46 protein-coding genes, 8 tRNA genes, 3 rRNA genes and 1 riboswitch (2 of these 58 cut by a window edge) are annotated in these 57,671 nt (G+C 55.2%); of the genes, 13 read left to right on the top strand and 44 right to left on the bottom strand.

Annotated elements, in window-relative coordinates:
• Positions 1 to 801, top strand: partial view of an MFS transporter gene (locus F0320_RS20815; RefSeq protein ID WP_126331070.1) — the 3' portion only. The gene continues 411 nt to the left of window position 1, outside the view; only the last 801 of its 1,212 coding nucleotides appear in the window; its start codon lies off the left edge, out of view; its stop codon occupies positions 799 to 801.
• A 507-nt stretch (positions 802 to 1,308) separates the two neighbouring features.
• Here F0320_RS20815 and F0320_RS20820 read toward each other — a convergent pair.
• From F0320_RS20820 to trxA, 17 genes are all read right to left on the bottom strand, one after another.
• Positions 1,309 to 1,385, bottom strand: a tRNA-Pro gene (locus tag F0320_RS20820).
• A 45-nt stretch (positions 1,386 to 1,430) separates the two neighbouring features.
• A tRNA-Leu gene (locus F0320_RS20825) sits at positions 1,431 to 1,516 on the bottom strand.
• 22 nt (positions 1,517 to 1,538) lie between these two features.
• Positions 1,539 to 1,614, bottom strand: a tRNA-His gene (locus F0320_RS20830).
• A gap of 64 nt (positions 1,615 to 1,678) precedes the next feature.
• Positions 1,679 to 1,755, bottom strand: a tRNA-Arg gene (locus F0320_RS20835).
• 102 nt (positions 1,756 to 1,857) lie between these two features.
• Positions 1,858 to 3,243 (bottom strand): bifunctional threonine/serine APC transporter ThrP, encoded by a 1,386-nt coding sequence (gene thrP, locus F0320_RS20840; RefSeq protein ID WP_126331068.1) that lies wholly within the window; start codon positions 3,241 to 3,243, stop codon positions 1,858 to 1,860.
• Between the two features lie 197 nt (positions 3,244 to 3,440).
• Positions 3,441 to 4,181 carry a lipopolysaccharide N-acetylmannosaminouronosyltransferase gene (gene wecG, locus F0320_RS20845; RefSeq protein ID WP_126331066.1) on the bottom strand — a complete coding sequence of 247 codons (741 nt, stop codon included), beginning with the start codon at positions 4,179 to 4,181 and terminating at the stop codon, positions 3,441 to 3,443.
• 12 nt (positions 4,182 to 4,193) lie between these two features.
• Positions 4,194 to 5,546, bottom strand: a complete 1,353-nt coding sequence (wzyE, locus tag F0320_RS20850; protein ID WP_126331064.1) for an ECA oligosaccharide polymerase — start codon at positions 5,544 to 5,546, stop codon at positions 4,194 to 4,196.
• Complete coding sequence (locus F0320_RS20855) at positions 5,543 to 6,622, bottom strand: TDP-N-acetylfucosamine:lipid II N-acetylfucosaminyltransferase (RefSeq protein ID WP_126331062.1); 1,080 nt, start codon at positions 6,620 to 6,622, stop codon at positions 5,543 to 5,545. Before F0320_RS20855 ends, wzyE begins: the two co-directional genes overlap by 4 nt.
• Positions 6,619 to 7,869 carry a lipid III flippase WzxE gene (gene wzxE, locus F0320_RS20860; RefSeq protein ID WP_126331060.1) on the bottom strand — a complete coding sequence of 417 codons (1,251 nt, stop codon included), beginning with the start codon at positions 7,867 to 7,869 and terminating at the stop codon, positions 6,619 to 6,621. The genes F0320_RS20855 and wzxE overlap by 4 nt, the downstream gene beginning before the upstream one ends.
• A 1-nt stretch (position 7,870) precedes the next feature.
• Positions 7,871 to 9,001: a dTDP-4-amino-4,6-dideoxygalactose transaminase gene (rffA, locus tag F0320_RS20865; RefSeq protein WP_047652209.1), complete on the bottom strand. Its 1,131-nt coding sequence runs from the start codon at positions 8,999 to 9,001 to the stop codon at positions 7,871 to 7,873.
• A 4-nt stretch (positions 9,002 to 9,005) separates the two neighbouring features.
• A complete protein-coding gene (rffC, locus tag F0320_RS20870; protein WP_126331058.1) occupies positions 9,006 to 9,683 on the bottom strand; it encodes a dTDP-4-amino-4,6-dideoxy-D-galactose acyltransferase in 678 nt (225 codons plus the stop codon).
• Positions 9,680 to 10,942: a UDP-N-acetyl-D-mannosamine dehydrogenase gene (gene wecC, locus F0320_RS20875; RefSeq protein ID WP_126331056.1), complete on the bottom strand. Its 1,263-nt coding sequence runs from the start codon at positions 10,940 to 10,942 to the stop codon at positions 9,680 to 9,682. The genes rffC and wecC overlap by 4 nt, the downstream gene beginning before the upstream one ends.
• Positions 10,939 to 12,069: a non-hydrolyzing UDP-N-acetylglucosamine 2-epimerase gene (wecB, locus tag F0320_RS20880; protein WP_126331054.1), complete on the bottom strand. Its 1,131-nt coding sequence runs from the start codon at positions 12,067 to 12,069 to the stop codon at positions 10,939 to 10,941. The genes wecC and wecB overlap by 4 nt, the downstream gene beginning before the upstream one ends.
• A 56-nt stretch (positions 12,070 to 12,125) precedes the next feature.
• The gene (gene wzzE / locus F0320_RS20885; protein ID WP_047652205.1) at positions 12,126 to 13,172 is read right to left on the bottom strand and encodes an ECA polysaccharide chain length modulation protein; all 1,047 of its coding nucleotides are present in this window, start codon (positions 13,170 to 13,172) and stop codon (positions 12,126 to 12,128) included.
• A gap of 13 nt (positions 13,173 to 13,185) precedes the next feature.
• The gene (wecA, locus tag F0320_RS20890; RefSeq protein WP_023309645.1) at positions 13,186 to 14,289 is read right to left on the bottom strand and encodes a UDP-N-acetylglucosamine--undecaprenyl-phosphate N-acetylglucosaminephosphotransferase; all 1,104 of its coding nucleotides are present in this window, start codon (positions 14,287 to 14,289) and stop codon (positions 13,186 to 13,188) included.
• A 242-nt stretch (positions 14,290 to 14,531) separates the two neighbouring features.
• A complete protein-coding gene (gene rho / locus F0320_RS20895) occupies positions 14,532 to 15,791 on the bottom strand; it encodes a transcription termination factor Rho (RefSeq protein ID WP_008501566.1) in 1,260 nt (419 codons plus the stop codon).
• A 345-nt stretch (positions 15,792 to 16,136) separates the two neighbouring features.
• A complete protein-coding gene (gene trxA / locus F0320_RS20900; protein WP_006179218.1) occupies positions 16,137 to 16,466 on the bottom strand; it encodes a thioredoxin TrxA in 330 nt (109 codons plus the stop codon).
• Positions 16,467 to 16,610: 144 nt separating this feature from the next.
• Between trxA and rhlB the strand changes: the two genes are divergently transcribed.
• Together rhlB and gppA are read left to right on the top strand one after the other, a co-directional pair.
• A complete protein-coding gene (rhlB, locus tag F0320_RS20905) occupies positions 16,611 to 17,879 on the top strand; it encodes an ATP-dependent RNA helicase RhlB (RefSeq protein WP_023309646.1) in 1,269 nt (422 codons plus the stop codon).
• 6 nt (positions 17,880 to 17,885) lie between these two features.
• The gene (gene gppA, locus F0320_RS20910; protein WP_047652204.1) at positions 17,886 to 19,370 is read left to right on the top strand and encodes a guanosine-5'-triphosphate,3'-diphosphate diphosphatase; all 1,485 of its coding nucleotides are present in this window, start codon (positions 17,886 to 17,888) and stop codon (positions 19,368 to 19,370) included.
• Positions 19,371 to 19,429: 59 nt separating this feature from the next.
• Here gppA and rep read toward each other — a convergent pair whose 3' ends face one another.
• The gene (gene rep, locus F0320_RS20915) at positions 19,430 to 21,454 is read right to left on the bottom strand and encodes a DNA helicase Rep (protein WP_126331052.1); all 2,025 of its coding nucleotides are present in this window, start codon (positions 21,452 to 21,454) and stop codon (positions 19,430 to 19,432) included.
• A 112-nt stretch (positions 21,455 to 21,566) separates the two neighbouring features.
• Between rep and ppiC (F0320_RS20920) the strand changes: the two genes are divergently transcribed.
• Complete coding sequence (gene ppiC / locus F0320_RS20920; protein ID WP_126331050.1) at positions 21,567 to 21,848, top strand: peptidylprolyl isomerase PpiC; 282 nt, start codon at positions 21,567 to 21,569, stop codon at positions 21,846 to 21,848.
• A gap of 50 nt (positions 21,849 to 21,898) precedes the next feature.
• Entirely contained in the window at positions 21,899 to 22,180 is a 282-nt protein-coding gene (ppiC, locus tag F0320_RS20925) for a peptidylprolyl isomerase PpiC (RefSeq protein ID WP_023309650.1), read from the top strand.
• Between the two features lie 92 nt (positions 22,181 to 22,272).
• Here the strand turns inward: ppiC (F0320_RS20925) and ilvC are convergent, their stop codons facing one another.
• Positions 22,273 to 23,748 (bottom strand): ketol-acid reductoisomerase, encoded by a 1,476-nt coding sequence (gene ilvC / locus F0320_RS20930; protein ID WP_023333828.1) that lies wholly within the window; start codon positions 23,746 to 23,748, stop codon positions 22,273 to 22,275.
• A 152-nt stretch (positions 23,749 to 23,900) separates the two neighbouring features.
• On the opposite strand from ilvC, the gene ilvY reads away from it, so the two are divergent.
• On the top strand, positions 23,901 to 24,791 hold the full coding sequence (gene ilvY / locus F0320_RS20935; RefSeq protein ID WP_032641403.1) for an HTH-type transcriptional activator IlvY: 891 nt from the start codon (positions 23,901 to 23,903) through the stop codon (positions 24,789 to 24,791).
• Here ilvY and ilvA read toward each other — a convergent pair.
• The 7 genes from ilvA to ilvL form a co-directional block, all read right to left on the bottom strand.
• The gene (gene ilvA, locus F0320_RS20940) at positions 24,788 to 26,332 is read right to left on the bottom strand and encodes a threonine ammonia-lyase, biosynthetic (RefSeq protein ID WP_039267211.1); all 1,545 of its coding nucleotides are present in this window, start codon (positions 26,330 to 26,332) and stop codon (positions 24,788 to 24,790) included. The genes ilvY and ilvA overlap by 4 nt on opposite strands.
• Before the next feature lie 2 nt (positions 26,333 to 26,334).
• Positions 26,335 to 28,185 carry a dihydroxy-acid dehydratase gene (gene ilvD / locus F0320_RS20945; protein ID WP_047652202.1) on the bottom strand — a complete coding sequence of 617 codons (1,851 nt, stop codon included), beginning with the start codon at positions 28,183 to 28,185 and terminating at the stop codon, positions 26,335 to 26,337.
• A 60-nt stretch (positions 28,186 to 28,245) separates the two neighbouring features.
• Entirely contained in the window at positions 28,246 to 29,175 is a 930-nt protein-coding gene (gene ilvE / locus F0320_RS20950) for a branched-chain-amino-acid transaminase (RefSeq protein WP_023309654.1), read from the bottom strand.
• An 18-nt stretch (positions 29,176 to 29,193) separates the two neighbouring features.
• Positions 29,194 to 29,457 carry an acetolactate synthase 2 small subunit gene (gene ilvM, locus F0320_RS20955; protein WP_024907956.1) on the bottom strand — a complete coding sequence of 88 codons (264 nt, stop codon included), beginning with the start codon at positions 29,455 to 29,457 and terminating at the stop codon, positions 29,194 to 29,196.
• Positions 29,454 to 31,100 carry an acetolactate synthase 2 catalytic subunit gene (gene ilvG, locus F0320_RS20960; RefSeq protein WP_126331048.1) on the bottom strand — a complete coding sequence of 549 codons (1,647 nt, stop codon included), beginning with the start codon at positions 31,098 to 31,100 and terminating at the stop codon, positions 29,454 to 29,456. The genes ilvM and ilvG overlap by 4 nt, the downstream gene beginning before the upstream one ends.
• Before the next feature lie 2 nt (positions 31,101 to 31,102).
• Positions 31,103 to 31,153: a peptide IlvX gene (gene ilvX, locus F0320_RS20965; RefSeq protein ID WP_166792073.1), complete on the bottom strand. Its 51-nt coding sequence runs from the start codon at positions 31,151 to 31,153 to the stop codon at positions 31,103 to 31,105.
• An 86-nt stretch (positions 31,154 to 31,239) separates the two neighbouring features.
• A complete protein-coding gene (gene ilvL / locus F0320_RS20970; protein WP_001311244.1) occupies positions 31,240 to 31,338 on the bottom strand; it encodes an ilv operon leader peptide in 99 nt (32 codons plus the stop codon).
• Positions 31,339 to 31,679: 341 nt separating this feature from the next.
• Between ilvL and F0320_RS20975 the strand changes: the two genes are divergently transcribed.
• Complete coding sequence (locus F0320_RS20975) at positions 31,680 to 33,200, top strand: YifB family Mg chelatase-like AAA ATPase (protein ID WP_126331046.1); 1,521 nt, start codon at positions 31,680 to 31,682, stop codon at positions 33,198 to 33,200.
• Positions 33,201 to 33,230: 30 nt separating this feature from the next.
• Here the strand turns inward: F0320_RS20975 and F0320_RS20980 are convergent, their stop codons facing one another.
• Entirely contained in the window at positions 33,231 to 33,569 is a 339-nt protein-coding gene (locus tag F0320_RS20980) for a DUF413 domain-containing protein (RefSeq protein ID WP_023309658.1), read from the bottom strand.
• Positions 33,570 to 33,687: 118 nt separating this feature from the next.
• On the opposite strand from F0320_RS20980, the gene hdfR reads away from it, so the two are divergent.
• Complete coding sequence (hdfR, locus tag F0320_RS20985) at positions 33,688 to 34,509, top strand: HTH-type transcriptional regulator HdfR (RefSeq protein WP_047652198.1); 822 nt, start codon at positions 33,688 to 33,690, stop codon at positions 34,507 to 34,509.
• A gap of 99 nt (positions 34,510 to 34,608) precedes the next feature.
• Here the strand turns inward: hdfR and F0320_RS20990 are convergent.
• The 9 genes from F0320_RS20990 to btuB form a co-directional block, all read right to left on the bottom strand.
• A tRNA-Trp gene (locus F0320_RS20990) sits at positions 34,609 to 34,684 on the bottom strand.
• A 54-nt stretch (positions 34,685 to 34,738) separates the two neighbouring features.
• A tRNA-Asp gene (locus tag F0320_RS20995) sits at positions 34,739 to 34,815 on the bottom strand.
• A gap of 55 nt (positions 34,816 to 34,870) precedes the next feature.
• Positions 34,871 to 34,986, bottom strand: a 5S ribosomal RNA gene (gene rrf, locus F0320_RS21000).
• Between the two features lie 68 nt (positions 34,987 to 35,054).
• A 23S ribosomal RNA gene (locus F0320_RS21005) occupies positions 35,055 to 37,960 on the bottom strand.
• A 170-nt stretch (positions 37,961 to 38,130) separates the two neighbouring features.
• Positions 38,131 to 38,206, bottom strand: a tRNA-Ala gene (locus F0320_RS21010).
• Positions 38,207 to 38,248: 42 nt separating this feature from the next.
• Positions 38,249 to 38,325 (bottom strand) — tRNA-Ile (locus F0320_RS21015).
• 69 nt (positions 38,326 to 38,394) lie between these two features.
• A 16S ribosomal RNA gene (locus F0320_RS21020) occupies positions 38,395 to 39,934 on the bottom strand.
• Together the 16S, 23S and 5S rRNA genes with 4 tRNA genes alongside form the textbook arrangement of a ribosomal RNA operon.
• 383 nt (positions 39,935 to 40,317) lie before the next feature.
• Complete coding sequence (gene murI, locus F0320_RS21025) at positions 40,318 to 41,169, bottom strand: glutamate racemase (protein WP_126331038.1); 852 nt, start codon at positions 41,167 to 41,169, stop codon at positions 40,318 to 40,320.
• Complete coding sequence (gene btuB / locus F0320_RS21030) at positions 41,114 to 42,961, bottom strand: TonB-dependent vitamin B12 receptor BtuB (RefSeq protein ID WP_126331036.1); 1,848 nt, start codon at positions 42,959 to 42,961, stop codon at positions 41,114 to 41,116. The genes murI and btuB overlap by 56 nt, the downstream gene beginning before the upstream one ends.
• A gap of 66 nt (positions 42,962 to 43,027) precedes the next feature.
• Positions 43,028 to 43,203, bottom strand: a riboswitch (cobalamin riboswitch).
• 104 nt (positions 43,204 to 43,307) lie between these two features.
• Between btuB and trmA the strand changes: the two genes are divergently transcribed.
• Complete coding sequence (trmA, locus tag F0320_RS21035; RefSeq protein WP_126331034.1) at positions 43,308 to 44,408, top strand: tRNA (uridine(54)-C5)-methyltransferase TrmA; 1,101 nt, start codon at positions 43,308 to 43,310, stop codon at positions 44,406 to 44,408.
• A 79-nt stretch (positions 44,409 to 44,487) separates the two neighbouring features.
• Here the strand turns inward: trmA and F0320_RS21040 are convergent, their stop codons facing one another.
• Positions 44,488 to 44,847, bottom strand: coding sequence for a YijD family membrane protein (locus F0320_RS21040; protein WP_008501783.1), 360 nt, complete (start codon positions 44,845 to 44,847; stop codon positions 44,488 to 44,490).
• 9 nt (positions 44,848 to 44,856) lie between these two features.
• Entirely contained in the window at positions 44,857 to 45,495 is a 639-nt protein-coding gene (fabR, locus tag F0320_RS21045) for an HTH-type transcriptional repressor FabR (protein WP_008501784.1), read from the bottom strand.
• A 196-nt stretch (positions 45,496 to 45,691) separates the two neighbouring features.
• Between fabR and sthA the strand changes: the two genes are divergently transcribed.
• Positions 45,692 to 47,092: a Si-specific NAD(P)(+) transhydrogenase gene (gene sthA, locus F0320_RS21050; protein ID WP_039265649.1), complete on the top strand. Its 1,401-nt coding sequence runs from the start codon at positions 45,692 to 45,694 to the stop codon at positions 47,090 to 47,092.
• Here sthA and oxyR read toward each other — a convergent pair.
• Positions 47,075 to 47,992, bottom strand: coding sequence for a DNA-binding transcriptional regulator OxyR (oxyR, locus tag F0320_RS21055; protein ID WP_126331032.1), 918 nt, complete (start codon positions 47,990 to 47,992; stop codon positions 47,075 to 47,077). The genes sthA and oxyR overlap by 18 nt on opposite strands.
• A 489-nt stretch (positions 47,993 to 48,481) precedes the next feature.
• On the opposite strand from oxyR, the gene ppc reads away from it, so the two are divergent.
• The gene (gene ppc / locus F0320_RS21060; protein WP_047653049.1) at positions 48,482 to 51,133 is read left to right on the top strand and encodes a phosphoenolpyruvate carboxylase; all 2,652 of its coding nucleotides are present in this window, start codon (positions 48,482 to 48,484) and stop codon (positions 51,131 to 51,133) included.
• 54 nt (positions 51,134 to 51,187) lie between these two features.
• Positions 51,188 to 52,036: a helix-turn-helix transcriptional regulator gene (locus F0320_RS21065; protein ID WP_126331043.1), complete on the top strand. Its 849-nt coding sequence runs from the start codon at positions 51,188 to 51,190 to the stop codon at positions 52,034 to 52,036.
• On the opposite strand, the gene F0320_RS21070 is transcribed toward F0320_RS21065, so the two are convergent.
• From F0320_RS21070 to F0320_RS21090, 5 genes are read right to left on the bottom strand one after another with little or no spacing between them, the layout of a single operon-like run.
• Positions 52,023 to 52,379: a PTS fructose-like transporter subunit IIB gene (locus tag F0320_RS21070; RefSeq protein ID WP_047653047.1), complete on the bottom strand. Its 357-nt coding sequence runs from the start codon at positions 52,377 to 52,379 to the stop codon at positions 52,023 to 52,025. The two genes, F0320_RS21065 and F0320_RS21070, sit on opposite strands and share 14 nt — an antisense overlap.
• Before the next feature lie 2 nt (positions 52,380 to 52,381).
• Positions 52,382 to 53,257: a [formate-C-acetyltransferase]-activating enzyme gene (locus F0320_RS21075; RefSeq protein WP_126331031.1), complete on the bottom strand. Its 876-nt coding sequence runs from the start codon at positions 53,255 to 53,257 to the stop codon at positions 52,382 to 52,384.
• Positions 53,223 to 55,520 carry a formate C-acetyltransferase gene (locus F0320_RS21080; RefSeq protein WP_126331029.1) on the bottom strand — a complete coding sequence of 766 codons (2,298 nt, stop codon included), beginning with the start codon at positions 55,518 to 55,520 and terminating at the stop codon, positions 53,223 to 53,225. The genes F0320_RS21075 and F0320_RS21080 overlap by 35 nt, the downstream gene beginning before the upstream one ends.
• A 51-nt stretch (positions 55,521 to 55,571) precedes the next feature.
• Positions 55,572 to 55,892: a PTS fructose-like transporter subunit IIB gene (locus tag F0320_RS21085; protein ID WP_024909180.1), complete on the bottom strand. Its 321-nt coding sequence runs from the start codon at positions 55,890 to 55,892 to the stop codon at positions 55,572 to 55,574.
• A 14-nt stretch (positions 55,893 to 55,906) separates the two neighbouring features.
• Positions 55,907 to 56,986: a PTS fructose transporter subunit EIIC gene (locus F0320_RS21090; RefSeq protein WP_126331026.1), complete on the bottom strand. Its 1,080-nt coding sequence runs from the start codon at positions 56,984 to 56,986 to the stop codon at positions 55,907 to 55,909.
• Between the two features lie 305 nt (positions 56,987 to 57,291).
• On the opposite strand from F0320_RS21090, the gene ptsP reads away from it, so the two are divergent.
• On the top strand, positions 57,292 to 57,671 hold the start of the coding sequence (gene ptsP / locus F0320_RS21095) for a phosphoenolpyruvate--protein phosphotransferase (protein ID WP_126331024.1). 2,122 nt of this gene lie beyond the right edge of the window; 380 of the gene's 2,502 nt are visible here — the first part of the coding sequence; its start codon is at positions 57,292 to 57,294; the stop codon falls past the right edge of the window.

A 57,671-nucleotide genomic window follows, 5' to 3' on the forward strand; every position in this document is an offset into this window, starting at 1 on the left:
GAAGCAGAGCTGCCCGCTGCAACCTGTCTGGAAAATGTGATTTTTGCTTCTCAAGTGTTGTTAGGGACCGGACTCGGCGTGCTGCTGTTTCAGAAGACATCCGTGTTTACCCTGCTGGCCATTGATGCCGCCAGCTTTTTTGGGTCACTGTTACTGCTATGGCTGGCTGGGCGTCGGTTTTCTCCGACACCTGGCCCCACCACTATGGAAAAGGGGGATTCTGCAACATTACGCTGGCAGGCGTTGACCGTTCGGCAGAAACGCAGCCTGCTCATCCTGCCGGCGCTGGCCGCCGTCGGCTCACCGGCGATGGCGCTTCTTCCGGCACTGGCCCAGCAGCTCCGTCCTCAGGATGCGGCGGGCCTTGCTTTGCCTCTGCTTTTCGCGAGGAGTCTGGGGCAGCTTTGTGGCCCCCTGCTGCTAAAAAAAGAGAGCCTGACGCGCATTGCGGCCCACACGCCGCGAATAATCGTTTGCCTGAGCATCTTTCTGGCCGCTTATGACATGCTGCCGTTTTTGTCCGGGTGGACGTTATGCGCGCTGGGGATGATCTTTATCGCGCATCTGCCCTCAAATATTCTCTTCGCAGCGGGCACGTTTGGCGTACTCAGTAGTTTTCCTCTCACGCAAACCGCTTCGGCCAGCGGTAAAGCCTGGCGCTGGCAAACGCTCAGCGCCTCTCTTTTCACCGGCATTGCAGCGGCGGTGGCTTCAGGATTTGGCTCAGTACAGGCGCTCTATGCTGTCTCTGCATCGGCCCTGCTGATGGTTGCCCTGATCATGCGCCTGTATCGGGAATAAGGCATAAAAAAACGCCTGCTATAAAAGCAGGCGTTAAAACAGGTCTGTAAGACAACATATTTGGTGCTTCACTCAACGTTGTGTCCATGGTGTCTGATGAGGCCGAAGCGACATCTGTCAGTGGACGATAAGCACCGTAAATGGCTCTGCGTCATTCCTGAGTTTATGAGGCACTAAGGCGAACATAAGAGATGGAATGAGCATCTACACGTATATTATTGCACGTAACGTGCCAACATGACACCCAGATCTTTTACATAACGCAACATTTTAAGATAAAAGGAAATTATGCTGCTATGCGCCGTCTTAGGCTCTACAACGTATCGGTAAAAGGCGGGAATATGTCGCCAGGAGGAGACAGCAAAACCCATAAATAGTTATTTATTTAATTTTCAATGAGTTGCATGTCGCTGGATTGCGACAAAGAAAAAGGGCGCTGTCGGGGCATGACTACAGGGGTGAGAAGCCGGAGAAAACAAAAAACCCCGCCGAAGCGGGGTTCAAAATTGGTCGGCGAGAGAGGATTCGAACCTCCGACCCACTGGTCCCAAACCAGTTGCGCTACCAAGCTGCGCTACTCGCCGATGTACTGCTTTTTGAATTTTTAGTTCAATTCATTTAAAAAGTCGTGGTGCGAGGGGGGGGACTCGAACCCCCACATCCAAAGGACACTAACACCTGAAGCTAGCGCGTCTACCAATTCCGCCACCTTCGCAATTCACAACTCTTTCAAATAATGGGGTGGCTAATGGGATTCGAACCCACGACAACTGGAATCACAATCCAGGGCTCTACCAACTGAGCTATAGCCACCACTGTATTCTTTCACGCGGTACTGACTACTTCTCAGACCACCGCAGCTCCAGCACCGGGTTAATGGTGCGCCCGACAGGATTCGAACCTGAGACCTCTGCCTCCGGAGGGCAGCGCTCTATCCAGCTGAGCTACGGGCGCTTAGCGCCGTTGCGGGGCTGGATATTACGTACCTCCGTCCCCGCTGTCTAGTGCTTTTTTGAAAAAAATGCGCGTTTGGTTATGGTTTGCACATTTTGCCGCTTATTCCTCCACTTTATGCGTGGTGGCGCGGCGACCCAGGCCAAAAAGCTTATATGCGGCCGTCACAGCCGCCAGGAAGATCATCCCGACAAACAGCGACATGCGGGTATCTTCATTAAAGTACATGCCGATTAATACACAAATCAGGAACGCCATCGTCAAATAGTTCGCATAGGGGAACAGAATTGAGCGGAACGGATGGTTTTCGATCGCTTTTTTATGCGCATGGCGGAAACGTAGCTGGCTGATGAGGATAACGAACCACGGCACCATGCCCGGCAGTACGCTGGCGCTGTAGACGTAAACGAATACGCGCTGCGGGTTAGGAATGATGTAATTCAGGCAAGAGCCAATCAGCAGGATTACAATGGAGACAGCCACACCCGCCACCGGTACGCCGGCACGTGAGACTTTACTCATCGCCGCAGGCAGCTGGTTATTCTTCGAAAGCGCATAGAGCATACGCCCGCAGCTGTACATCCCGCTGTTACAGCCTGACAGCGCTGCCGTCAGGACCACAAAGTTGATGATACCCGCCGCCGCCGTGATACCAATTTTGGCAAAGGTTAATACAAACGGGCTACCCGTCGTGCCAATTTCGTTCCACGGGAAGATGGTCACGATGACGAAGATCGCGCCCACATAGAAAATCAGGATGCGCCACAGCACTTTGCCCACCGCGCTACGCAGCGTGACCTGCGGGTTTTTCGCTTCACCGGCGGTAATACCGATCAGCTCCACGCCCTGATACGAGGCCACAACGATACACAGCGCCGTCAGGAAGCCCTTCCAGCCGCCGGCAAAGAAGCCGCCGTTTTCGGTCAGGTTGCCAAAGCCGATAGCGTGCCCACCGTTGCCAAAGCCGAAGAAAATCACGCCCAGGCCGACGACAATCATCACGATGATCGTGGTGACTTTGATCATTGCGAACCAGAACTCAATTTCACCGTAAAGGCGCACGGCTGCCAGGTTTGCCAGCGCCACCAGCCCCACGGCAATGAGCGCGGGTATCCACTGGACCATGTCCGGGAACCAGAACTGGACGTAGACCCCTATCGCGGTGATCTCTGAGATGCCCACCGCCATCCACATAAACCAGTATGACCAGGCCGTCAGGTAGCCGAAGAACGGGCTCATATAGCGATGCGCGTAAACGGCGAAAGAGCCGGTTACCGGCTCCAGGAAGAGCATTTCGCCCATGGAACGCATAATGAAGAAAACAAACAGCCCGGCGATAATATACGCCAGTAATACGGAAGGGCCTGCCCATTTGAGCGTGCTTGCGGAGCCCATAAACAGGCCCACGCCGATAGTGCCGCCCAGCGCTATCAGTTCAATATGACGAGCTTCCAGCCCACGCTGTAGCTCCGGTTGTTTCTCTGCCATAGATCCTCGATTGTGTTTGCTGTTTCCCGGCTTAATACCGGGTATTGTTTTTTAGGGGTACTAAAATACGGAGCGAATGGTTTCCTAAAATCTGCCAAATGGCAAACGATGCATTAAAAAAATGAATGCATTGCACAGATTATCAGCAGTTTTGCAGGCGAGTTGCAGCGCGAATAGCATATCGCGCTACATTTTGATTACATTTTCCCGGTGTAATGCCAGGCGAGGTAGCGAAGCAGACGGATCTGTCGTTTAATGCGCGTCGGTTGCGATAGCAGGCGGTACAGCCACTCCAGCCCCAAATTTTGCCAGACCTTAGGCGCACGCTTAACGTGGCCGGTAAAGACGTCGTACGTGCCGCCGACGCCCATGTAGAGGGCATCAGGACAGACCAGACGGCAGTCGCGCATCAGGATCTCCTGGCGCGGGGAGCCCATCGCCACGGTGACAATTTTCGCCCCGCTGTCACGAACGCGCTCAAACAGAGCCTGTCGATCTTCCGGTTTGAAGTAACCATCCTGGCTGCCGACAATATTAACATTCCATTGACGACGCAGTTTCTCCTCCGTCTGGGCCAGTATCTCCGGCTTTCCGCCAATCAGGAACACGGGCATACCCTGCACACCGGCGCGGGCCATAAGCTGCTCCCAGAGATCGGCCCCCGCCACGCGGGATACATTAGCGTCAGGATACTTTTTACGGATAGAGCGGACCACGCTGATCCCGTCCGCGTATTTAAATTCAGCCGCTTCAATCAGGCTTTTAACTTCCGCATTATCCTCAACCGCCAGCATTTTTTCCGCGTTGATGGCCACCAGCGTACCGGATTTCATCTTGCCGTCGGCGAACAGAAAGTCCAGCGCGTGCTGCATGTCACGCCAGCCAATAAGCTGCAGGCCACGTAGCGCATAGCGCGGTGCAGAAATTTTATCAGTCATTACTATCCTTACTCAGACTTGCGACAGCGTTGTGCTGCCCTGCCGCTCGCGCTTGTGCACGAGCCCTGCGCTGTCAAACAGCCAGTACAACAGTTTGGCCAGCAACAGGCAGAGGCCGAAAACAACCATGAAGAACACCACGCGCGACACGAACGAGTCCAGCCCTTCGCGCGCCAGAACGATCATATTGAAAATGGCACCAAAGCAGAAACTGTGCAAAATGGCGGCTTTATAGCGGTTGGTCTCTTCGTTGCCACGCAGGTAAAGCCAGTCGAACCACTTGATAATCAGCCCTACGGCAACCGCCCCGGGGAGAATGAACCACGCGCCCCCCATCACCACCAGGGAACCAATCAGCGTCGGCGAGATTGCCAGACCGGAATGGTTGTTCAGCACTTCCCAGGTAAAGTAATTTGCCGTGTTAAGCACCACGCCGGGCCGGTCCGGCCATAGCCAGGAAGGGATAAAGACGTAGAAGTCACGAACAATCGGCGCCAGTCCCTGGAAATCAATCTTGTCGTAGTTTTGCAGCAGCAACGCCAGGTTTTCCCACGGCGAGAAAGTATCGCGCGTCAGGTAGAGGAATGTGTAAAACGCCTCATCGCCCGTCACGTTCATCCCGTAGCGCTTCAGCGCCAGCCAGAACATCCCAACAATGCCAAACACGCCTGCCGCAACCAGCATCCACAGCGAGATCCAGCCGCGGATGATGCCGATAAACAGGAAGATGGCGAAGGCGATGATAATGTTCGCGCGCGTGCCGCCCACAATCATGTAGGTCAGAATGCCAAACGCGACGGTACTGACCAGGAAAAACAGCCACGCTTTGCTGTCCTGGCGCAGGAAAAAGACCACCAGCATCGCCGGGATGAAGAAGTAGAAGAAACGCTTAAGCGCCACGCCCGAGACTTCGGCCGAAAAAATCTGGCTGTAGGAGTGGAGCTTAAACAGCAGAAAGCCGTTATGCATGAAGAAGATACCGACGCTGACCAGGGCAATGGTCATCAGCATCACCCACGTCAGGTGGGTTTCCACCCGATTCATAGTAAAAAGCGGCCGACGCGGGACAGCAGCCTGCGCTGAACGCAGACGCGTTTTATAGGTGACGTAGTAGACCGCATAGAAGCAGGTTGCCGCCAGAAGCGCCTGGAGCAGGATTTCCGGCGGCGCGACGCTCACGTCAAAACGGAAGACCAGAATGCTGGTGAGCGGGAAGCCGAAAAAGAACGTCAGCAGAAACAATAACGAGAAGAAGACGTTAAAGTTGAAGCGCACCCGACGGAATTCAAACCAGGTGAGCGTGGCGATAAACAGGGCGCTCAGAAGCCAGACAACCAGTAAGCCGCTGAATTGCAACTGACTCATGCTTTGTCTCCTGAAGCGATACGCAGCGCGCGGTGCCACGGCGTGAGGTAATTCGGGCTGAAAAAATCGATGCTATTTTTATCCACCAACGTGAGCTGGCGTTGGGCTTCCCGTACCACCTCAACATTCAGCGTGTCTGAGGTAAACAGCACCGGAATATGCTGCTCGGCCATGTCCTGCCAGAACGGGTTGTCGCGGTTGAGCACGCACGGTACACCCGCCTGAATCAGCAGACACAGCGTGCCGATTCCCTGCTGTCGGGCAAAGATGAAATAGCCAAGATCGCATTTTCTCAGCAGCGCAAGATAGTCATCAAATTCCAACTTATTGCTGAGAATGTGCAGATTTTCTGCACTAAATAGCGCAAGTCCCTGCTGGCGAACCTCAGCAATATAGGCGTCGTTGTTGGCGGGATAGCCCATCGGCACCACCACGTTCACCGTGTCGCCAAACTGCTGATGCACAGCCCTGAGCGCCGCGACGTGTTCGTTACTGCGATCGCCGGAATTCCCCACCAGGATCGTCAGCTTGCCTTCACGCACCGCGTCATTCGCCATGGCGTTCAGGGCCGGATCCATGCGGGTTGGGAAATAGAGCAGTTCTCCGCGCACGTTTGGGTGCTGTTTAGCAAAATAGTTGAGATCGCCTCGGGTGGCAAACACACAGCCCACGCGCCCCTGCGCCATGCGGCGCAGCGGATAGAAAAGACGGAATTTCCAGCCGCGGGTGACTTCATAGAGATCGGCTCCCCAGATATGCCAGCTGCACTGGGAGGGTTTAATCCCCCCGCTAAGCAGTGCCAGCCACAGGCCGGTATTGAACTGCCCGTGGAAAAAGAAACGTTGCTTACGATCCGCTTTGGCTCTGGCAACGACCGCCTTCGCCAGCGCGGCCTTATCCGGCCAGAAGCGAATCGTCAGCGCCGGAAACGCCTCGCTCAGGCCCTTATCCTGACCTGCAACCATAAACTCACGCGCATCAGGATTACCCGATGCCAGCTCGTCGTTGAAGAACCGCAAAACGGTCTGGTTATGGTGTGGGATATCCGATCCCAGGATGTGAATCAGTGCAGTCATGCGCGTTTACGCCACAATAAAAATACGCCGCAACAGGCGGCGAAATAAACGATATAGGTTGCCATGTAGGCCTGAGCCGCACCCAGCGCACCGTGCGCGGGTATCAACCAGTGTGAAAATGCTGTCAGTAACGCAAACTGGCTAATTTCCGCCAGGATATACAGCCGCAGGGACGCTTTTGCGATCACCAGATAGCCGAAAACGTAAGCACCCACTTTCAGCACATCACCCACCAGTTGCCAGGCAAAGAGATCGCGCATGGCGGTGAACTTCGCCGAGAACAACAGCCAGATGGCGACATCGCGCAGTAACCAGACGGTAAAGCTGGCCGCCGCGACGGCCGGCAGCACAAAGCGCAGCGATCGGAAAATCTCACGGGTAATATCCTGTCTGGACGTCAGACGCGATAAGGTTGGCAGCAGGTAAACGCTAAAGGAAGCCGTAATAAACTGGAGATAAGCGTCGGAAATACTGCTTACGCCCTGCCAGATCCCCACTTCATCCCAGCTATAATGCGCCGCCAGCAGGTTTCGCATCATCACGTAGGCTACCGGCAGCGTGACGGAGGTGATGAGCGCCATCAGGGTAAATTTGCCCAGCTGGCTGGCAAGCATCGTGTCCCATTGCGGTTTCAGGTAGCTCAAAGGGATGACGCCCCGACGCATCAGCATCAATGCCGCAGGCATAACCACCAGCGCCGGGACCAGCGCAAGCCCAAGCAGTGCGCCTTCATAGCCGCCCAGGCGATAGCAGAAGTAATAGGCAATCACGCCGATGACGCTACCCAGGATTAAGGCAAGCGCGTTCCCGGCGGCATCACGAAAACCTTTCATCAGCGCCAGCAGCAGGTTTGCCCAGGCAATGCCCATCTGAACCAACGCGACCAGACGCACCAGCCCCTGATAATGGGTGTACCCGAACAATCCCTGGCTGATGGGCGCCGCTGCCAGCAGAAAGACAATCGCCATCAGGGTCGAAAAACCCGTGACCATCGCCGAAGAGGTGCCCACCACCCTGCGCAGCTGAGCCGCATCATCGTGATACTGCGCAACGTATTTGGTAACGCCGTTGAAGATACCGGCACCGGCCAGCACGCCAAGGACGGTAACGAGCTGGCGGAAATTACCCGCCAGCCCCACGCCTGAGGGGCCAAAAGAGACGGCCAGCAGCTTGACGACCAGCAGCCCGGCGCCAATTTTTACAAGCGTGGACGCGGCGGTCCACACCGATGCTTTTGCCAGAGACATATCAGCCGAAATAACTCAGAAGGGTATTAATCACCGTACGCTGGTTAACAGGCGCGAGGTTGTAGAACAGTGGCAGGCGAAGCAAACGCTCACTTTCTTTCGTGGTGTAACGATCTTCACCCGCGAACGTGCCAAACGCTTCGCCGGCCGGGCTGGAGTGCAGCGGGATATAGTGGAACACCGCCATAATTTCGGCCTCTTTCAGCCAGGCGATAAGCGCGCTGCGATCGTCGTTATCGCGCAGCTTGATGTAGAACATATGCGCGTTGTGGACGCAATCCGCCGGGATGGTCGGCAGCTCAATACGCCCGGCTTTGGCCAGCGGCTCAAGCGCATCGTAATACGTTTGCCACAGGGAAAGACGCTGAAGGTTGATACGTTCCGCCGCTTCCAGCTGCGCCCACAGGTACGCCGCCTGCAGATCCGCCATCAGGTAGCTGGAGCCGATGTCGCGCCAGGTGTATTTGTCTACCTGACCCCGGAAGAACTGGCTGCGGTTGGTGCCTTTTTCGCGGATCACTTCCGCACGCTCCACGAGAGCCCGGTCGTTAATCAGCGTCGCGCCACCTTCTCCGCCCGCCGTGTAGTTTTTGGTTTCGTGGAAGCTAAAGCAGCCGATGTGGCCAATAGTGCCCAGCGCGCGTCCCTTGTAGGTGGACATCACGCCCTGCGCGGCATCTTCCACCACGAACAGATTATGTTTTTTGGCGATGGCCATGATGGTGTCCATTTCACAGGCCACGCCCGCGTAGTGAACCGGCACGATCGCGCGCGTTTTGTCAGTGATCGCCGCTTCAATCAGCGTCTCATCAATGTTCATGGTATCCGGGCGGATATCCACAAAGACGATTTTCGCTCCGCGCAGGACAAAGGCGTTCGCCGTGGAAACGAAGGTATAGCTCGGCATAATCACTTCATCACCGGGCTGGATATCCAGCAACAGTGCCGCCATTTCCAGCGATGCCGTACAGGACGGGGTCAGCAGCACTTTGGCGCTGCGAAAACGCTGTTCCATCCACTGCTGACAGCGACGGGTAAAACCGCCGTCACCACAGAGTTTGCCGCTGCCCATGGCAGACTGCATATAGTCGAGTTCAGTTCCGACAACGGGTGGTGCGTTAAATGGAATCATCTTGTCACCTGTATAACCAGTAGGCGGTGGCGTCGATGTTGGCACCACTCGCAATATAACGTTTAAGCGCGGCGGTGTTGCCCAGTTGGGTCGCGACCCGCAGCGTCACAAGCTGTTGCTGCTGAGCCCAGTGCAGCGCCGCCTGCATGAGTTTTTCACCCATGCCGCGCCCGGCTAATAAGCCGATACGCGCCTCGCGCTCGTTGAGCTTACGCAGCGAGACGAACCCCTGGATTTGACCGTCCCCTGCACGGAAAACCAGGCAGACGTGGTCAAATGTGCCTTTGACCGCATTCTCTATCCACTGGGCATAGAAACGTCCGCTATCGTCAGGTGCATACCAGGGAGCACGAAAGCGGCTCTGTGCAAATGCCTGGGCCGCCATCTGACGCAGCACGGGGATGTCCTGTTCGTTTGCAATTTCCGCGCCGGATGCATCGTGCCGGGTAAGGGTAATGGAAAGGTCTACCTCACCTTCAACCAGCTGAAAGCCGTGTTGCTGGAGCGCGTCAAGCTGATCGGCACGCTCCGCCGGGATCTTAGCCTGCACCCGTTGCCAGGCGATAAAATCCGGTTCAGCCAGCGCCGGCGCGTCATCGCGCAGACGCACGATGGCCGACGGCAGGCCGAAAAAGGCACTCTCCCACTGCAGGGACTCGAGTACCCCATTCAGGCTGTTCAACGCCAGACACCTTTGGTATCAACAATATACTGCTGACGAACGGCATCGCCGGACGTCGCTTTAAACTCTTTATGATCCACCAGCAGCACCAGCACGTCCGCCGTCGCCAGCGCGTCGTCCAGCGCCGTCAATGTGCAGTGTCCCGCCAGTTTTGCCGGTAATTCATGGATATTCGGCTCAACCACCAGCGTTTCACCCTTGTGCCATTCGGCAATCATCTCGGCAATTTCCATCGCCGGGCTTTCACGCAGATCGTCAATATTGGGTTTGAATGCCAGACCAAAGCAGGCAATTTTCAGCTCGCTGGCGCGCTTGCCGCTCTCTGCCAGGCAATCCGCTACCGTCGCTTTAACCTGGTTGAGCACCCAGTGAGGCTTGCTGTCGTTCACTTCACGCGCGGTGCGAATCAGACGCGCCTGAGCCGGATTTTGCGCCACGATAAACCACGGATCGACGGCGATACAGTGTCCGCCCACGCCCGGGCCTGGCTGGAGAATGTTCACGCGCGGATGGCGATTCGCCAGGCTAATCAGCTCCCAGACGTTAATCCCCTGATCGGCGCAGATCAGCGACAGTTCGTTTGCAAAGGCGATATTGACGTCGCGGAAGCTGTTTTCCGTCAGCTTGCACATCTCGGCTGTGCGGGAGTTGGTCACCACGCATTCACCTTCGAGGAAAATCTTGTACAGCGCGCTGGCACGTTCGGAACAGACGGGCGTCATACCGCCAATGACGCGGTCGTTTTTAATCAGTTCGACCATAACCTGGCCCGGTAGCACGCGTTCCGGACAGTAGGCGACGTTAATATCCGCCTGCTCACCCGCCTGCTGCGGGAAGCTTAAATCAGGGCGCGCGTCGGCCAGCCAGTGTGCCATCTGCTCGGTAGCGCCGACCGGAGAGGTTGATTCCAGGATCACCAGCGCCCCTTTCTTCAGCAAAGGGGCTATGGATTTTGCCGCCGCCTCGACGAATGCCATGTCGGGCTCGTGGTCGCCTTTAAACGGGGTAGGGACGGCAATCAGGTAGGCATCCGCTTCAACTGGCGTCGTGCTGGCACGCAGGAAGCCCCCCTCCACCGCCTCTTTCACCACGCGGTCAAGATCGGGCTCCACAATATGAATCTCGCCACGGTTAATGGTTTCTACCGCCCGTGCGTTGATATCCACACCGACAACCTGTTTCTGACGAGAGGCAAACGCGGCCGCAGTAGGCAAGCCAATGTAGCCAAGACCGATGACAGAGATGGTAGTAAAACTCATAGCGATACCCGATTGTGTTTAAGTGCATGCAAAATACGGCCACAAGCCTGCCCGTCTCCATACGGATTATGGGCCCGGCTCATCGCCTGATACGCTTCATCGTCATGCAGCAGGCGCGTGACCTCTTCGACGATGAGCTGCGCGTTGGTGCCAACCAGACGCACCGTACCGGCTTTGACGGCTTCCGGACGTTCGGTCGTTTCACGCATCACCAGCACCGGTTTGCCGAGGGATGGTGCTTCTTCCTGAATGCCGCCGGAATCGGTGAGGATCAGCCAGGCGTGGTTCATCAGCCAGACAAACGGCATGTAGTCCTGAGGTTCAATCAGAAGGACATTTTCGACATGGCCCAGGATCCGGTTAACCGGCTCGCTGACGTTAGGGTTAAGGTGTACTGGATAGACAATTTGCACATCGTCGTTATGCGCGGCGATTTCAGCCAGCGCGTGACAGATTTGCTCAAAACCCCGGCCAAAGCTTTCGCGGCGGTGGCCAGTAACCAGAATGGTTTTTTTGCCGTTGTGGAGAAACGGATAGCGGGCAGCGAGCTCTTTCTTGAGATCGTCGTTTGCGAGGACGCGGTCACGTACCCAAATTAACGCATCGATGACCGTATTGCCGGTCACAAAGATTTTGTTATCGGCGATATTTTCACGCAGCAGGTTCTGACGCGAGTTTTCCGTTGGCGCAAAGTGGTACATCGCCAGATGGCCCGTTAACGTGCGGTTGGCCTCCTCCGGCCACGGCGAATAAAGATTGCCGGTACGCAGACCCGCCTCAACATGCCCCACGGGAATTCGCTGGTAAAACGCGGCCAGGCTTGTCGCCACGGTAGTAGTGGTGTCACCGTGTACCAGCACGACGTCAGGCTTGAATGACTCCAGGATCGGCTTAAGCTCTTGCAGAATGCGACAGGTTATCTCCGTTAATCCTTGCCCCGGTTTCATAATATTAAGGTCATAATCCGGGACGATGGAGAAGAGCGTTAAAACCTGATCGAGCATCTCACGGTGCTGGGCAGTGACGCACACTTTCGCTTCAATATCGGGATCGCAGGCCAGCGCATGAACCAGAGGTGCCATCTTAATGGCCTCCGGCCTGGTGCCAAATACGGTTAGTACTTTCACATCGATTCTCTTCGATTAGGCGATGAAGGCCGCAGCCTTCATCGTAGACGGCGTTCTTAGTTTTTGCGACGACGCGTTAACGCCACGCCAGCGCCCGTCAGTGCGCCTACAATCCCCCACATAATCATCAGGAATGCACGACGCGGACTATCGCGTTTTACAGGTTCTTCAGGCGTTCGCAAATAACGATAGGTCTGAAAACGCGGGTCCAGGGACGGACCTACATTAAGCGTATTGAGCATCGCGCGATTTTGATCGTAATCGAGGTCAAAATCAGGCCCAACGGCTTTAAGGTTTTCCAGACGCGCCTGCAGCATAGGGCGACCAAGTAGGAACATTTCAGAGTCAGGCAGCTCATCGGCGGGCACGTCCGTCTCAGTACGGGAAATATTGTGCTGTTCCGCAATTTTCAGCGCCTGCTCAATGTTATGCACGCGGCGACCGAAAATGGTATTCGCCACCTCTTCCTGACGTTTCACCTGGGCTTTCATCTGGATTGTACGAGCCGCCCAGGCACCTTTAAGCTCTTCGTTAAGATGGCTTGCGGCACGCTGGCTGGCAAACGCGACGTACTGACGCAGCAGGTTGTTGGCATCCGGCGCGGTTTCTGCAATCAGCTTGACGCTGTCATTCACGTTACGCAGCGCGTCGCCCGGCATAAACTGAATATTGTTAATCAGATCGTCCAGCAGGGCGGCGTCGGCTTTTGTATTATCAACCCGGCGCTGCTTGTAGTAATCCGTCTGGGACCAGAAATCGCGTCGGGTATCCCACGAAGCCAGCTGCATCACAAACTCTTTATAGGCTTCATCCATAACGGAAGCCTGGTCTGGCGTTGCAAGACTGGCTTTGATATCCAGGTTACGCAGGAATTGCTGCTGGGAATAGTATCCCCCGAGCATGTTAACCGTTGGCTTGTCTGTAATTGCCGTGGCGCTCCACTCTTGTTTTGCAAAGAACGTATAGGCCAGCGCTAACAGTGCAAACCCCAGCGCGATCCCCGCAATCCAAAGTTTGCCTGCCCATAACACGCGAAACAAACCCCGAATATCCAGTTCATTCTCAGTTACCACTGATTTCGCTCCCGCCAACGGTTGAGTCATCATAGTTCCGGTTTTACTTAGTTAATGTTGTGTTTTTGCCACTGTTACGACGCATCCGGCGTTTAAGACGTTTAATAAATCGCGCCACTTTCCATGCGCGTTTAATGCAGTAGCCGTACAGGAAAAATGCCAGCAAGAATAATGCCAACATAACCCACTCAGGAATAATATGGGAATATTCTGCAGCTACACCAATCGCGGCTAAAATAGCGGCGGCCAGAGTAATCAGCACAAACGCCTGACGAGAAGTAAAACCCGCACGCATGATGAGATGATGAATGTGTTGGCGGTCAGGAGAGAAAGGACTCATTCCTTTGCGCAGGCGGCGATACATAATCGCCACCATATCCATTAATGGAATCGCGATAATCCACAGCGCGGTTACGGGACTTATCGGATGGGTTTGACCCTGTGTGGTTTCAAGCAGGATCCAGATAACCGTAAAACCAATCAGCGTACTGCCCGCGTCTCCCATAAAGACTTTATAGCGACGGCCTAGCACTCCGAGGTTTAAGAGGATATAAGGCAGAATGGCGGCAATCATGGCAAAACACCACATTGCCAGACTGTACTGGCCATCAAACCATAAAATAATGCCGATAGCGGCAAACGAGACGGATGACAACCCACCGAGCAGGCCGTCAATGCCATCCACCATGTTGAAAGCATTGATTGCCGCCCAGACGGCAAAGAGTGTCAGGAAGAAGCCAAATGGACCCAGGACTAACTCCCAGGGGCCAAATACATAGCCAAGGCTTCGCAGATACAGTCCGCCCACAACCATCATCACCACGCCAATGGCCGCCTGAACGGTCGCGCGTATTTTCACCGCGATATCGAACCGGTCATCAAGAGCCCCGACTAACACCAGGACACCGGCGCAGGCAATGTACAAGGCGGCATGCGGAATATAATAATCGGCAATTCCAAACGTGAAGCAAATCCCTGCGTAAACAGAAATCCCGCCGACTAAAGGAATAAGTCCCTGATGGCGTTTACGAAAATTCGGCTTATCCACCAACCCTATTCGTTTTGCCACCTTTCGCGCAATGAACAAAAAACAGGTTGTGAATAAAAAAATACTGATCAGTTCAGTAACGGCGGTGAATAGATTCACAATGGATTGCTCTCAACAAATGTTAGTCCCGGAAGTATAACCATGAAGCTACAGCCTCAGAAGTAATAAAGATGGCTTCTCACCACTTCCTTTGTATATTTTTCAATCAATTATTTCTTTAGCTGCACAAACGGCCCTATTGTCGCACCGACCGGTCAAAATTGGGAGTAGGTGGTACTAGCGTATAGTCCATAAAAGAAAAACGCCACGTAAAAACGTGGCGTTCGCTGGCTTTATTTACGTTACGAGCGTTTCATCATGTCGAAGAAATCGTCGTTGGTTTTGGTCATCGCCAGTTTGTTAATGAGGAACTCCATCGCGTCGATTTCACCCATTGGATGGATGATTTTGCGCAGGATCCACATTTTCTGCAGCTCTTCCTGCGTGGTGAGCAGCTCTTCTTTACGGGTACCGGAACGGTTGTAGTCGATAGCCGGGAAGACGCGTTTCTCAGCGATTTTACGAGAAAGGTGCAGTTCCATGTTACCTGTACCTTTAAATTCTTCGTAAATCACTTCGTCCATTTTAGAACCGGTATCGATCAGCGCCGTCGCGATGATAGTCAGGCTGCCGCCCTCTTCCACGTTACGTGCGGCACCGAAGAAGCGTTTCGGACGATGCAGGGCGTTAGCATCCACACCACCGGTCAGCACTTTACCAGACGCCGGAACCACGGTGTTGTAGGCACGCGCCAGACGGGTGATGGAGTCAAGCAGGATGATCACGTCTTTCTTGTGCTCAACCAGGCGTTTCGCCTTCTCGATAACCATTTCCGCAACCTGAACGTGGCGAGATGCCGGTTCGTCGAAGGTAGAAGCAACCACTTCACCTTTAACCAGACGCTGCATCTCGGTCACTTCTTCCGGACGTTCGTCAATCAGCAGCACCATCAGCACGCAGTCTGGGTGGTTATAGGCAATGCTCTGCGCGATGTTCTGCAGCAGCATGGTTTTACCCGCTTTTGGCGGTGCCACAATCAGACCACGCTGGCCGCGACCAATTGGTGATGCCAGATCCAGAACACGCGCGGTTAAGTCTTCAGTTGAACCGTTACCACGCTCCATGCGCAGGCGAGAGTTCGCGTGCAGCGGCGTTAAGTTCTCAAAGAGGATCTTATTACGCGAGTTTTCCGGTTTGTCGAAGTTAACTTCATTGACTTTCAACAGCGCAAAGTAGCGTTCACCCTCTTTAGGAGGACGAATCTTACCTGAAATGGTGTCACCAGTGCGGAGGTTGAAACGGCGGATTTGGCTGGGGGATACGTAGATGTCGTCAGGGCCGGCGAGGTAGGAGCTGTCTGCAGAGCGGAGGAAACCAAATCCGTCTTGCAATATCTCCAGCACACCGTCGCCAAAGATATCTTCGCCACTCTTAGCGTGCTGCTTCAGGATGGCGAAAATGATGTCCTGCTTGCGCATACGAGCCTGGTTTTCCAGCCCCATATTTTCGCCGAGAGTGATCAGCTCAGAAACCGGCGTATTCTTTAATTCGGTAAGATTCATAATGGTGTGGGTTCTTAAACTCGGGGTGATTCTCGAACTTAATGTTGTGAATGGTATGGCAGGGTCATCCATGCCTGTTTAGCGGCCATCGACTCATGTCTGTTCGCTGTCTGGTCACAGGGAAAGAACGCAGAACTGAAACGACAAGACGGATTGAGTGACAAGCCCGGAATTTAGCCACTTCACGCACTGTTCATGTTAACAACGGGAAGTATCGGGTAAAACAAGATTCAAACAACAAGATATGTTTAAAACGAAGTCATAGCTAACTTAGCACGACTTCAGCCGGGCGTCCAGAGTTCCACATCATTTAGCCGGGAGCTCTGAACGCACAGCGGAGAAACCTTACGCCAGGTTAGCGTCCAGGAACTCTTTCAGTTGACCTTTGGACAGTGCGCCCACTTTGGTCGCTGCCACTTCGCCGTTTTTGAACAGCAGAAGGGTCGGGATGCCACGGATACCGTATTTTGGTGCGGTGCCCGGGTTCTGGTCGATGTTCAGCTTGGCAACGGTCAGTTTGCCCTGATATTCGTCGGCGATCTCATCCAGAATCGGGGCGATCATTTTGCAGGGACCACACCATTCAGCCCAGAAATCGACGAGGATCAGCCCGTCAGCCTTAAGTACGTCCGTGTCAAAACTGTCGTCAGTCAGGTGAATAATTTTATCGCTCATATATAACTCCACAGGAATAAGCCTGGTACGTTGGTTTTGTCTCCACCAACGACGTGTTGATGTCGCATTAACCAACTAAAGGTTGACTTTATTTCACCGGATACGCTTTCGTAAAGCAATAGTAAGCTGATATTCTACCACACTATGAGCAAAACACATTTAACAGAACAGAAGTTTTCCGACTTCGCGCTGCACCCGAAGGTGATTGAAGCCCTTGAAAATAAAGGGTTTCATAACTGCACGCCCATTCAGGCCCTCGCGCTGCCGCTGACGCTGGCCGGTCGCGATGTTGCCGGGCAGGCGCAAACCGGTACCGGCAAAACGATGGCGTTTTTAACGTCAACGTTTCATTATTTACTTTCTCACCCAGCGATTGCAGACCGCAAAGTTAACCAGCCGCGCGCGCTAATTATGGCCCCGACGCGAGAACTGGCGGTACAGATCCACGCAGACGCTGAACCCCTGGCGCAGTCTACCGGCCTGAAGCTTGGCCTGGCCTATGGCGGCGACGGCTACGATAAACAGCTGAAAGTGCTGGAAAGCGGTGTGGATATCCTGATCGGTACCACCGGCCGTCTTATCGATTACGCCAAACAGAACCACATTAACCTCGGCGCAATCCAGGTTGTGGTGCTCGATGAAGCTGACCGCATGTACGATCTGGGCTTCATTAAAGACATTCGCTGGCTATTCCGCCGCATGCCGCCGGCCAATCAGCGTCTGAATATGCTGTTCTCCGCTACTCTTTCTTATCGCGTACGCGAGCTGGCGTTCGAACAGATGAACAACGCCGAATATGTAGAAGTGGAACCGGAGCAGAAAACGGGTCACCGCATTAAAGAAGAGCTCTTCTATCCTTCCAATGAAGAGAAAATGCGTCTGCTGCAAACGCTGATCGAAGAAGAGTGGCCAGATCGCGCCATTATCTTTGCGAACACCAAACACCGCTGTGAAGACATCTGGGGCCATCTGGCTGCAGACGGTCACCGTGTTGGCCTGTTGACCGGCGACGTGGCGCAGAAAAAACGCCTGCGTATTCTGGAAGAATTCACCCGTGGCGATCTCGATATTCTGGTCGCAACCGACGTTGCCGCTCGTGGTCTGCACATTCCGGCCGTGACGCACGTCTTTAACTACGATCTGCCAGACGACTGCGAAGACTACGTACACCGTATCGGTCGTACCGGTCGTGCGGGCGCAAGCGGTCACTCGATTAGCCTTGCGTGTGAAGAGTATGCGCTGAATCTCCCGGCCATTGAGACGTATATCGGTCACTCTATTCCGCAGAGCAAATACAATCCGGAAGCACTGTTAAGCGAACTGCCGCCGCCTAAGCGTCTAACCCGCCCACGCTCCGGCAATGGTCCGCGTCGTTCAGGTGGCGCGCCGCGTAATCGTCGTCGTTCAGGTTAAGAAAATATGCTCAGCTCCACCTCGCTTTATGCGGCAATTGATCTCGGTTCGAATAGTTTTCATATGCTGGTTGTGCGCGAGGTGGCGGGAAGCATACAAACGCTGACGCGCATCAAGCGCAAGGTCCGCCTCGCGGCGGGCCTGAGCAGCGATAATCACCTCTCCCCTGAAGCCATGGAACGTGGCTGGCAGTGTTTGCGGCTCTTTGCCGAGCGTCTGCAGGATATCCCGCACGCCCAAATCACCGTGGTCGCCACTGCGACACTCCGCCTGGCGGTCAACGCCGTGGATTTTATTGCCAGAGCGCAGGAAATTCTGGGTTGTCCGGTACAGGTTATCAGCGGTGAAGAAGAAGCTCGCCTGATTTATCAGGGCGTTGCACACACCACGGGAGGTGACGATCGCCGTCTGGTGGTGGATATCGGCGGTGCCAGTACCGAGCTTGTGACCGGCACCGGCGCGCAGGCAACGTCGCTGTTCAGCCTGTCGATGGGCTGCGTGACCTGGCTTGAGCGCTACTTTACCGATCGGAACCTGGCGAAAGAGAACTTCGACGAGGCAGAAAACGCCGCGCGCGAAGTGTTACGCCCGGTGATGGACGAGCTGCGCTATCACGGCTGGAAAGTCTGCGTGGGTGCCTCGGGTACCGTGCAGGCTCTGCAGGAAATCATGATGGCGCAGGGAATGGACGAGCGGATTACGCTTGCCAAACTTCAGCAGCTGAAACAGCGCGCCATTCAGTGCGGACGCCTGGAAGAGCTGGAAATTGAAGGCCTGACGCTGGAACGCGCGCTGGTCTTCCCGAGCGGGCTGGCTATTCTTATCGCCATTTTCACCGAGCTGAACATCCAGTGTATGACCCTGGCCGGCGGCGCGCTGCGCGAAGGTCTGGTCTACGGGATGTTGCATCTGTCGGTCGATCAGGATATCCGCAGCCGTACCCTGCGCAACGTGCAGCGTCGTTTTCTGGTTGATATCGATCAGGCAGGACGCGTATCGCAGCTGGCGTCACGCTTCGCCGATCGGGTCGCGAACGTCTGGGATCTTGATCATCTGAGCCGGGATTTATTGCTGAGCGCCTGCGCGCTCCATGAAATCGGGCTGAGCATTGATTTTAAGCAGGCACCGGCTCATGCAGCGTATCTGGTGCGAAACCTGGATTTACCGGGCTATACGCCTGCGCAGAAAAAATTGCTGGCCACGCTGCTGCTGAACCAGACCAATGCCGTCGATCTCTCCTCTTTGCATCAGCAAAACGCCGTCCCGCCGCGCGTGGCCGAGCATCTGTGCCGCCTGCTACGTCTGGCGATCCTGTTTGCCAGCCGCCGCCGCGATGATTTGCTGCCAGCCATTAATCTGGTGGCCGATGACGAGAAGCTTTCGCTGACGCTGCCGGAGAACTGGATTGATCGTCACCCGTTAGGGGCAGAAATGATCGAACAGGAGTGCCAGTGGCAGAGCTATGTGCACTGGGTGCTTGAGGTGAAGTAATACGCTGAACATTGCCGGGTGGCGGCTTCGCCTTACCCGGCCTACAGGTCCCTACGGACTTATCCTTTCTCTTTGGCTTTTGCCAGCATAGCGCGGATGTTCGCCACGTTAGCCTGACCCTTGTGCATCCGCTCTTCTGCGGTAATCACTTTGCGCTCCTGTTCCCAGATCAGGTCATCCTGCGGCAGTTCCAGCAGGAAACGACTCGGCTCCGGGCGTACCAGTTCACCATACTGGCGGCGCTCTTTACACAGCGTGAACGTCAGCTCTTTCTGCGCGCGGGTGATCCCCACGTAGGCCAGGCGACGCTCCTCGTCGACGTTATCTTCATCAATGCTGCTCTGGTGTGGCAACAATCCCTCTTCCATGCCGACCAGATACACATACGGGAACTCCAGCCCTTTTGACGCATGCAGCGTCATCAGCTGAACCTGATCGGCCTCTTCTTCGCTCTCGCCGCGCTCCATCATGTCGCGCAGGGTAAAGCGAGTGACCACCTGCGTCAGGGTCATCGGCTCGTCGATTTCAGAGCCCTCCAGCATTTCGGTCATCCAGCTGAAGAGCTGGTTAACGTTTTTCATGCGCATCTCAGCCGCTTTCGGGCTGGCTGAGGTTTCATACAGCCAGGACTCATAGTCGATGCCATGAATGAGATCGCGCACGGCCGCCACCGGCTCCCGCTCCGCGAGACGCTGCACTTCGCCGAGCCAGTGGGTGAAGCGGGTTAACGAGTCATACCCGCGTCCGGTTAACGTCTGGCTCAGCCCCATGTCGAAGCTGGCAGTAAACATACTTTTGTTGCGGGTCATCGCCCACTCGCCGAGCTTTTGCAGCGTCGCCGGGCCAATCTCGCGTTTAGGCGTATTCACGATGCGCAGAAACGCGCTGTCATCATCCGGATTAGTGAGCACGCGAAGATAGGCCAGCAGATCTTTGATTTCTGGTCGTGAGAAGAACGACGTGCCGCCCGAGATTTTGTACGGAATGCGGTTCTGCATCAGCATCTTTTCAAAGACGCGCGACTGGTGATTACCGCGATAGAGGATCGCGTAATCCTTATATTCGGTTTTGTTGACGAAGTGGTGAGCGATGAGTTCGCCCGTCACGCGCTCCGCTTCATGATCCTCATTGTTGGCGCTGAGCACTTTCAGCTCCGTGCCGTAGCCCAGTTCGGAGAAGAGACGCTTCTCAAACACGTGCGGGTTATTGGCAATCAGGATGTTTGCCGCCTTCAGGATACGCCCGGAGGAGCGGTAGTTCTGCTCTAGCTTAATCACCTGCAGGGCCGGGAAATCTTTGCTCAGCAGCACCAGGTTTTGTGGGCGCGCGCCGCGCCAGGAGTAAATTGACTGGTCGTCGTCGCCTACTACGGTGAAACGCGCGCGCTGCCCCACCAGCAGCTTTACCAGTTCGTACTGGCTGGTGTTGGTGTCCTGATATTCATCCACCAGCAGGTAGCGGATTTTATTCTGCCAGCGCTCGCGCACCTCGTCATTGCGCTGCAGCAGCAGCGTGGGCAGCAGGATCAGGTCGTCAAAGTCCAGCACGTTGCACGCTTTCATATGCGCATCGTACAGACCGTAGCAGTGGGCGAAGATCCGATCCCGTTCACCTTTGGCGATCGCCGCGGCCTGGGCCGGCGTCATCAGATCGTTTTTCCAGTTCGAGATCGTCGAGATCAGCTGCTGCAACAGCACTTTGTCATCTTCGATCAGCCCCTCGGTGAGCTCTTTAAGCAGCGCCACCTGATCGGTATCGTCAAAAAGCGAGAAGTTGGACTTCATTCCCAGCGCCGCATACTCGCGTTTGATGATATCCAGCCCCAGCGTGTGGAAGGTGGAGATCATCAGGCCGCGCGCCTCTTTACGGCCCAGCGTCTGACCGACGCGCTCTTTCATCTCGCGCGCCGCTTTATTGGTAAAGGTGACCGCCGCAATGTGTCGCGCCTGATATCCGCAGTTGTGGATCAGATGGGCGATTTTGTTAGTGATCACGCGGGTTTTACCCGAACCGGCCCCTGCCAGCACCAGGCATGGTCCAGTAACGAATTCGACCGCTTGTTGTTGTCCAGGGTTTAAACGCATGGGAGTGTTGCTCAATCTTCGAACGGGGTGTGGATTGTAGCAGAAAGCCGGGCGCAGATTTACCGGCTAATGATAAAGTGGAGAAATCGCGTTTAACCCGTAGAGCAGAACCATGAAAAAGAGCGCAGCAGCCCTGCATATTCTGGTAAAAGAAGAGAAACTGGCCCAGGAGATCCTGGCCAAGCTGGAGCGCGGCATCAGCTTTGATCATCTGGCAAAGCGTTACTCTAAATGCCCGTCCGGACGCAATGGCGGGGATCTCGGCGAGTTTCAACAAGGTGCGATGGTCGGTCCGTTCGATCGGGCGGTCTTTAGCTGCCCGCTTCTGAAGCCCTACGGCCCGGTAAAAACCAAATTTGGCTACCATATCATTAAGGTGCTTTATCGCCGCTGACGCGTGGTATATTGCGCCCCGATTTATTTCAACCTATTCAAGGCACGATCATGGCAAAAACAGCAGCAGCAGTGCACATCCTCGTTAAAGAAGAGAAACTGGCTTTGGATCTTCTGGAGCAGATTAAAAACGGTGCCGACTTCGGCAAGCTGGCGAAGAAGCACTCCATCTGCCCGTCAGGCAAGCGCGGCGGCGACCTGGGTGAGTTCCGCCAGGGTCAGATGGTTCCGGCGTTCGATAAAGTGGTGTTCTCCTGCCCGGTGCTGGAGCCAACCGGCCCGCTGCACACGCAGTTCGGGTATCACATTATTAAAGTATTGTATCGGAAATAAACAGCAAGGCCTTCTCTAAGAGAAGGCCTTGAATGTTTGCCCCTCTCCCCGTGGGAGAGGGCCGGGGTGAGGGCATCAGCCCGCGCCAGGTGTTAACCCGCTACCGCGATACGCTTCATATCGGTCATGTAGCCACGCAGTTTGTGACCCACTTTCTCGATCTGGTGGCTGCGAATCGCTTCGTTCACATCGCGCAGCTGCGCGTTATCTACGGCACCTTCCGCAATCGCTTTACCCAGATCGCCCGTCTGCAGAGTGGTCATAAACTCTTTCAGCAGCGGTACGCAGGCGTAAGAGAACAGGTAGTTCCCGTATTCTGCGGTATCAGAGATAACCACGTTCATTTCGTACAGACGCTTACGGGCGATGGTGTTCGCGATCAGCGGCAGCTCGTGCAGAGATTCGTAGTACGCTGACTCTTCGATGATGCCGGAATCAACCATGGTTTCGAACGCCAGCTCAACGCCTGCTTTCACCATCGCGATCATCAGTACGCCTTTATCGAAGTACTCCTGCTCGCCGATTTTACCTTCATACTGCGGCGCGGTTTCGAACGCGGTTTTACCGGTCTCTTCACGCCAGGTCAGCAGGTTTTTATCGTCGTTCGCCCAGTCCGCCATCATGCCGGAAGAGAATTCACCGGAGATGATGTCGTCCATGTGTTTCTGGAACAGCGGTGCCATGATGGTTTTCAGCTGTTCAGACAGCGCGTATGCACGCAGTTTTGCCGGGTTGGACAGACGGTCCATCATCAGCGTAATACCGCCCTGCTTCAGCGCTTCGGTGATGGTTTCCCAGCCGAACTGAATCAGTTTTTCCGCGTAGGCCGGGTCAGTACCTTCTTCCACCAGCTTGTCGAAGCACAGCAGAGAACCGGCCTGCAGCATGCCGCACAGAATGGTCTGCTCACCCATCAGGTCAGATTTCACTTCGGCAACGAAAGAAGATTCCAGCACGCCCGCACGGTGGCCGCCGGTCGCCGCTGCCCACGCTTTGGCAATCGCCATACCTTCGCCTTTCGGATCGTTTTCCGGGTGAACCGCGATCAGGGTCGGCACGCCGAAGCCACGTTTGTACTCTTCGCGTACTTCCGTACCCGGGCACTTCGGCGCCACCATCACCACGGTGATGTCTTTACGGATCTGCTCGCCCACTTCAACGATGTTGAAGCCGTGGGAGTAACCCAGCGCGGCGCCGTCTTTCATCAGCGGTTGTACGGAACGCACAACGTCAGAGTGCTGTTTGTCCGGGGTCAGGTTAACCACCAGATCCGCCTGCGGGATCAGCTCTTCGTAGGTGCCCACTTTGAAGCCGTTTTCGGTCGCTTTACGCCAGGAAGCACGCTTCTCGGCAATCGCTTCTTTACGCAGGGCGTAGGAGATATCCAGACCGGAGTCACGCATGTTCAGGCCCTGGTTCAGACCCTGTGCGCCACAGCCGACGATGACCACTTTTTTACCCTGAAGGTAGCTCGCGCCATCGGCAAATTCGTCGCGCGCCATGAAGCGGCATTTGCCCAGCTGCGCCAGCTGCTGGCGCAAGTTCAGTGTATTAAAGTAGTTAGCCATGGGTGATACCTCGTGATGTTGTGTGTCTTATTGTTCGGTTCGCGTTTCAGCGAGAATATACCCACATTACAACAGGAAATTTATTGCGGAAATTGATATATTCACAACGTCATATTGCAATTTTTGCAATATAAAAAGAGGGAGTGGAATCGGTGGATTTACGCGATCTGAAAATGTTCCTGCACCTGGCGGAAAGCCGCCATTTTGGCCGCAGCGCCCGGGCGATGCACGTTAGCCCCTCCACGCTTTCACGCCAGATCCAGCGCCTTGAGGAAGATCTCGGCCAGCCGCTGTTCGTGCGCGATAACCGCACCGTCACCCTCACGGAAGCGGGTGAAGAGCTGCGTATTTTTGCCCAGCAGACGCTGTTGCAGTACCAGCAGCTGCGGCACTCGATTGACCAGCAGGGGCCGTCACTTTCCGGCGAACTGCATATTTTCTGCTCCGTCACCGCCGCCTATAGCCATCTGCCGCCCATCCTTGACCGCTTCCGCGCGGCGCATCCGTCGGTTGAAATTAAGCTCACCACCGGCGACGCCTCCGACGCAATGGAAAAAGTGGTGACGGGCGAAGCGGATCTCGCCATTGCCGGGAAACCTGAAACCCTGCCGGGCGCGGTGGCATTCTCAATGCTTGAGAATCTGGCGGTGGTACTGATTGCCCCGGCGCTGCCCTGCCCGGTGCGTAACCAGGTGTCGGTGGAAAAACCGGACTGGTCGACGGTGCCGTTTATCATGGCCGATCAGGGGCCGGTGCGCCGCCGCATCGAGCTGTGGTTCCGTCGTCAGAAAATCAGCAATCCGTCGATTTACGCCACGGTCAGCGGCCACGAAGCGATGGTGTCGATGGTGGCGCTGGGCTGCGGCGTGGCGCTGCTGCCGGAAGTGGTGCTGGAAAACAGCCCCGAACCGGTGCGCAATCGCGTGATGATTCTGGAGCGCAGCGACGAGAAGACGCCGTTTGAGCTTGGCGTGTGCGCACAAAAAAAGCGGCTGCATGAGCCGCTTATTGATGCGTTCTGGCAGATATTGCCGAACCACTAGCCCGCCAGGAAGAACCTGAACGCCGGGTTATGGGTTTCATCGTGGCACTCATAGCCCAGCTCGTTCAGCCGCGTTTCGAAATCAGGCTCGTGCTCGCCCAGTTCGAACGCCGCCAGCACGCGGCCGTAGTCGGTGCCGTGGCTGCGGTAGTGGAACAGAGAGATATTCCAGTGCGTGCCAAGCGTGTGCAGGAATTTGAGCAGCGCGCCCGGCGATTCCGGAAACTCGAAGCTGAACAGACGTTCCCTGAGCGGCTTAGATGGACGCCCGCCGACCATATAGCGCACGTGCAGCTTCGCCATCTCATCGTCAGAGAGATCGACTACGCTGTAGCCGCCCTCATGCAGCAGGTTGAGGATCTCTTTGCGCTCCTCCACACCGCGGCTCAGACGCACGCCGACAAAAATGCAGGCGTCTTTAGCATCGGCAAAACGGTAGTTAAACTCCGTCACCGAACGGCCGCCCAGCAGCTGGCAAAACTTCAGGAAGCTGCCCTTCTCTTCAGGAATGGTCACCGCCAGCAGCGCTTCACGCTGTTCGCCCAGCTCGCAGCGCTCGGAAACGTAGCGCAGACCGTGGAAGTTCACGTTGGCGCCGGAAAGCACGTGCGCCAAACGCTCGCCGCGAATGTTGTGCTGCGCGATGTATTTTTTCATCCCCGCCAGCGCCAGCGCGCCGGACGGTTCCGCCACCGCACGCACGTCTTCGAACAGATCTTTCATCGCCGCGCAGATGGCATCGCTATCCACCGTGACGATATCGTCGAGATATTCCCGGCACAGGCGGAAGGTTTCGTCGCCAATGCGCTTCACCGCCACGCCCTCGGCAAACAGCCCGACGCGCGGCAGGTCCACCGGATGACCGGCATCCAGCGCCGCTTTCAGGCAGGCAGAGTCTTCCGCTTCAACGGCGATGACTTTGATCTGCGGCATCAGCTGTTTGATCAGCACCGCCACGCCTGCGGCCAGGCCACCGCCGCCCACCGGGACGAAGACGCGGTCGAGATGGGCATCCTGCTGCAGCAGTTCCAGCGCCAGCGTGCCTTGTCCGGCAATCACCATCGGGTGATCGAATGGCGGCACCCAGGTAAAGCCCTGCTGCTGCGCCAGCTCGATCGCTTTGGCTTTCGCTTCGTCAAAGTTGGCGCCGTGGAGCAGTACCTCGCCGCCGAAACCGCGCACCGCGTCGACTTTGATATCTGCGGTAGCAACCGGCATTACGATCAGCGCTTTCAGCCCCAGACGGGCAGACGAGAACGCCACGCCCTGAGCATGGTTGCCCGCCGACGCGGTAATTACGCCGCGCGCTTTCTGCTCGTCGGTCAGCCCGGCCATCATCGCGTAGGCACCGCGCAGCTTGAAGCTGTGCACCGGCTGACGGTCTTCGCGCTTCACCAGAATGACGTTGTCGAGGCGCGAAGAGAGTTTTTCCATTTTCTGCAGGGGTGTGACCTGCACGGCTTCATAGACCGGCGCGCGCAGCACCGCTCTCAGGTATTCCGCCCCCTCAGGGGCGGCGGATAAGGGTTGCGACTCGGCCATCGTTAGCCCCCAAGTTTCGATTTATCGCGCACCGCGCCTTTATCTGCACTGGTGGCAAGACTCGCGTAGGCGCGCAGGGCGAAGGAGACTTCACGCTGACGGTCTTTCGGCGTCCAGGCTTTGTCGCCGCGCGCTTCCTGCGCTTCACGACGGGCAGCAATCTCCTGGTCACTCAGCTTGAGCTGAATGCCGCGATTCGGAATGTCGATTTCGATCAGGTCGCCGTCTTCGATGATGGCAATGTTGCCGCCGCTTGCCGCTTCCGGCGAAACGTGACCGATAGAGAGGCCGGAGGTGCCACCGGAGAAACGTCCGTCGGTGATCAGCGCGCAGGCCTTACCGAGTCCCATGGATTTCAGGAAGGTGGTTGGGTAGAGCATCTCCTGCATGCCGGGACCGCCTTTTGGCCCTTCGTAGCGAATGACAACCACGTCGCCTTCCACCACTTTGCCGCCGAGGATCGCGTCTACCGCTTCATCCTGGCTTTCGTACACCTTCGCCGGACCGGTGAATTTCAGGATGCTGTCGTCCACGCCTGCGGTTTTCACGATGCAGCCGTTTTCCGCGAAGTTACCGTACAGCACGGCCAGACCGCCGTCTTTGCTGTAGGCGTGTTCCAGCGAGCGGATGCAACCTTCGGCGCGGTCATCGTCGAGGGTATCCCAGCGGCAATCCTGCGAGAACGCCTGCGTGGTGCGGATACCGGCAGGGCCGGCGCGGAACATTTTTTTCACCGCGTCATCTTTGGTCAGCATTACGTCGTACTGGTCCAGCGACTCAGGCAGCGTCAGGCCGAGTACGTTTTTCACTTCACGGTTCATCAGGCCCGCACGATCCAGCTCGCCCAGAATGCCCAGTACGCCGCCCGCGCGGTGTACGTCTTCCATATGATATTTCTGGGTACTCGGCGCGACTTTACACAGCTGCGGCACTTTACGGGACAGCTTGTCGATGTCGCTCATGGTGAAGTCGATTTCGGCTTCCTGTGCGGCGGCCAGCAGGTGCAGAACAGTGTTAGTGGAGCCGCCCATGGCGATATCCAGCGTCATCGCGTTCTCAAACGCGGCCTTGCTGGCGATACTGCGCGGCAGCGCGCTGGCGTCGTCCTGCTCGTAGTAGCGTTTGGTCAGCTCAACGATGCGCTTACCGGCGTTGAGGAACAGCTGCTTACGGTCTGCGTGGGTCGCCAGCAGCGAGCCGTTGCCCGGCTGAGACAGACCCAGCGCTTCGGTCAGACAGTTCATGGAGTTTGCCGTGAACATACCGGAACAGGAGCCGCAGGTCGGACACGCGGAGCGTTCCACCTGGTCGCTCTGCTCGTCAGAGACTTTTGGATCCGCGCCCTGGATCATCGCATCGACCAGGTCGAGCTTGATGATTTTGTCGGAGAGCTTGGTTTTCCCCGCTTCCATTGGGCCGCCGGAGACGAAGATCACCGGAATGTTCAGGCGCAGGGAGGCCATCAGCATCCCCGGGGTGATTTTGTCGCAGTTGGAGATACAGACCATCGCATCGGCGCAGTGGGCGTTAACCATATACTCTACGGAGTCGGCGATCAGCTCGCGCGACGGCAGTGAATAGAGCATGCCCCCGTGCCCCATCGCGATACCGTCATCCACCGCAATGGTGTTGAACTCTTTCGCCACGCCGCCGGAGGCTTCGATTTGCTCGGCAACCAGCTTGCCGAGATCGCGCAGGTGCACGTGGCCCGGTACGAACTGGGTGAAGGAGTTCACCACGGCGATAATCGGCTTGCCGAAATCGGCGTCGGTCATTCCGGTGGCGCGCCACAGTGCGCGGGCTCCCGCCATATTACGGCCGTGGGTGGTGGTGGCTGAACGATACTTAGGCATGCTTTATTGACTCCCGTCTGACTATTTAATGGGACGGTGCGTGCCGTCCCAAATTTATGCTTAGTGATTAACCTGATCCAACCAGCCGTATTTATCTTCTGTCTCGCCGGTGAAGAGGCCGAAGAACGCTTGCTGAATACGTTTGGTGACCGGACCGCAGCGGCCTTCGCCCACCTGGATACCGTCCACGCTACGTACCGGCGTGATTTCAGCCGCCGTACCGGACATAAACACTTCATCCGCCAGATACAGGGATTCGCGGGAAAGCACCTGTTCGCGCACTTCGATACCCAGATCTTTCGCCAGCTTGATGATGGCGTCACGGGTGATGCCCGGCAGCGCGGACGAAGTGAACGGCGGCGTGAACAAAATGCCGTCTTTCACTTCAAACAGGTTTTCGCCCGCACCTTCAGAGATGTAGCCATTTACGTCGAGGGCGATACCTTCCTGATAGCCGTGGCGGCGCGCTTCGCTACCGACCAGCAGGGACGAAAGGTAGTTACCGCCTGCTTTCGCGGCGGTCGGGATAGTGTTTGGCGCAACGCGGTTCCAGGAAGAGACCATTGCGTCGATCCCCTGCTCCAGGGCTTCTGCACCCAGATAAGCACCCCACGGGAACGCGGCAATGATCACATCTGTGGTATAGCCCGCTGGCGGGTTCACGCCCATGCCGACGTCACCCACGAAGACCAGCGGACGGATATAGGCGCTGGTCAGGTTGTTTTTACGGATCACGTCGCGGCAGGCTTCCATCAGCTCGTCAACGCTTTGTGAAACCGGGAAACGATAAATTTTGGCTGAGTCATGCAGACGCTGCATGTGTTCGCGATGGCGGAACACCACTGGCCCTTTGTGAGAATCGTAGCAGCGGATGCCTTCAAATACGGAGGTACCGTAGTGCAGCGCGTGGGACATCACGTGGACCTTCGCGTCCTCCCAGCGAACCATCTCACCGTTGAACCAAATGTAATCAGCTTTTTTTGTCGTCATTTTTTCGTCCTGTCACGCTTAAGCGCGGATTTGTTGTGATGTGGTTGTGCTCTGGCAGATGGCAACATGGGCAACGTCTACCAGCTTTGATAACTGACTAAACAGTAAGTCGACCGACCGCGGGCTGGCAACGGTTAATTCGATACTGATATTCCGGGCGTCAGTGGCCGTCTCCATATTCATAGAGCAAATCTGAAAACCACGATGACGCACCACGCGCAAAACGCGTTCTAAAGTTTCCGGGTTGAAGCGAGCCTGTACGGCGACCTGATGCTGCATCATGATAATTTCTCCATCATTTGTGAGTTACTGGCACCAGGCGGTACCAACGGCCAGACGTTCTCGAGTTCGTCGATTGAGACATGAAGCAGGTAAGGCCCATCGCTGTTCAGCATGGTGTCGAGCGCCGCTTCAACCTGATCTTTACGGGTGATGTGCTGACCAGGGATGCCAAAGGCGCTGGCCAGGGTGAGGAAATCGGGGTTATCGGTAAGAGTCGTTTCGCTGTAGCGCTCCTGGAAGAACAGCTGTTGCCACTGGCGAACCATTCCTAAACGCTGGTTGTCGAGCAACACGATCTTCAGCGGCAACTGCTTACGCTTAACGGTGCCGAGCTCCTGAACGTTCATCATGAAGGAGCCGTCACCGGAGATACAGATAACGGTATCGTTCGGGCGGGCAACCTGCGCGCCAACGGCTGCCGGCAGACCGAAGCCCATCGTCCCTAACCCGCTGGAGGTGATGAAGTTTTCCGGGCGGGTGTAGGTCATGTGCTGCGCGGACCACATCTGGTGCTGGCCTACGTCGGTGGTGACGACGCTGTCAGCCGGTTTACGGTCGGACAACTGCTTCAACAGCAGCGGCGCGTAAATGGCCTCGCCGGGGTGGTCGTACCGCCAGGCGTGCTCGGCGCGCATATCTGCGGTGTGCTGACGCCATGCGTTGATATCCAGCGGCTGCTGCAATGCCGGTAACAGCGCGTTGAGATCGCCCTGCAAGGCGACATGCGCCTGACGCAGCTTGTTCATTTCCGCCGGGTCGATATCCATATGGATGACTTTGGCGTTCGGCGCAAAGGTATTCAGCTTGCCGGTGACGCGGTCGTCAAAACGGGCACCTACGGCGATGAGCAGATCGCACTCCTGCACCGCCAGGTTTGCCGCTTTGGTGCCGTGCATCCCCAGCATGCCCAGATAGTAGGGGAAATCCGCGTCGACTGCACCGAGACCTTTCAGCGTGCAGGTCGCTGGCATCTGCGTTGTTGCGATAAATTCACGCAGGGCTGGAACGGCCTGCGCCATGCCGACGCCACCTCCGACGTACAGCATCGGCTGTTTCGCCTGCGCCAGCATCTGACGAGCCTCTTCAACTTCCGCATCCGGAAACGCATCGTCGCTTTCAACGGTGGAAAAGTGAGGTTCCAGATCGCCGAGTGCCACCTGGATATCTTTCGGTATATCGACCAGAACCGGACCAGGACGGCCGGAGCTTGCCACGTCGAACGCTTCTGCCATTACGCGCGGCAGCTCTTCCAGAGACTGGACGAGGAAGCTGTGTTTGGTGCAGGCCAGCGATAAACCAAGGACGTCGACTTCCTGAAAAGCATCGGTACCGATGAACGGAGACGCCACCTGCCCGGTGATGGCGACAACGGGAACGGAATCCAGCAGCGCGTCAGCCAGGCCGGTGATGAGGTTAGTTGCGCCCGGGCCTGACGTCGCCATACACACGCCAGTTTTACCCGTCGCTCGGGCATAGCCGATGGCTGCCATCGCTGCGCCCTGCTCGTGTCGGCACAAGAGATGTTCCACGCCGCCGTCATACAGTGCATCGTAAATCGGCATAATTGCGCCACCCGGATAACCGAATACGGTTTCGACTCCCTGCGCGCGCAACGCATGTACTACCCACTGTGCCCCATTCATAGTTAGTTCCCCGTCATAAATCGGGAGAAACAGAATTTTGTGCTAGTCGTCATTCTCTGCTCCTCATTTACGTTTTTTAGTCATAAAAAAACCCCCGAACCTTTCGGTGCGGGGGTCTTAGTTCGTTAAGGCTTGATTTCTAAGCCTTTCCTCGTCCAAGTGCAGCCCCGCACGGTGGGATAATAATCACCACCACGCTAATCACGACCAGGCTAATCACTCGTAGAAGGGCTGTCATTTTCAGTTCTTTTTGCATCTTGTTCGAAGGAATACCTAAAGAGTTATCACAGTTTTTAAATCAAACACAAGATTTATTTATGACGGATTTGATTAGGCAGCGAATCATATTTCTTAAAACCGTTGTTTTATATACGGAAATTAGAAAATGAATATTTTTCATTTTTTCACTGCGGTTTTTACCGTCAAAACGGGGCTTTTTACATTCTGCGAGGAGGCTTCCACGATTATGCAAGGGTTTCAGTGTGCGCTTAAAATCTCTGAACAGGCGGCGTAAATTCGCAAAACGACGCTAAACAGGCAAAAAAGGCGCTGGCATAGTCACACCAGGAGGTAGTGCAAATGTCACTGTCAGTTGTTTATACGCGTGCGGCTCTCGGGGTAAAGGCACCGCTTATTTCGGTCGAGGTTCATTTGAGCAATGGGCTACCCGGACTCACGCTTGTCGGGTTACCTGAAACGACGGTTAAAGAGGCCAGGGATCGCGTTCGCAGCGCAATAATAAATAGCGGTTATACCTTCCCCGCGAAGAAGATCACCATCAACCTTGCCCCCGCCGATCTGCCTAAAGAGGGGGGACGATACGATTTACCTATCGCAATTGCCCTTCTCGCGGCTTCTGAGCAGCTTAATACGACACGGCTAGGCTCGTATGAGTTTGTTGGCGAACTCGCGCTCACAGGCGCGTTAAGAGGCGTTCCCGGTGCGATATCGGGAGCGCTGGAAGCCATACGAGCAGGGCGGCAAATCATTGTCGCCAATGAAAATGCATCAGAAGTGAGTCTTATTGCCGAGAAAGGGTGTCTCATCGCCGGGCATTTACAGGAAGTTTGTGCGTGGCTGGAAGGACGGCATGAACTGTCCGAGCCGGAGGAATGTGATGATGTTATAGCGGATGCACCAGAGGATCTCAGCGAGATTATGGGACAGGAGCAAGGGAAACGGGCGCTGGAGATTACGGCGGCAGGTGGACACAATCTTCTGTTAATTGGCCCGCCGGGTACGGGGAAAACGATGCTGGCGAGCAGGCTGAGCGGGTTGCTTCCACCGCTCAATAACCATGAAGCGCTGGAAAGCGCCGCCATATATAGCCTCATCAGCTCTGCCTCGTTGCAAAAACAGTGGCGCCGCCGTCCTTTTCGTTCGCCGCATCATAGCGCTTCACTGACGGCAATGGTTGGCGGCGGGTCTATCCCCGGGCCGGGTGAGATCTCGCTGGCACACAATGGCATTCTGTTTCTTGACGAGCTGCCGGAGTTTGAGCGCCGCGTGCTGGATGCACTGAGGGAGCCCATTGAATCCGGTGAGATACATATCTCACGCACGCGGGCGAAAATAAGCTATCCCGCGCAGTTTCAGCTGGTCGCGGCGATGAATCCCAGCCCGACGGGTCACTACCAGGGAAACCATAACCGCTGTACGCCAGAGCAGACGCTACGCTATCTGGGTAAGTTATCAGGCCCGTTCCTCGACCGTTTCGATTTATCCCTCGAAATCCCCCTTCCCCCGCCGGGTCTGCTCAGGCAAACGGGCATAACGGGTGAAAGCTCAGCGGAGGTACGCGAACGTGTGATTGCGGCCCAGACGCGGCAGTACGCTCGTCAGAACAGGTTGAATGCGCGGCTGGATAACGCCGGGATCCGGCAGTTTTGTTCTCTTAACGTCGAAGATGCGGGATGGCTGGAGGAGACGTTGACGCGGTTCGGGCTGTCCATACGTGCGTGGCAGCGTTTGTTGAAGGTGGCCAGAACCATTGCTGACGTAGAGGGATGCACTGACATTGAGAGGAAACATTTGCAAGAGGCGCTGAGCTACCGTGCCATCGATCGTTTGCTGCTGCATTTGCAGAAATTGCTGGCATAAAAAAAGGGGCCGTAGCCCCTTCTTTTCATTTTAGTCATCAGACTCGGTGTAGTCTTCTGCACCTTCCATCTGCGGCTTGCCGCCAGACAGCGTATGGAAGCGCTTAGGACGCTTAATGCGCGCCATGTACTTGATCCATACACGTTCCGCTTCAGACTCCGGCTCACGCTCACCACGGCAAACAGAAACAAACTGTTTTTCGTCTTCGGTTGCAGGTTCACGCTTACCCAGATCCAGCTCATTAAAGGCATAACCATGGCGCTCAAGCAGTTGAGCTTCTTTGATGGTGAAATCGCCGTGACGAGAGAACCCGCGCGGATAATGTTTATTGTCGAAAAAACGATTAGTCGTCGTAAAGCTTTCCGCCATCCTACACGCTCCTAATTCTTTGGCCGAGCTATTTATGGCGCGGAGTATTAGTTACGCTTGACAGAGTGTAAAACAAAACATTTAAATCATAACGACAAATAATTTTGCGGAGAAAGATGTGGATACGGAATTGCTTAAAACTTTCCTTGAAGTGAGCAGAACACGCCACTTTGGGCGAGCAGCTGAGGCCCTTTACCTGACGCAGTCAGCAGTCAGTTTTCGTATTCGACAGCTGGAAAATCAACTGGGTGTGAATCTTTTTACCCGCCATCGCAACAATATTCGCTTAACGCCGGCCGGTGAGAAACTGCTGCCGTACGCAGAAACGCTCATGAATACCTGGCAGGCAGCACGTAAAGAGGTGGCGCATACTTCGAGGCATAATGAGTTCTCGATAGGGGCCAGCGCTTCTCTGTGGGAATGTATGCTAAGTCAGTGGCTTACCCGGCTGTATAATTCACACGGCCACCTGCAATTTGAAGCCAGGATTGCGCAACGGCAGTCGCTGGTTAAGCAACTTCATGAGCGCCAGCTTGATCTTCTGATTACAACCGAAGCCCCCAAGATGGACGAATTTAGCAGCCAGATCGTGGGCCAGTTTGGCCTGGCGCTTTATGCGTCTGAACCTTCGATGATGAAGGCAGACCTGACCTATTTACGCCTGGAATGGGGGCCAGATTTTCAGCAGCACGAGACGGGACTAATTGCGCCTGATGATGTTCCGCAGTTAACGACCAGCTCTGCAGAGATCGCCTGTCAGCAGCTGTCCCTGCTGAAAGGTTGTACCTGGTTACCTGTTCGCTGGGCAGACACTAAAGCAGGGCTGCACACCGTGATGGATTCCACCACGCTTACCAGGCCGCTGTATGCAATTTGGCTGCAAAACAGTGATAAGCAAGCGCAGATAAAAGATCTATTAAAAATCAATATAATGGATTGATGCATCAGCCAGCAGGAATGCTGGCTGAATATTATGAAGAGAGTTTTCTGCAGTGTTTCAGGCAAAAAAAAATCCTTTGCCGAAGCAAAGGATTATATATGGCAGGGGCGGAGAGACTCGAACTCGCGACACCCGGTTTTGGAGACCGGTGCTCTACCAACTGAGCTACGCCCCTAAAGTTTTTTTGCCATTAAGCCTGCCAATTAGGCAGGCTTAATGTCTTAATAAGTGGCGGAACGGACGGGACTCGAACCCGCGACCCCCTGCGTGACAGGCAGGTATTCTAACCGACTGAACTACCGCTCCACCGAAGACTGCTGTAACCACCGGATTAATGCACCGGCTTACTACTTAATTTGATGCCTGGCAGTTCCCTACTCTCACATGGGGAGACCCCACACTACCATCGGCGCTACGGCGTTTCACTTCTGAGTTCGGCATGGGGTCAGGTGGGACCACCGCGCTAAAGCCGCCAGGCAAATTCTGTTAAATCTGTATCAGGCTGAAAATCGTGTCTCTCTTCGCCAAAACACCTTCGGCGTTGTAAGGTTAAGCCTCACGGTTCATTAGTATCGGTTAGCTCAACGCATCGCTGCGCTTACACACCCGACCTATCAACGTCGTAGTCTTCAACGTTCCTTCAGGACCCTTAAAGGGTCAGGGAGAACTCATCTCGGGGCAAGTTTCGTGCTTAGATGCTTTCAGCACTTATCTTTTCCGCATTTAGCTACCGGGCAGTGCCATTGGCATGACAACCCGAACACCAGTGATGCGTCCACTCCGGTCCTCTCGTACTAGGAGCAGCCCCCCTCAATTCTCCAGCGCCCACGGCAGATAGGGACCGAACTGTCTCACGACGTTCTAAACCCAGCTCGCGTACCACTTTAAATGGCGAACAGCCATACCCTTGGGACCTACTTCAGCCCCAGGATGTGATGAGCCGACATCGAGGTGCCAAACACCGCCGTCGATATGAACTCTTGGGCGGTATCAGCCTGTTATCCCCGGAGTACCTTTTATCCGTTGAGCGATGGCCCTTCCATTCAGAACCACCGGATCACTATGACCTGCTTTCGCACCTGCTCGAGCCGTCACTCTCGCAGTCAAGCTAGCTTATGCCATTGCACTAACCTCCTGATGTCCGACCAGGATTAGCTAACCTTCGTGCTCCTCCGTTACTCTTTGGGAGGAGACCGCCCCAGTCAAACTACCCACCAGACACTGTCCGCAACCCGGATTACGGGTCTACGTTAGAACACCAGCCATTAAAGGGTGGTATTTCAAGGGCGGCTCCACGCAGACTGGCGTCCACGCTTCAAAGCCTCCCACCTATCCTACACATCAAGGACCAGTGTTCAGTGTCAAGCTATAGTAAAGGTTCACGGGGTCTTTCCGTCTTGCCGCGGGTACACTGCATCTTCACAGCGAGTTCAATTTCACTGAGTCTCGGGTGGAGACAGCCTGGCCATCATTACGCCATTCGTGCAGGTCGGAACTTACCCGACAAGGAATTTCGCTACCTTAGGACCGTTATAGTTACGGCCGCCGTTTACCGGGGCTTCGATCAAGAGCTTCGCGTTACCGCTAACCCCATCAATTAACCTTCCGGCACCGGGCAGGCGTCACACCGTATACGTCCACTTTCGTGTTTGCACAGTGCTGTGTTTTTAATAAACAGTTGCAGCCAGCTGGTATCTTCGACTGATTTCAGCTCCACCCGCAGGGGCTTCACCTACATATCAGCGTGCCTTCTCCCGAAGTTACGGCACCATTTTGCCTAGTTCCTTCACCCGAGTTCTCTCAAGCGCCTTGGTATTCTCTACCTGACCACCTGTGTCGGTTTGGGGTACGATTTCGTGTTACCTGATGCTTAGAGGCTTTTCCTGGAAGCAGGGCATTTGTTACTTCAGCACCGTAGTGCCTCGTCATCACACCTCAGCGTTAAAAAGGTACCGGATTTACCTGGAACCTCCGCCTACATGCTTAAACCGGGACAACCGTCGCCCGGCTAACATAGCCTTCTCCGTCCCCCCTTCGCAGTAACACCAAGTACAGGAATATTAACCTGTTTCCCATCGACTACGCCTTTCGGCCTCGCCTTAGGGGTCGACTCACCCTGCCCCGATTAACGTTGGACAGGAACCCTTGGTCTTCCGGCGAGCGGGCTTTTCACCCGCTTTATCGTTACTTATGTCAGCATTCGCACTTCTGATACCTCCAGCAACCCTCACAGGCCACCTTCAACGGCTTACAGAACGCTCCCCTACCCAACAACGCATAAGCGTCGCTGCCGCAGCTTCGGTGCATGGTTTAGCCCCGTTACATCTTCCGCGCAGGCCGACTCGACCAGTGAGCTATTACGCTTTCTTTAAATGATGGCTGCTTCTAAGCCAACATCCTGGCTGTCTGTGCCTTCCCACATCGTTTCCCACTTAACCATGACTTTGGGACCTTAGCTGGCGGTCTGGGTTGTTTCCCTCTTCACGACGGACGTTAGCACCCGCCGTGTGTCTCCCGTGATAACATTCTTCGGTATTCGTAGTTTGCATCGGGTTGGTAAGCCGGGATGGCCCCCTAGCCGAAACAGTGCTCTACCCCCGAAGATGAGTTCACGAGGCGCTACCTAAATAGCTTTCGGGGAGAACCAGCTATCTCCCGGTTTGATTGGCCTTTCACCCCCAGCCACAAGTCATCCGCTAATTTTTCAACATTAGTCGGTTCGGTCCTCCAGTTAGTGTTACCCAACCTTCAACCTGCCCATGGCTAGATCACCGGGTTTCGGGTCTATACCCTGCAACTTAACGCCCAGTTAAGACTCGGTTTCCCTTCGGCTCCCCTATACGGTTAACCTTGCTACAGAATATAAGTCGCTGACCCATTATACAAAAGGTACGCAGTCACACCACGAAGGTGCTCCCACTGCTTGTACGTACACGGTTTCAGGTTCTTTTTCACTCCCCTCGCCGGGGTTCTTTTCGCCTTTCCCTCACGGTACTGGTTCACTATCGGTCAGTCAGGAGTATTTAGCCTTGGAGGATGGTCCCCCCATATTCAGACAGGATACCACGTGTCCCGCCCTACTCTTCGAGTTCACAGCCTGTGTGCTTTCGTGTACGGGACTGTCACCCTGTACCGTGCGACTTTCCAGACGCTTCCACTAACACACAAGCTGATTCAGACTCTGGGCTGCTCCCCGTTCGCTCGCCGCTACTGGGGGAATCTCGGTTGATTTCTTTTCCTCGGGGTACTTAGATGTTTCAGTTCCCCCGGTTCGCCTCGTTAACCTATGTATTCAGTTAACGATAGTGCAACGAATTGCACTGGGTTTCCCCATTCGGACATCGCCGGGTCAAAGGTTCATATCACCTCGCCGGCGCTTTTCGCAGATTAGCACGTCCTTCATCGCCTCTGACTGCCAGGGCATCCACCGTGTACGCTTAGTCGCTTAACCTCACAACCCGAAGATGTTTCACTTCTGATTGCGAAAATTTGAGAGACTCGAACACACATAACATGTGTGTCGTTTCAATTTTCAGCTTGATCCAGATTTTTAAAGAGCAAAACTTCGCAGTGCACCTTTTCAGGTTCACTCTGAAGTTTTCTTGGGTTCGCAGTAAAAGATGGTGGAGCTATGCGGGATCGAACCGCAGACCTCCTGCGTGCAAAGCAGGCGCTCTCCCAGCTGAGCTATAGCCCCATCGTTTGCAATCTCTGTACCGCTCATCCTTTAAAAGGAGTCTGGTAGGCCTGAGTGGACTTGAACCACCGACCTCACCCTTATCAGGGGTGCGCTCTAACCACCTGAGCTACAAGCCTGCAGAGATTTTTACTGCTGTTTTTCATCAGACAATCTGTGTGAGCACTACAAAGGCAGGTTCTTTAAGGTAAGGAGGTGATCCAACCGCAGGTTCCCCTACGGTTACCTTGTTACGACTTCACCCCAGTCATGAATCACAAAGTGGTAAGCGCCCTCCCGAAGGTTAAGCTACCTACTTCTTTTGCAACCCACTCCCATGGTGTGACGGGCGGTGTGTACAAGGCCCGGGAACGTATTCACCGTAGCATTCTGATCTACGATTACTAGCGATTCCGACTTCATGGAGTCGAGTTGCAGACTCCAATCCGGACTACGACGCACTTTATGAGGTCCGCTTGCTCTCGCGAGGTCGCTTCTCTTTGTATGCGCCATTGTAGCACGTGTGTAGCCCTACTCGTAAGGGCCATGATGACTTGACGTCATCCCCACCTTCCTCCAGTTTATCACTGGCAGTCTCCTTTGAGTTCCCGGCCGGACCGCTGGCAACAAAGGATAAGGGTTGCGCTCGTTGCGGGACTTAACCCAACATTTCACAACACGAGCTGACGACAGCCATGCAGCACCTGTCTCAGAGTTCCCGAAGGCACCAAAGCATCTCTGCTAAGTTCTCTGGATGTCAAGAGTAGGTAAGGTTCTTCGCGTTGCATCGAATTAAACCACATGCTCCACCGCTTGTGCGGGCCCCCGTCAATTCATTTGAGTTTTAACCTTGCGGCCGTACTCCCCAGGCGGTCGACTTAACGCGTTAGCTCCGGAAGCCACGCCTCAAGGGCACAACCTCCAAGTCGACATCGTTTACGGCGTGGACTACCAGGGTATCTAATCCTGTTTGCTCCCCACGCTTTCGCACCTGAGCGTCAGTCTTTGTCCAGGGGGCCGCCTTCGCCACCGGTATTCCTCCAGATCTCTACGCATTTCACCGCTACACCTGGAATTCTACCCCCCTCTACAAGACTCTAGCCTGCCAGTTTCGAATGCAGTTCCCAGGTTGAGCCCGGGGATTTCACATCCGACTTGACAGACCGCCTGCGTGCGCTTTACGCCCAGTAATTCCGATTAACGCTTGCACCCTCCGTATTACCGCGGCTGCTGGCACGGAGTTAGCCGGTGCTTCTTCTGCGGGTAACGTCAATCGACAAGGTTATTAACCTTATCGCCTTCCTCCCCGCTGAAAGTACTTTACAACCCGAAGGCCTTCTTCATACACGCGGCATGGCTGCATCAGGCTTGCGCCCATTGTGCAATATTCCCCACTGCTGCCTCCCGTAGGAGTCTGGACCGTGTCTCAGTTCCAGTGTGGCTGGTCATCCTCTCAGACCAGCTAGGGATCGTCGCCTAGGTGAGCCGTTACCCCACCTACTAGCTAATCCCATCTGGGCACATCTGATGGCAAGAGGCCCGAAGGTCCCCCTCTTTGGTCTTGCGACGTTATGCGGTATTAGCTACCGTTTCCAGTAGTTATCCCCCTCCATCAGGCAGTTTCCCAGACATTACTCACCCGTCCGCCGCTCGTCACCCGGGAGCAAGCTCCCTGTGCTACCGCTCGACTTGCATGTGTTAGGCCTGCCGCCAGCGTTCAATCTGAGCCATGATCAAACTCTTCAATTTAAGTTTGATGCTCGTGAATTAAACTTCGTAATGAATTACGTATGTTCACTCAGAGACTTGGTATTCATTTTTCGTCCGAGGACGTTAAGAATCCATGTCACTTTGAGTGCCCACACAGATTGTCTGATAAATTGTTAAAGAGCAGTTGCAACGCGGCGTTAAGCTCACCGTTGCGAGGTCCCGTATATTACGTTTTCCTCATTCAGAGTCAAGCGATTATTTTTGCTTTTCTCTGCCGGCGTTCATCTCTGAACCCCGCTAACCCGGCGGCCTGTAAGCCGTTGTTCCGTGTCAGTGGAGGCGCATTATAGGGAGTTCTCAGACGTTGACAACCCCTCTTTTAAAAAAAACTTTCAACCGTCTCTTTTTTGCTCAAAACCGTGCTACAGCGCCAGTTTTTCGAGCGTTTCAAAGCTATAACGGCGTAAAACGGGTAAAAGTTGCTCAGTCTCTTTCGTGATGGCCATACAAAACGCAATATTCGCATCGATAGATTTCGCATCCGGCGCTTCATGCTCCAGCAACCAGGCCGTACGACGGGCGATAGCCGCACCGGAATCCACCAGGCGCGTTCCCTCCGGGAACACCTCTAATAGCTCTTCCTGTAATAGCGGGAAGTGGGTGCACCCCAGCACAACGGTATCCGGGGGTTCAGGCATGCGCAGCCACGGACGAAGAATACGACGCAGCTCGTCGAGTGATACCGCCTTTCCATGCAGCTTCGCTTCAGCCATCTCCACCAGTTCAGCCGAACCAAGCATCGCAATCTGGCATTCGTTGGCAAAACGGTCGATCAGTTCGCGGGTATAAGGACGCTTTACCGTGCCTCGCGTTGCCAGCAAACCCACAATGCCGTTCGCCGTCAGGCGCGCGGCTGGCTTTATTGCAGGAACGACGCCCACAACCGGGAACGGGAATTTTTCACGCAGGGCGGGAAGAGAAACCGTGCTCGCCGTATTACAGGCGATGACGGCCAGCGCAAGGGGATAGCGCTTTTGTACCGCGGTGACGATTTCAACCACACGCTCAACAATAAAATCTTCGCTCTTTTCCCCATACGGGAAAGCGACGTTATCGAAGGCGTAGATGTAATGGAGATCCGGCAGAAGATGCCGAATCTCATCATAGACCGAAAGCCCACCGACGCCGGAATCAAACACCAGCACGGTGGGACGCGGGTTAGAAGGTGTAGCTGCCAGACAAGGTGTATTCCCGTCCTGCAGTTTGGTAGCCATAAACTGTCTCGTAATCTTTATCGAACAGGTTGGCTATTTTACCACGAACTGTGAGATGTGAGGTGACAGGATACGAAACTGCGACATCCCACAGGCTGACACCGCCCATTTTTACTTTCTCAGACGGATAAGCACCAAAGTCAGTGTCATAACGCGTACCGAGATAGTGATAAGTCAGGCTCCAGTCGAAATCATAGATCTGCGTGTCGAGCTGATATTTCACCTGCTGCTTAGCACGACGGTCCAGAAGTTCGTTGGTTGCGGCATTGCGGGCATCCACATAGTCGTAGCCTACAGTATGCGTCAACGGACCCGTATCAAACGATGCTGTCGCTTCCACACCTTTAATGCGCGCTTTACCGACGTTGTAATATTGCTGAAGGTTATTATTGAAGTCGATGAGATTATCAACGTCATTACGGTAGCCAGAAACGCGCCAGCTCACGCCCGCCGTCAGGCCTTCAAACGCACCTTCCCACTGCTTGCTCTCTTCTGGATCAAGATGGTCATTGCCATAGAAACCATAGAGTTGTCCCAGATTCGGTGCTTTATAGGCCGTACCATACGAAGCAACGAAGCGGTAACCCTCCACGAACTCCCAGGCCGCACTACTTTGCCAGGTGCCATGGCGACCGAACTGAGAGTTGTCATCGCTGCGAACCGCTCCTTCCAGAGTGAAGTCACCAAACTGCTGCAACCCGGTCAGGTAAAGGCCGGTGTTACGCAGTTCGTAGCCGTTGGTCACGTAGTTTGTACCCGGCTCGGTGCTCTGCTTCTGCCAGTCAACGCCCGCGCCAATGTTTCCATGGCCAACATCAACGGAGTTGATCCACTGGACGTTGTACTGTTTGATTTCATCCAGCGTGGCTGTCGAATCGTAGCGGCCCAAATTTGGGTCGTAGTTATAGTCCTTGCTGTGGCTATAGCTGGTGAGCAACTGTGAATGGAAGATGTCATCGTTGAAGCGCAATCCTGCATCCCAGGTCTGACTATAGAGCTGGCGGGTATCGACCAGTACGTCAGGGGTAAATGAACTGTAGTAACCGTCGTAGGCAGTACGGTTGCTGTAGCCAAAGCCGCGAACAAATCCGCTCCACTGCTCCGAGAATGCGTGATCCACTGCACCATAGAGCGTTTTATTCATAAAGCCGTCGCGATCGGTCTGGGCAAGGCCACCATTGTTGCCGTCTGCAACCACATCAAACCCTTTGGTATAGGTGTAATCACCCGCAAGCGTGACGCGCGTGCTGTCGCCCAATGTTTGCTGAGTACTGCCGCCATAATTCTGGTAACCATGCGACCCTACACCTGCATTCAGCGTGGTACCGTCCTTCGCGCGAGTAGTAATAATGTTTACGACTCCGCCGATCGCGTCCGAGCCGTATACCGCCGAACGCGGTCCACGAACATATTCGATACGCTGCACCAGGGAGATCGGGAACTGGCTGAGATCGGATGACCCCGTAACACCCGCCTGGTTAAGGCGGATCCCATCAACAAGGATCAGGACGTGGCTGGAGTTGGTGCCACGTATAAAGAGAGAAGAGAGTTGCCCCATCCCACCACTTTGCGCCGTATCCACGCCGGGCAGGCGACGCATAACATCCAGGACTGAGGTTGATTGCCAGCGGTCAATATCGGCACGCGTAACAACCGTGTTTGCAGCCAGAATAGTTTTTTCAGGTTGTTCAAAACGATTTGCCGTCACCACCAACGAGTCGGCGCTATCCTGCGCCCAGCCCGAAAATGCCGTGACGGACAACGCCGTCAACAGCGATACTTTTTTAATCATTGTTAAAGCATCCACAATATAAGAAGGATGCCGCAGGCCTCATCGATAGCACGCGATGATGAAACCAAATGCGACGTGATCCCGGCAGGTCTTCGGGCTAGGTGGCTATATAAGGATGAAGACTTCCCATTTTCACAGTGTCTACAACGCTCATCCCGCCAGTCTTTACCGCTGCGCGTCAGCTCCAGATTTACACTGGATTCCCTTTTCACTCTCAGGAGACCGGAAACAGAATGCTACAATTAGACACGTATGGATGTCCAGACAGCTATTGCCCATTAAATCTGGACATCCCCTGAACAATGCCTACAATCCCCGCGTAATTCTTTATCACTCAGGACGCATCATGACCCCAGAACACCTCCCGACAGAACAGTACGACGCGCAACTGGCAGAGAAAGTCGTCCGCCTGCAAAGTATGATGACGCCTTTCAACGCGCCCGTTCCCGAGGTGTTCCGCTCTCCTGTCAGCCACTACCGCATGCGCGCCGAGTTCCGCATCTGGCACGACGGTGACGACCTGTACCACATCATTTTCGATCAGCAGACGAAATCCCGTATTCGCGTCGACAGTTTTCCGGCGGCGAGCGAGCTCATTAACCAGTTGATGACGCTGATAATGGACGGCGTGCGCAACAATCCGGTACTGCGTAACAAGCTGTTCCAGATTGACTACCTGACCACGCAAAGCAATCAGGCGATTGTCTCTCTGCTGTACCACAAAGCGCTTAACGACGAGTGGCGCGAGCAGGCAGAAGCGCTGCGCGATGCGCTGCGCGCGCAGAACATCAACGTTCACCTGATTGGCCGCGCGACAAAAACCAAAATCATGCTGGATCAGGACTACATCGACGAACGCCTGCCGGTGGCAGGTAAAGAGATGGTGTATCGTCAGGTCGAGAACAGCTTCACCCAGCCGAATGCCGCTATGAACGTGCAGATGCTGGAGTGGGCGCTGAAGGCGACGGAAGGGGCAACGGGCGATCTGCTTGAGCTCTACTGCGGTAACGGCAACTTCTCGCTGGCGCTGGCGCGTAACTTCGATCGCGTTCTGGCGACGGAAATCGCCAAGCCGTCGGTGGCTGCCGCGCAGTACAACATCGCCGCTAACCATATCGACAACGTGCAGATTATTCGTATGGCCGCAGAAGAGTTCACCCAGGCCATGAACGGCGTACGCCAGTTTAACCGCCTGGAAGGGATCGATCTCAAGAGCTACCAATGTGAGACAATTTTTGTCGACCCGCCGCGCAGTGGCCTGGACAGCGAAACCGAGAAGATGGTGCAGGCGTACCCGCGTATTTTGTACATCTCCTGTAACCCGGAGACGCTGTGCAAGAACCTCGAAACATTAGGCCAGACGCACAAGGTTGAACGTCTGGCGCTGTTCGATCAGTTCCCGTATACGCACCATATGGAGTGCGGCGTTTTACTTACCGCACGGTGATCTGTAGGCCGGATAAGCGTAGCGCCATCCGGCGTTTTTGGCAGGTGGCGCTTCGCGTACCTGCCCTACAAATAATTCATTACTCTGGTAACTGGCTTTTACGGCTACGCATGCGCGAGCCAATCCAGAACACCAGCGCCACAGACAGTACCGCAGGGAAGAAGTTAGAGCCGATATCCGGATATTCCGCGCGAACTACGGTGCTATACAGCAATACGCCCAGAATAAAGCAGGCAGCGGCCAGCCCCGGTAACCCCACCGGCATGGTGCGATTCAGGTACCGTTGATGCAGGCAGTAAACCGTCAGCACCAGCGCAATAAGCGGGAAAATCGAAAATGGAACGATTGAGCTAAAAATAGCGGCAAACGTACCATTAATGGATAAGCCAGCGATCAATGCCAGCAACAGCGTCCCTTTATCCTGACCTGACTGTTTCATTACTCACCTTCACTCTTCGGTTTGATGTGCCAGTTTCTCTTGTTCACGGCGATACCAGTAGTACGCGCCTTTGGAGATCATCCTGAGCTGCAATACCAGTCGCTCTTCGAGCTGCTTGCGTTGTTCAATGCTGACGTCCAGCGCTTCGGCACCCGCGCTGAAAACAATCGTCACCATCGCCTCGGCCTGTGCTTCAGTAAACGCCCGCGGCATATGGTTTTCGAGTTCAAGATAGTCGGCAAGTTCCGCGATGAAGTGCTGAATTTCACGCGCGACGGCGGCACGAAACGCCGCCGATGTGCCCGAACGCTCGCGCAGAAGCAGACGAAACGCGTTGGGGTTATTGCCAATAAATTCCATAAAAGTCGATACGGAGGTGCGGATCACGCTGCCCCCTTTGGCGATACGCTGACGCGCCTGCCGCATCAGCTGGCGCAGCATCAGGCCGCTCTCGTCGACCATGGTCAGGCCCAGTTCATCCACATCACGGAAGTGACGATAGAAGGACGTTGGCGCAATCCCGGCCTCGCGTGCGACTTCGCGCAGGCTCAAACTGGCAAAACTCCGCTCAGCACTCAGTTGACTGAATGCGGCTTCCACCAGCGAACGCCGGGTTTTCTCTTTTTGTTGTGCTCTTACGCCCATCACGATAGTTGAATCCTTCCAAAGGCCTGATGGCACTATACCAGAGAATAAAATTAATCTGTTTGCCTGGCTTTGTGAATGATTGTTTACGTGCGGTTTGTGCTCCACTGCCCGAAAAAAGCACAACGATAATTGGGTTACTCTGCCAATGATGTTATGATTCTGTTGCTTTTATGTATAAGAACAGGTAAGCCTTACCATGCCACATTCCTACGATTACGACGCAATAGTTATTGGTTCCGGCCCCGGCGGCGAAGGTGCAGCTATGGGTCTGGTGAAACAGGGAGCCAGAGTAGCTGTCATCGAGCGCTACCATAATGTCGGCGGCGGTTGCACCCACTGGGGCACCATCCCTTCGAAAGCCCTCCGCCACGCCGTTAGCCGCATTATCGAATTTAACCAGAATCCTCTTTACAGCGACCACTCCCGACTTCTTCGTTCATCCTTTGCTGACATCCTGAATCACGCGGATACCGTTATTAACCAGCAGACACGCATGCGTCAGGGATTTTATGAGCGTAACCACTGTGAAATTTTGCAGGGCAACGCGCATTTTGTGGATGAACACACCCTGGCACTCGAATGCCATGACGGTTCGGTTGAAACCATCACGGCTGAAAAATTTGTGATCGCCTGCGGCTCACGCCCTTACCATCCGGCCGACGTAGACTTTTCACACCCGCGCGTCTACGACAGCGACTCGATTCTGAGCCTGCACCATGAACCCCGCCACGTCATTATCTATGGCGCAGGGGTCATTGGCTGCGAATATGCGTCGATCTTCCGCGGAATGGACGTCAAAGTTGACCTGATCAACACCCGCGACCGCCTGCTGGCATTCCTCGATCAGGAGATGTCGGACTCCCTCTCCTACCACTTCTGGAACAGCGGCGTGGTGATTCGCCACAACGAAGAGTACGAGAAAATTGAAGGCTGTGACGACGGGGTGATCATGCACCTGAAGTCCGGTAAGAAGCTGAAAGCCGACTGCCTGCTGTACGCCAACGGCCGTACCGGCAACACAGATTCACTGAAGCTGGAAAATATCGGGCTTGAGACCGACAGCCGCGGTCAGCTGAAGGTCAACAGCATGTATCAGACCGCCCTGCCGCACGTTTACGCGGTCGGCGACGTGATTGGCTACCCAAGCCTGGCCTCAGCCGCTTACGACCAGGGACGCATTGCCGCACAGGCGCTGGTAAAAGGCGAAGCGACGGCGCACCTGATCGAAGATATTCCGACGGGCATCTATACCATCCCGGAAATCAGTTCTGTCGGGAAAACCGAGCAGCAGCTGACGTCAATGAAGGTGCCTTACGAGGTGGGACGCGCGCAGTTTAAACATCTGGCGCGGGCGCAAATCGTGGGGATGAGCGTGGGAACGCTGAAGATCCTGTTCCATCGCGAGACCAAAGAGATCCTCGGCATTCACTGCTTTGGTGAACGCGCCGCGGAAATCATTCATATCGGCCAGGCGATAATGGAGCAGAAAGGCGGCGGTAACACCATTGAGTACTTCGTTAACACCACCTTTAACTACCCGACCATGGCGGAAGCCTATCGGGTAGCTGCGCTGAACGGCTTAAACCGCCTGTTTTAACGCGCTGTCGAAATGGCCATCCATCGAACCACGGATGGCCTCTGCCAGCTGCTCATAGCGGCTGCGCAGCGGTGAACCCGGACGATACACCAGGCCGATAGTGCGGCGCGGCTCCGGCTTAATGCACGGCAGATAAACCACGCCATCACGTTTACACTCGCGCGGCACGGCCAGCGCAGGCAGCAGCGTAATACCGCTTCCCGCCGCAACCATATTACGCAGCGTTTCCAGGCTGGTTGCGCGGAAATGGGTATCTTCATCCGCGCCCGCTTCAAAGCAAAAGCCCATCGCCTGGTCGCGCAGGCAGTGGCCATCTTCCAGCATCAGCAGCTTTTCACCGGCCAGATCGGCCATCGGTACGCGATCGCGGTTCGCCCACGGGTGATCTTCATAGATCGCCAGCATCATCGGCTCATCGAACAGCGGCACTTCAATAAAGGCTTCACTCTCTTTCACCAGCGCCAGAATAGCGCAGTCGAGCTTGCCGCTGTCCAGCTGCGCCAGCAGCTGATGGGTTTGCGCTTCATGCAGGTACATTTCGAGTTTCGGGAACGTCTGGTGCAGCATCGGAATAATGTGCGGCAACAGGTACGGGCCAACGGTTGGGATCAGGCCAATATGCAGCGGGCCGGACATCGCTTCCCCCTGCTGGCTTGCCATTTCCTTGAGCACTTTGACCTCGCGCAGCACGGTGCGCGCCTGATCCACCAGCAGCAGACCTGCCTGTGTGAACAGAACCTTACGACTGGTGCGCTCCAGCAGCATCACGCCCAGCTCATCTTCCAGCTTGCGGATCTGGCCGCTCAGCGTGGGCTGGCTGACGTGGCAGGAGTCTGCCGCGCGGCGAAAGTGACGATGCTCAGCTAACGCTACCAGGTATTCAAGATCGCGAATATTCATTATTCATCCTCCGTCGCCACGATAGTTCATGGCGATAGATAGCATAGCAACGAACGATTATCCCTATCAAGCATTCTGTTGAATAATACACCACATAGACGAGGCGGCACGTGTTTGACCCTTGACGTCCCCGCTCCGTCAGCGAGTTTCTCTCAAAACTCGAACAACTAAAGCCAACGTGAACTTTTGCGGACCCCGTGGTCCGCATTTTTTTTGCGGAAAAAAGGCCGGACATACAAACAAAATAGCAACAGAAGTTACCATTTTTAGCGTTTACTCCCTTTCCTCTGTACATTTTCATAAGCATCTCTTATCTGACGCAATGCGAATTAAATTTCGTAAATTGCCCTCATTTATTCGTTTGCTGAACCGTTTTCGCAGCAATTGACGACGGGGGTTTTACGTGGCTTTATAAAGGGAGATGACAAAATAATGTCCAGAAAATTTTCGCCTGGGCATAAACAAAAATGATGGGGTGACTGGGTTTTTATGAACGAACAATATTCCGCGTTGCGTAGTAATGTCAGTATGCTCGGCAAAGTGCTTGGAGATACCATCAAAGACGCGTTGGGGGAGAACATCCTCGACCGCGTTGAAACCATCCGCAAGCTGTCTAAATCTTCCCGTGCCGGTAACGAGGCCAGTCGTCAGGAGCTGCTCACCACCTTGCAGAACCTCTCAAACGATGAGCTGCTGCCCGTTGCACGCGCATTCAGCCAGTTCCTGAACCTGGCCAACACCGCTGAGCAATACCACAGCATTTCGCCAAATGGCGAAGCGGCCAGCAACCCGGAAGTCATTGCCCGCACCCTTCGTAAACTGAAAGACCAGCCAGACCTCAACGAAGCCACCATCAAAAAAGCGGTGGAGTCGCTTTCGCTGGAGCTGGTGCTGACCGCACACCCCACCGAAATTACCCGTCGCACCCTGATCCACAAAATGGTGGAAGTGAACAACTGTCTGAAGCAGTTGGATAACAAAGACATTGCCGACTACGAACGCAACCAGCTGATGCGCCGTCTGCGCCAGCTGATTGCCCAGTCCTGGCACACCGATGAAATTCGTAAGCATCGCCCAAGCCCGGTCGACGAAGCCAAATGGGGCTTTGCGGTGGTGGAAAACAGCCTGTGGGAAGGGGTGCCTAACTACCTTCGCGAGCTGAACGAACAGCTGGAAGAGAACCTTGGCTACCGCCTGCCGGTTGACTTTGTTCCGGTGCGCTTCACCTCCTGGATGGGCGGCGACCGCGACGGCAACCCGAACGTGACCGCAGAAATCACCCGTCACGTCCTGCTCCTGAGCCGCTGGAAAGCGACCGACCTGTTCCTGAAAGACATTCAGGTGCTGATCTCCGAACTGTCGATGGTTGAAGCGACGCCGGAACTGCGCGCGCTGGCCGGAGAAGAAGGCGCCAGCGAGCCGTACCGTTTCCTGATGAAGAAACTGCGTGGTCAGCTGATGGCCACTCAGGCCTGGCTGGAAGCGCGCCTGAAAGGCCAGCGCCTGCCAAAACCAGAAGGTCTGCTCAGCCAGAACGAACAGCTCTGGGAGCCGCTGTATGCCTGTTATAAATCACTTCAGGCGTGCGGGATGGGCATCATCGCTAACGGCGAACTGCTGGACACCCTGCGCCGCGTGAAGTGTTTCGGCGTGCCGCTGGTGCGTATCGACGTGCGTCAGGAAAGTACCCGTCATACCGAAGCGCTGGGCGAGCTGACCCGCTATCTCGGCATCGGCGACTATGAAAGCTGGTCCGAAGCCGACAAACAGGCCTTCCTGATCCGCGAGCTGAACTCGAAGCGCCCTCTGCTGCCGCGCAACTGGGAGCCAAGCAACGAAACCCGCGAAGTGCTCAACACCTGTAAAGCGATCGTGGACGCACCGAAAGGATCGGTGGCCGCCTATGTGATCTCTATGGCGAAGACGCCGTCCGACGTGCTGGGCGTTCACCTTCTGCTGAAAGAAGCGGGAATCGACTACGCCCTGCCGGTCGCCCCGCTGTTTGAGACCCTCGACGACCTGAACAACGCCAACGACGTCATGACCCAGCTGCTGAATATCGACTGGTACCGCGGCTTTATTCAGGGCAAACAGATGGTGATGATTGGCTATTCCGACTCCGCGAAAGATGCGGGCGTGATGGCGGCATCCTGGGCGCAGTATCAGGCGCAGGACGCACTGATCAAAACCTGCGAGAAAGCCGGTATTGAACTGACCTTGTTCCACGGACGCGGTGGCTCGATTGGCCGTGGCGGCGCACCTGCACACGCAGCGCTGCTGTCACAGCCGCCGGGAAGCCTGAAAGGCGGCCTGCGCGTCACCGAGCAGGGCGAGATGATCCGCTTCAAGTACGGTCTGCCGGAAGTGACCATCAGCAGCCTGTCGCTCTATACCAGCGCTATCCTGGAAGCAAACCTGCTGCCACCGCCGGAGCCGAAAGCATCCTGGTGCCATATCATGGACGAGTTGTCTGATATCTCCTGCGATCTGTACCGCGGCTACGTGCGTGAAAACAAAGATTTCGTTCCTTACTTCCGCTCGGCCACGCCTGAGCAGGAGCTGGGTAAACTGCCGCTGGGCTCACGTCCTGCGAAGCGCCGCCCAACCGGTGGCGTAGAGTCTCTGCGCGCGATCCCGTGGATCTTCGCCTGGACGCAGAACCGCCTGATGCTGCCCGCCTGGCTGGGTGCCGGTGCCGCGCTGCAAAAAGTGGTGGAAGACGGCAAACAGAGCGAACTGGAAACCATGTGCCGCGACTGGCCGTTCTTCTCTACCCGTCTGGGCATGCTGGAGATGGTCTTCTCGAAAGCCGACCTGTGGCTGGCGGAATACTACGACCAGCGTCTGGTGAAACCAGAGCTGTGGGCGCTGGGTAAAGAGCTGCGCGAACTGCTGGAAGGCGACATCAAAGTGGTGCTGGACATTGCCAACGACTCACATCTGATGGCGGACCTGCCGTGGATTGCCGAGTCTATTCAGCTGCGTAACATCTACACCGACCCGCTGAACGTCCTGCAGGCAGAACTGCTGCACCGTTCGCGTCTGGCGGAAGAAGAAGGTAAAGAGCCGGACCCACGCGTTGAACAGGCGTTGATGGTGACAATTGCGGGCGTTGCGGCGGGTATGCGTAACACCGGCTAATACTTTATGCCCGGCGGCGCTACGCTCGCCGGGCAATACCCTGGTATCTACACCATGCACCACGACATTGCCCACATCCTGACTGACCTGATCAACGGCACAAAGCCGCTGCGTCAGGTGCATTTTGCAAACCCAGCGATCTCCGCCCCCGAACTTGCCCTGCAGGTCGATTTTCCGCGTCTGGAGATCGCGATCGAAGGTTCGATGAAAGACCTGGCTGGCTGCGTTTTACAGCGGGGTGATGTTTTATACGTCCCGGCTGGCGGCTGGAATAATCCACAATGGCAAGTCCCCGCAACAACGATGAGCATCCTGTTTGGCAAACAGCAGCTTGGGTTTAGCCTTCTACACTGGGATGGAGTAGACGTTCGTAACCTGGCGAAGCAGCACGTTGCCCGCCGCGGTCCGCGCATTGGATCGCTTCTCTTGCAGACGCTCCATGAAATGCAGATGCAACCGCACGAGCAGCAAACCGCACGGCTGATTATCGCCAGCCTGCTTAGCCACTGCGTCGACCTGCTGGGGAGTCAGATCCAAACCGCCTCCCGCAGCCAGGCTCTTTTTGAAGCGATTCGGGTCTATATTGACGAACACTACGCCACTCCGCTTACCCGGGAATCCGTCGCGCAGGCGTTTTATATCTCCCCAAACTACCTGTCGCATCTGTTTCAGAAAACGGGCGCTGTGGGTTTCAATGAATACCTGACGCATACCCGGCTGGAACACGCGCGCCAGCTGTTGAAAGGGTATGATTTAAAAGTGAAAGAGGTGGCCCATGCCTGCGGATTTGTCGACAGCAACTATTTCTGCCGGTTATTTCGCAAGAACACGGAGCGTTCGCCGTCAGAATACCGTCGCCAGTATCATAGCCAGCTCACCGGGAAAGCCGTCAGTCCAGAATGACCTGAGTATGCTGCGGAGCGGCTAATATCTTACGCACCGCCCCCATCACCTTTTGTGGATCACGTAAAAAGGCGCTAATACCGCACTTCACGTAGCGCGCATTCTCGAAACGCTCACTGCCCGCCAGTTCTATATCGGTAATCAGCAATACGACATCGGCACGCCGGATGTCCTCTTCCGTAAGCTCGCTCTCGACGCCCAGCGCTCCCTGCGTCTCGATGTTAACGTTCCACTTCTCCTGCTGGCAAAGCTTTTCCAGCCGTTCGGCAGCCATATAGGTATGTGCGACGCCACTGACGCACGCGGTCACCGCCACCAGATGACGTCCCGTTATCACTGTCATATTCAACCTCCCAGGGTAACGTTGTAACCTTCGCGCTCTGCCAGTTGACGCATCGCTGACACCTCATCTTCTGTCGGAGGGATCGCTTGCCTCATTCCCCACTCCTGTCCCAGCAGACGGTATTTTGGCTCCCCATACTGATGGAAGGGCAATAAATGCAGCTGCCGTATTCCTGAAGGTAGCAGGAAAGCCAGCACGCGCGCCATGTTCGTTTCGTTGAGCGTATAGCCAGGAATAAGCGGGACGCGGGGAATCACGTTTATCCCGTCTGCCACCAGCTGGCGGAAATTATCCAGCACCCTGGGGAGATTCATAGCCAAAACGGATTGGGCCAGCGCCGTGTCCATGATCTTCAAATCAAACAGCACTTCATCACACTGGTGGGCCAGCGGCATTAATCGGGACAAAGGCGCATCGCCTGCCGTTTCGATGGCCGTATGCACGCCGAAACGACGCAGCCTCTGAAGAAACTGAGTTGCGAAAGGCGCCTGTAGCAATACTTCTCCACCCGAAAGCGTCACTCCGCCTCCCGAGGAACGAAAGAATACATCGTCTTTCATTACCTCGTTTTCCAGCTCATCCAGCGTCACGTCGCGCCCGATATACCCGAAGGCACCGGACGGGCACTCATCTGCGTCCCGCAGGCAGGGGGCGCAGTGCAGACATTTACTTTCTCTGCGCACCGTCTCGATTTTCGGTGAAATCGACTCCGGATTCGCACACCACGGACAGCGGTGAGGGCAGCCTTTAAAAAATATCACCGTACGGATGCCGCGACCGTCATTCAATGAGTAGCGCTGAATATTGAAAATACGCGCCACCTCGGCGCGCGTTTCCATCACGTCACAGCTGATGCGCTGTGCGGCGGATAATGTCATCCTGGATCTCCTTCGATAACTCAACAAAGAAGGCGCTGTATCCGGCAACGCGCACCACCAGCCCGGCAAAATCCTGCGGACGCTGTTGCGCTTCACGCAGTGTTTCCGCGTTCACCACGTTGAACTGGATATGCTGCAGCTTAAGTTGGGTGAAGGCACGCAGGAAATCCGCCAGCTTTTGCAGACCGGCATCGCCTTCCAGCGTCGCAGGGGTGAATTTAACATTTAGCAGCGTACCGTTTGATAACAGATAGTTATCCAGCTTGCTTACCGATTTAAGTACCGCCGTTGGACCCTGCATATCTTGCCCAAGCATCGGCGAGAGCCCACCGTCGGCCAGCTGTTCGCCGGCAAAACGGCCATCGGGCGTTGCCCCTACAACCGCGCCTAGCGGCACGTGTGCCGACACGGTATAAGAACCCGGCGTGAACTGCCCGCCGCGCGGGTTACGGTATTTTTCGACCTCTTTACAGTAGTGGCGCAGCAGTTCAGCGCTGATGTTGTCGACATCATCGATATCATTGCCGTATTTTTCGAAGCGATTAATCAACCGTGCGCGGATTTTTTTGCCCTCAGGCGTGGCATAATTAGCGTTTAATACGGCTAAGAGCTCATCAAAACTTAAGCGCTGCTGTTCAAAGACCAGCCCTTTCAGCGCGTGGAGTGAATCACTCAGGTTGGCTATCCCGATCCCCTGTACACCAGAGAAGTTATAGCGTGCGCCACCATCGGTGATGTCTTTTCCCACCTCCAGACAATCGCTGATAAAAGAAGAGAGCAACGGTACCGGAGCCCAGTCACGATGGCCTATATCACAGATATTGCTCCCCTCGACCATCAGAGCAATATAGTGATTAATTTTGGTGCGAATATGCTCCAGCAACCCTTCATAACTCAGCGCTGTGTTGCCTTCGTTCTCCTGCATCGCGATTTCCATCACCTTCAGCAGGTTAAACATCGCGATATCGTGTAGCCCATAGGTTTTACCCGGAATCGACAGTTCTACACAGCCAACCACCGCGTAATCGCGCGCGTCTTCCAGCGACACCCCCCGATTCAGGAAAGCAGGCACCACCACTTCATCATTGAAAATCTGCGGAATACCGGTGCCCAGGCGGATCGTCTCTGCCGTTTTAAGCAGGAAAGGCCGGTCGATAAGTTCGTTAACCCGCACGCCAAGGTTCGGTTGAGGAAGCTGAACGCTCTGATAAGCATCCAGGCACAGGAAGGAAAGCACGTTCACCGCGCTACGACCGTTCTCCGTCAGGCCGCCCAACAAAGCGGTATAACCCGTTGGGAAACCGGCAAAATAGCGGGCGCTGCTGGTCGAGCGTAAAAGCACCACATCATTGCACTTCACCCACAGCGATTCCAGAATCTCTTTCAGGAACGCGGGCTCCTCGCCCCGCGAGAGCGAAGCCTGATAAAACGGCAGCATATACTGGTCAAAGCGCCCGATGGAGAGCGAGCTGGCGTTAGATTCATATTGCAAAATCACGTTCATATACCAGAACAACTGACACGCCTGCCAGAACGTTTGCGGCTTATGCTGCGCGTTGTGGCGCGAGATTTCTGCAATCTTCCGTAATTCTTCTCGCCGTGAAGCTTCATCACAGACGGTAGCAAGCGTTTCAGCCAGCGCGGCGTAGCGCAGAATATGACGCTGGGACGCTTCAAGCAGAATCAGCGCGGCGGCATAAAACGTGTTCTGGGCATCGCGGGCGCAGTGTTCGCGCAATTCTTCCACCAGCGCACCCAGGCCGTTATTGAGCAGGCGCGGATAATCAATAATGATATGCCCCTGCCCTTTGTCCGTCTGGTTGACGCTGAAAATTTGCGTCCCCACAGCGGCTTTCACCTCATCCGTCATCTGGCTGTTGATGAAATCCTTCATCGACCGTTTTTCCCAGTAGGGATAAAGCACGTCACGGTAGATCTGCTTATCCTCTTCGCTGATTTCAAAGCGGTCCTGTGGACGAGTGGAGAACTGATCCAGCTCCTTAAGCAGCCAGTACGGATCCATCTCAGGAGACATAATGCCCGCGCGCGGTTTAACGGTCCGGTTGCCGGCAATCAGTTCCTCATCACGAATCGCGATGTTCACATGGTCAAGAATGTACGCCGTGGCTTTTGCTCGCCTGAGGATAACCGGCTCGCCTTCCGTCTGCTGATGGCTGGCGGTATAGAGCAAAGCACGCTCAAGCGAAATTTCACGCGGGCTGGCAAAGAGTGCGTCTTTCAAACGCTGGGTACGATTCGTCATGAAGGAACTCCTGTAATGGAAAACAAGCCCGCCCCGAAGGGCGGGTGAGCGTCAGGCGGTTTGCGCCAGGTGGGCATCAATTTTGTTCATGATGGCGTCGGCACGTTTAACCGCGTCGCTGATATTGACGCGCACGATGGTTTTCCCGGTAAAACGTTCTTCGAACTTAATGCCAATATCTTTGGTCAGGATCACCATATCCGCTGCGGCGATATCCTCAGCATTCAGTTCGTTCTCAAGACCAATGGACCCCTGCGTTTCAACCTTCACTTCCCAGCCTTTGGCTTTAGCGGCGCTTTCCAGCGCTTCGGCCGCCATGTAGGTATGGGCAACGCCTGACGGGCATGCTGTTACTGCGATAATTCGGGCCATGTTCTCTTCCTCACTCAGTTAATTTCGAAATCCAGATCCAGGTCGTCCTCTTTTTCCTCGACCTGTTTTGCATTCTTGCGGGCAATACTCTTCAGCACGTTGACGCTAATGGCCGTGACTACAGCCCCTAGGGCGACCGCAGCGATGTAGCCCAGTTTGCCTTCCACCACAGGGAGAACGATAAGCCCGCCCCATCCCGCATAACATTGCGCACCCATCACGGCAGCCGTCACTGCGCCACACGCCGAGCCCAGCATGATGGAGGGAATGACACGCAGAGGATCGGCAGCGGCGAACGGAATGGCCCCTTCGGTAACTCCCACGCAGCCCATCACTAATGCAGCCTTGCCCGCTTCGCGCTCTTCAGCGGTAAAGTTTTTGCGGTTAATCAGCGTCGCCAGGCCTAATCCCAGCGGTGGCACACAAATACCGACTGCCGCAATCGCCACCACGGTGTAGACGCCCTGAGCAACGCAGATCAGCATGAAGGCGTAGGCGACTTTATTAATCGGGCCGCCCATGTCGAAGGCCAGCATCAACCCCATGATGACGGCCAGCACGACGATGCTGCCCTGCTGCATCCCTTGCAGCCACTGGGTTAAGCCCGTCGTCAACGCACCAACAGGTTCGCCCAGACCCCACATCATGATGCCCGCGGTAACAAAGGTGCCGATGATAGGGATGATGAAGATAGGCATGACGGAGCGCAGGACTTTCGGGACCGGCAGTTTTTTCAGATACCAGACCACAATCCCGCCGAGGATCCCGGCAATAATGGCGCCGAAGAAACCCGCACCGAAGCTGTTACCGACCCACGCGGCAATAGCGCAGGGAGCAAGCGCGGCGCGCTCGGCAATGGAATAGCCAATATAGGCGGCCAGGAAAGGCACCATCAGCGTTAACCCCGCCACGCCGATATCAAATAGCTTTTTGAGGTTGGGATCGGTTGCGGCATCAGGTACCGCGCCCTTGCCGTACAGCATGACCGACACCGCCAGCAAAATACCGCCCGCGACCACGAACGGGATCATGTGCGACACCCCAGTCATCAGATGCTGCCGCGTGTTCTTGAGAATATGCACCAACTCTTTCATATGTCGCTCCTGACCAAAAACCATAAAGATGTTGTGGCAAACAATAGGCAATCAGGAAGACGGCGGACAGGAGACAAAAAGGTCATTTACTGGATTTTTGTAAGATTGAAATAAAAATGCGATCCGCCTCGACATTTCCTGTAGACGTTACACATAAGACAAACCGCCACAACCTGTGAGTCAAATCTCACTTTTCACGTGATATTACATTTGTCCAGCTTTTGGCAGATTTGTCACATGGCGCGCGTCATCAACACGCTCGTATGCTGTTCCCCAATGAATGATGATGAGTTTCAGGAGTGTGTATGGCTCTGGTAGTGGAATTTACCTGTGCATTGCCCAACGGTGTTCACGCGCGTCCGGCAAGTCATGTGGAGACGCTGTGCAATACGTTTATCTCGCAAATCGAATGGCACAACCTGCGCACAGACCGTAAAGGGAACGCCAAGAGCGCACTGGCACTTATTGGTACCGATACGCTGGCAGGCGACGCCTGTCGCCTGGTGATCCACGGTGAAGATGAGCAGAGCGCCCATCAACGACTGGAACAATGGCTCCGGGAAGAGTTTCCACACTGTGATGCGCCGCTCGCAGAAGCCATCAATATTGAACGCGATCCGCTGCCAGAATCCCTCGTGCGCCTCAATCCAACGCTTTTCCGCGCCCTGCCCGTTTGCAGCGGTAG

Origin of the sequence: Enterobacter dykesii (assembly GCF_008364625.2) — a bacterium.
Taxonomy (GTDB): domain Bacteria; phylum Pseudomonadota; class Gammaproteobacteria; order Enterobacterales; family Enterobacteriaceae; genus Enterobacter; species Enterobacter dykesii.

What these genes read in the sequence shown, in the direction of transcription:
- thrP (WP_126331068.1), bottom strand. Translation starts at nt 3,243, where the DNA reads ATGGCAGAGAAACAACCGGAGCTACAGCGTGGGCTGGAAGCTCGTCAT.
- wecG (WP_126331066.1), bottom strand. Translation starts at nt 4,181, where the DNA reads ATGACTGATAAAATTTCTGCACCGCGCTATGCGCTACGTGGCCTGCAG.
- wzyE (WP_126331064.1), bottom strand. Translation starts at nt 5,546, where the DNA reads ATGAGTCAGTTGCAATTCAGCGGCTTACTGGTTGTCTGGCTTCTGAGC.
- F0320_RS20855 (WP_126331062.1), bottom strand. Translation starts at nt 6,622, where the DNA reads ATGACTGCACTGATTCACATCCTGGGATCGGATATCCCACACCATAAC.
- wzxE (WP_126331060.1), bottom strand. Translation starts at nt 7,869, where the DNA reads ATGTCTCTGGCAAAAGCATCGGTGTGGACCGCCGCGTCCACGCTTGTA.
- rffA (WP_047652209.1), bottom strand. Translation starts at nt 9,001, where the DNA reads ATGATTCCATTTAACGCACCACCCGTTGTCGGAACTGAACTCGACTAT.
- wecC (WP_126331056.1), bottom strand. Translation starts at nt 10,942, where the DNA reads ATGAGTTTTACTACCATCTCTGTCATCGGTCTTGGCTACATTGGCTTG.
- wzzE (WP_047652205.1), bottom strand. Translation starts at nt 13,172, where the DNA reads ATGACTCAACCGTTGGCGGGAGCGAAATCAGTGGTAACTGAGAATGAA.
- rho (WP_008501566.1), bottom strand. Translation starts at nt 15,791, where the DNA reads ATGAATCTTACCGAATTAAAGAATACGCCGGTTTCTGAGCTGATCACT.
- trxA (WP_006179218.1), bottom strand. Translation starts at nt 16,466, where the DNA reads ATGAGCGATAAAATTATTCACCTGACTGACGACAGTTTTGACACGGAC.
- rhlB (WP_023309646.1), top strand. Translation starts at nt 16,611, where the DNA reads ATGAGCAAAACACATTTAACAGAACAGAAGTTTTCCGACTTCGCGCTG.
- gppA (WP_047652204.1), top strand. Translation starts at nt 17,886, where the DNA reads ATGCTCAGCTCCACCTCGCTTTATGCGGCAATTGATCTCGGTTCGAAT.
- rep (WP_126331052.1), bottom strand. Translation starts at nt 21,454, where the DNA reads ATGCGTTTAAACCCTGGACAACAACAAGCGGTCGAATTCGTTACTGGA.
- ppiC (WP_126331050.1), top strand. Translation starts at nt 21,567, where the DNA reads ATGAAAAAGAGCGCAGCAGCCCTGCATATTCTGGTAAAAGAAGAGAAA.
- ppiC (WP_023309650.1), top strand. Translation starts at nt 21,899, where the DNA reads ATGGCAAAAACAGCAGCAGCAGTGCACATCCTCGTTAAAGAAGAGAAA.
- ilvC (WP_023333828.1), bottom strand. Translation starts at nt 23,748, where the DNA reads ATGGCTAACTACTTTAATACACTGAACTTGCGCCAGCAGCTGGCGCAG.
- ilvA (WP_039267211.1), bottom strand. Translation starts at nt 26,332, where the DNA reads ATGGCCGAGTCGCAACCCTTATCCGCCGCCCCTGAGGGGGCGGAATAC.
- ilvD (WP_047652202.1), bottom strand. Translation starts at nt 28,185, where the DNA reads ATGCCTAAGTATCGTTCAGCCACCACCACCCACGGCCGTAATATGGCG.
- ilvE (WP_023309654.1), bottom strand. Translation starts at nt 29,175, where the DNA reads ATGACGACAAAAAAAGCTGATTACATTTGGTTCAACGGTGAGATGGTT.
- ilvM (WP_024907956.1), bottom strand. Translation starts at nt 29,457, where the DNA reads ATGATGCAGCATCAGGTCGCCGTACAGGCTCGCTTCAACCCGGAAACT.
- ilvG (WP_126331048.1), bottom strand. Translation starts at nt 31,100, where the DNA reads ATGAATGGGGCACAGTGGGTAGTACATGCGTTGCGCGCGCAGGGAGTC.
- ilvL (WP_001311244.1), bottom strand. Translation starts at nt 31,338, where the DNA reads ATGACAGCCCTTCTACGAGTGATTAGCCTGGTCGTGATTAGCGTGGTG.
- F0320_RS20975 (WP_126331046.1), top strand. Translation starts at nt 31,680, where the DNA reads ATGTCACTGTCAGTTGTTTATACGCGTGCGGCTCTCGGGGTAAAGGCA.
- F0320_RS20980 (WP_023309658.1), bottom strand. Translation starts at nt 33,569, where the DNA reads ATGGCGGAAAGCTTTACGACGACTAATCGTTTTTTCGACAATAAACAT.
- murI (WP_126331038.1), bottom strand. Translation starts at nt 41,169, where the DNA reads ATGGCTACCAAACTGCAGGACGGGAATACACCTTGTCTGGCAGCTACA.
- btuB (WP_126331036.1), bottom strand. Translation starts at nt 42,961, where the DNA reads ATGATTAAAAAAGTATCGCTGTTGACGGCGTTGTCCGTCACGGCATTT.
- trmA (WP_126331034.1), top strand. Translation starts at nt 43,308, where the DNA reads ATGACCCCAGAACACCTCCCGACAGAACAGTACGACGCGCAACTGGCA.
- F0320_RS21040 (WP_008501783.1), bottom strand. Translation starts at nt 44,847, where the DNA reads ATGAAACAGTCAGGTCAGGATAAAGGGACGCTGTTGCTGGCATTGATC.
- sthA (WP_039265649.1), top strand. Translation starts at nt 45,692, where the DNA reads ATGCCACATTCCTACGATTACGACGCAATAGTTATTGGTTCCGGCCCC.
- oxyR (WP_126331032.1), bottom strand. Translation starts at nt 47,992, where the DNA reads ATGAATATTCGCGATCTTGAATACCTGGTAGCGTTAGCTGAGCATCGT.
- ppc (WP_047653049.1), top strand. Translation starts at nt 48,482, where the DNA reads ATGAACGAACAATATTCCGCGTTGCGTAGTAATGTCAGTATGCTCGGC.
- F0320_RS21065 (WP_126331043.1), top strand. Translation starts at nt 51,188, where the DNA reads ATGCACCACGACATTGCCCACATCCTGACTGACCTGATCAACGGCACA.
- F0320_RS21070 (WP_047653047.1), bottom strand. Translation starts at nt 52,379, where the DNA reads ATGACAGTGATAACGGGACGTCATCTGGTGGCGGTGACCGCGTGCGTC.
- F0320_RS21075 (WP_126331031.1), bottom strand. Translation starts at nt 53,257, where the DNA reads ATGACATTATCCGCCGCACAGCGCATCAGCTGTGACGTGATGGAAACG.
- F0320_RS21080 (WP_126331029.1), bottom strand. Translation starts at nt 55,520, where the DNA reads ATGACGAATCGTACCCAGCGTTTGAAAGACGCACTCTTTGCCAGCCCG.
- F0320_RS21085 (WP_024909180.1), bottom strand. Translation starts at nt 55,892, where the DNA reads ATGGCCCGAATTATCGCAGTAACAGCATGCCCGTCAGGCGTTGCCCAT.
- F0320_RS21090 (WP_126331026.1), bottom strand. Translation starts at nt 56,986, where the DNA reads ATGAAAGAGTTGGTGCATATTCTCAAGAACACGCGGCAGCATCTGATG.